The organism is Pedobacter hartonius (genome assembly GCF_900107535.1).
Classification (GTDB): domain Bacteria; phylum Bacteroidota; class Bacteroidia; order Sphingobacteriales; family Sphingobacteriaceae; genus Pedobacter; species Pedobacter hartonius.
This window is the reverse complement of record NZ_FNRA01000002.1, coordinates 461008-518678: the sequence shown is the minus strand read 5'-3', so window position 1 is coordinate 518678 and position 57671 is coordinate 461008. Positions and strand designations below refer to the sequence as shown.

Below are 57671 nucleotides of genomic sequence, written 5' to 3'. Positions count from 1 at the left end.
CGAAAAGTATGTTCATAAAGCTACGCTTGAGGAGGTGAAAAGATTACTGGACGATGCCGGCGGGGTGGTCAAAATGATGACCATTGCGCATGAACTGCAGGATGAGGAAGTGATCCGTTACGTGCTGGACCAGGGGATAGTCCTTTCCCTCGGACACAGCGATGCAAATTTCGAACAGGCCAATAAAGCTTTTGCTAATGGTTTCACCACCGCTACACATTTGTTCAATGCCATGCCCTCTATTCATCACCGTAATCCTAACCTGCCGGCCGCGATATTGAATCATCCCAGCGCAATGGCCAGCATCATTGCTGATGGTGCCCATGTGAATTTCGAAATGGTAAAGCTCAGTTATAAAATGATGCAGGAAAGACTTTTCCTGATCACGGATGCTGTAACAGCCTGCAATATAGGCCCTTATCAGCATGTACTGAACGGGGACAGGTATGTAATGCCTGACGGAACCATCTCCGGCTCTAACATTACGCTGCGCGATGCGGTAAGCAATTGCGTGCAGTATTGTAAAATACCTGTTGCTGCAGCTTTTGACATGGCTTCGGCAAACCCGGCAAAGGTGCTGGGGATACAGGATAAAACAGGAAGTTTGGCTCCCGGAAAAGCGGCCAGCTTATTGCTGTTGTCGGACGAATTTGTTCTCCGAAAGGTATTTGTAGAAGGAGTTGAACATTTGATCAGTATTAATTAAAACAAATAGTTATTTTTGGAGTCATGAAGTACAAAAGGATCCTACTAAAGTTAAGCGGAGAATCGCTGATGGGCGAGAAGCAATATGGTATTGATAATGCACGCGTAAAACAATACGCAGAAGACATCAAGGCTGTTCATGCCCAGGGGCTGGAAATTGCAATTGTTATTGGCGGCGGCAATATTTTTAGAGGCCTGAGTGCAGAAAAATCGGGCATGGACAGGGCGCAGGCAGATTATATGGGGATGCTGGCGACGGTCATCAACAGTATGGCTTTGCAGGATGCACTGGAAAAAGTAGGCCTGAAAACCAGGTTACTTACAGCGATAAAAATGGAGCAGATCTGTGAGCCCTTTATTCGCAGAAGGGCAGTACGGCACCTTGAAAAAGGACGTGTGGTGATCTTTGGGGCCGGTACAGGAAACCCGTATTTCACAACAGATTCAGCTGCTGCGCTGCGTGCCATTGAAATTAAGGCAGATGTAGTACTGAAAGGTACACGTGTTGATGGTATTTACACCGCAGACCCGGAAAAAGACCCGACAGCTACGCGTTATTCTGAGATCTCTTTCAAAGAAGTATATTCCAAAGGATTAAATGTGATGGACATGACAGCTTTTACGCTTTGTGAAGAAAATCAGCTTCCTATCATCGTATTTGATATGAACAAACATGGTAATTTCATGAAGATTGCTCAGGGGGAAGAGATTGGTACGCTTGTAAAAGGCTGAATTTAAGACAATTATATTTTGATAAACAGTAAATTATGAATGACCTCATAAAAAAACAATTGCAGGATGCTCAGGCAACAATGGATAAAGCGATTGCCCATTGCGAAACTGAACTGACAAAAATACGGGCTGGAAAGGCTTCAGCCGGCATGCTGGATGGCATTATGGTTGATTATTACGGAGCGCCTACCGGTCTGAGCAACGTGGCCAGTATCAATACGCCTGATGCAAGGACGATATTGGTTCAGCCATGGGAAAAAAACATGCTGGTCCCTATCGAACGCGCAATTATGGAAGCTAACATCGGGATCAATCCCCAGAATGATGGTGTAGTGATCCGTTTGGGAGTTCCTCCGCTGACGGAAGAACGCAGAAAAGACCTTGTAAAAAAGGTAAAAGAGGAAGCGGAACGCGGACGTATCACCGTACGTAATATCCGCAAAGATGCGAACGAGAAAATCAAGAAATTGAAAGGCGAGGGCGTTTCTGATGACGATATTAAAGCCGGTGAAGCTGAAGTGCAGAAGATCACAGACCTCTATATTGTGAAAGTAGATAAACATGCTGAAGCAAAAGAGAAAGATGTAATGACCGTATAGACGAAAAATTATAATAGAATAGTAATAATGAGGGAATGTAGCTTTTGCTACATTCCCTTTGTTTATTTTTGCCATCTTATTTCATTTCATGAATTTATTAGTACAATATTTAAAAAATTATAAATGGGTAGTATTTCTGGCATTGTTACTTGCTGCCATTAATATGGGCTTTTCTTTACTTGATCCATATATTACGGGACGTATTGTTGACCGATTTATAGAAAAGAAAGACATATTGAACCGTAACCAGTTCATCTTTGGTGTGTTGGGCCTGGTTGGAATGAGTGTTGGTGCTGCCATGGTATCCAGGATAGCCAAAAATTTCCAGGATTATTTTACCAGCATTATTGTACAGAAGGTGGGCGCCCAGATGTACGCTGACGGGCTGAAACACTCACTGGAACTGCCTTACCAGGTCTTTGAAGATCAGCGCAGCGGGGAAACACTCGGAATCCTGCAAAAAGTAAGGCTTGACAGTGAGAAGTTTATCACAGCCTTCATCAGTATCTTATTTGTGAGCCTCATCGGGATGGTCTTCGTGATTGTTTATTCTGTGGCAGTAAGTTATAAGGTAACCCTGATCTATTTTACTGCAATTCCTATCATCAGTTTTGTCAGCTGGTACCTGAGCAGGAAGATCAAGACCATACAGCAGAAGATCGTAGCAGAAACTACCGCACTGGCAGGCTCAACAACAGAATCACTGAGGAATATCGAACTGGTTAAAAGTCTGGGACTGGCCAGTCAGGAGATAGAACGGCTGAATAAGACTACCTATAAAATTCTGGGCCTCGAACTCAGAAAGGTAAAATTTGTACGAAGCATGAGTTTTGTGCAAGGTACTACGGTCAACCTGGTGCGCAGTATCATGGTTGTGGTGCTGCTGATTCTCATCTTTGAAAATACGATCTCCGCAGGCCAGTATTTCTCGTTTTTATTTTATTCCTTCTTTCTGTTCGGACCTTTACAGGAGCTGGGGAATGTGATCCTTTCCTGGAGGGAGGCAGAAGTTTCCCTGGGTAACTTTAAGAATATCCTGAATACACCTATTGATCAAAAACCTTTAAACCCAAAGGTGCTCAACAAAATTACCTCTCTGGAATTCTCAGACCTCAGTTTCAGGCATCTTACCGGTAAGAGCAATGCCCTGAACGAGATCAATTTCCAGGTGAAAGAAGGAGAGACCATCGCTTTTGTAGGGCCCTCAGGATCTGGAAAAACTACGCTGGTGAAGTTATTGGTTGGCCTGTATCAGCCGGTGATCGGGGAGGTGCTTTATAACAATATTACCAGCCGCGAGATTGACCTGGATCAGTTAAGGGAAAAGATCGGCTTTGTAACCCAAGATACGCAGTTGTTCTCGGGTACGATCAGGGAAAACCTTCAGTTCGTCCGCCCCGGTGCAACGGATGAGGAATGTTTACGTGTAATGGAACAGGCTGCCTGCCAGACCTTGCTTGCACGTGCCGATAAAGGGCTGGATACCGTGATAGGTGAAGGGGGCGTGAAAGTTTCCGGTGGTGAGAAACAGCGTTTGTCTATTGCGCGTGCTTTGCTGCGCAGGCCCGACATCCTGGTTTTTGATGAGGCTACGTCTTCATTGGACTCCCTTACTGAGGAAGAGATCACGGCAACGATCAGGGACGTTTCAGACCTGACCAATCACATTACCATATTAATTGCACACAGGCTTTCTACCATCCGCCATGCAGACAGGATCTATGTTCTGGAAAAAGGCCATATTATTGAGCAGGGAGAGCATGCGGCATTGCTTGCAGAAAAGGGACTTTATTATGCGATGTGGCGCCAGCAGGTTGGGGAGAGATAAAATTAAATAGCAGGGATATTTTAATGTCCCTGCTATTTAATTTTATACGCCTTTTCTGTTAAATTCTTTAGGATTACTTTGTTTCAAATTAACTCGCAAAGCTGAAATTTCTTCAGCTTCAAATTTATAGCCTTTACGGTATTTCTTATACTATATATTATGCCTGAGATTTCTGGTTGGTTAAGTATGTTAAACCAGTTGCCGCATAATTATTCCGAAGATAAATTATAAGCTAACTTTATTTTTTCGGTGGATACTTTGTCGGCCTGATAAATTACAGCCCGTATTTTAACCTTTTTTACGTCAAAATATCACTAAGCACATCAATATATGATTAGTTTAGAGGTTAATCACATGTGTTTTAAGTCTAAAAAATCGTTTTAACAGATTAATATACAGTGTATTATTCGTTTTTTATTAAACCTTATCACTACGTTTAATATCTCTTTAAATGTTAACTTGACATTTAATGTTTTATTCATACATTAGATTTATTATCGATACTACCAGGTGTAGTAAAAGAACCAAATATAAGTTTGAAAAAATAAATTTTAGTTGATTCTGCCTCTTCAAAGGCTGCTGAAAAGCTAGAATTTATGCCAGGAAACGATCTGTTATGAAAAACTCTGAAAGGAACAAACCCGTTTTAGCTGCCTCTTTAAGGCCGGCTGTTTTAGAACTGCTGCCCTTCATCTTCCAATTTCCCGGAAAACCATATTTGCATGCCCTGCCAGCAGGGGATCAGCCAATTCTGTAACCAAATATTAAATATATAATGTTATGAAAATTTTTCTACTCAACAATTACTGGAAGTACGGCTGGTTTGCCCTGCTGCTGGTATTGCTTTTTTCACCGGCCCTCATACAGGCGCAAACTGCCCCGGTCAAAGGAAAGGCAACTGATGAAACCGGCGGGGGATTGCCGGGAGCAACAATAAAAATTAAAGGAAAGCCGAATGCAACTGCTTCGGATCCTAACGGGAACTTTTCCAGGATCGAAAAGCTGAAATGGGAGAAAGGCTGGCCGGTGGTTGCCCCTTAACTCATTTTCGTATCCTGGTCGTTAATCTCCTGCAGGGAAAGGCCCAGCAGGCTTTTGGTCTTCGTATAGGTAATACCCGCCACGAGTATTGTCATGCAACCCCCAAATACTACTGCCGGAACGGTTCTCATCAGCTTTGCGGTTAGGCCTGATTCAAAGGCACCGATCTCATTGGAGGAGCCGATGAACATACTGTTTACAGCAGATACCCTTCCCCGCATTTCGTCAGGCGTAAGCAGCTGCATGATCGTAGACCTGATGATGACACTGATACTATCAAATGATCCTTCCAGGAACAGGAAGATCAGGGTCACATAAAAATTCTTTGAAAGCCCGTAACAGATAATGCTGGTTCCAAACCCTACAACGGCAATCAGCAGGTTTCTCCAGGGCCTGTTCATGGGCGAGATCCTGGTCATCACCAGCATGGTGAGCACTGCTCCTCCTGATGCTGCCGCACGCATAAACCCAAGTCCTTCGGAACCTACTTTCAGGATATCGTTTGCAAAAACTGGCAACAGGGCAACAGCCCCGCCGAAAAATACGGAGAAGAGGTCAAGGCTCATTGCGCCTAACATCATTTTGTTCTTAAATACAAACTGTACGCCTTCAGTAAGGCTTTTGACGATACTTTCTTTTGGAATATAACGGGGCGGGTGCGATTTCAGGAAGAAGATACAGGCCAGTGCAATAGCCAGAAAGAAAAGGATAATCAGGTAAGTAACGGTAATCCCGAAGAAGCCATAGACCAGTCCGCCAGCTGCCGGCCCAAGGATGGAAGCCGACATATACGATGAACTGTTCCAGGTAGTGGAATTGGGATATAATTCCTTAGGGATGATTTCTGCCATCAGTGAAAAAGTAGCCGGGCCAAAAAATCCCCTTGCCATACCGATTCCGAAGACCATGGTATACATGATCGGGATGATATAACTCACAGGAACATAAGCATGCATTTGCCTGGATGTGGCAACGAGCATGATCAGAGAGCAAAGGAAAACACAGGTAAATATTTTTAACAGCAGCCCTCTTTTTTCCGATTTATCAGCAACATATCCGCCATATAGTGCAATGCTTATGGCCGGGATAGCTTCGCAGAGGCCTATCAGGCCTAAAGCCAGCGGATCTTTTGTGAGGTGATAAATATGAAAGCCGATGATGACGGCCTGCATCTGATAGGCGAATGTGAAAAAGAAACGCATACCAAGATAAGATCTGAATTCCCTGTATCGCAGGGCAGCATAAGAATCTTGTTTGTCAATAAATTTGGGACTATCCAAGGGTAAATAATTTTGGACAAAGGTAGTTATACATTAATAGCTTACGCTATTAATGTATAAAATTACTGCTACATGATTTTGTCGTAAAAATCATGGTAGGCAGATTTCATATCCTCCGCCTGGTTAATTGCTGATGAGGCTGCAATTCCAAAGATGCCGGTATCCATCAGGGAGTCTACGTCTTCCAGTTTCACCCCTCCTACGGCAAGTACCGGAAGTGTTATTCCTTTCTCCTGTAATACTGAGACTACATGGGCATAACCTGCCAGCCCAAGTAAAGAAGAGTTGTTTGGTTTTGTCGTGGTGATACTGAAAGGGCCGCAACCTGCATAATCTGCACCTTCGGCGGCAAGCCTGATTAAACCCTCCACAGTGTTTGAAGATCCGCCGATGGTAATGTCTTCGCCCAATTGCCCACGGAGAGCAACGAAGTCGGCATCCATGTCTTCAATATGAAAACCCTGGATATCTGCTTTTCTGTTTAGATGAACATGGTTGGTTACGATCAGCGTAGCGCCCCAGTCGTCACAGATCCCGGCAATGACGTTGATGTCTTCCAAAAGGGCATCGTCATCTTTTGTGAGGCAGCGGTATTGTATCCATTTGGCTCCTGCTTCACAAGCGATCTGCGCCTGCTCAATATGGGTTAACTGCGTTATGTCGTGTGTGATGAACTGGAACTTCTCGATGAACTTTTTCATTATCTGTTTGTGTGTTGCGAATTTACTGCTTTATTAAAACTTTACGTTGAGGGAAAGTAAAAAGTTCGTTCCCGCCTGCGGGAAATAGAAGTTCTCATCGGTTCTGCTTCCGCCGCCCAAATAACCGTAGGTATAGCCATTGCTCTCGTATTTCTTATTGAGGATATTATTGGCCAGCAAACCGATGTTCATATTTTTCACTCCTTTGAAGCTGAAGTCATATCCCAAACGCGCGTTATTTACCCAGTAGCCATTCAGCTTCCTGCTTTCATTCTGGGTATTATCAAGGTATTGTTTACTTACGTATTTACTTTGCAGGGCCACCGCGAATCCTGCAAGTGGCTTGTAAACCAGTTCTCCAAACACTACCGCATCCGGAGAGAAGGAAATGTCGGGATTTTTATAATTGTTTACCACCTCTGTCTCCGTATCGTAGTCAAAAATATACTCAGAAAAATTCTTGATCTTATTCCTGCTGAATGCAGCATTTGCGTTCAGCAGGAAATACCGGCTAAGCGTATATGAGCCGTCGAACTCAACACCGATCCTGGAGCTTTTGGGAACGTTCTGGCGGATACTGGCACCTACATCACTTAATTTTCCTGTAACTACCAGCTGGTCTTTATAGAACATGCCGTACACATTTACGCCCGCGCTGAAATCTGTATGTTTGATCCTGTAGCCGGCTTCAACATCGTATAAACGCTCCGGCTGGGGTAAAGTACCAACGTTGGCATTTACATAATCGTCACGGTTACCTTCTTTATTTGCCAGGCTCAGTGAAGCGTAAATATTGCTTTTGGGATCCACAAAATAAGTTGCTCCAACTTTAGGGTTGAAGAAATTAAGCTTGTCATGTATGTTCAGCGGCAGCAGGTCGTTATCATCACCGGTAATATCATATTTAAGCCTACGGTATTGCAGGTCTGCAAATAAGCTCAGCTTCTCTACCGGGTTGTAGGCTAATTTTGCGAAGATATTGAAGTCGTTCTTGTTGCCATCCCCATCATAGTAATGGTCAAAATTGTTCAGCGCTGAGGAAATCTGCGACCAGGTGACCTGGCCATAATGTTTTCCACGGTATTCGTTGTAGGCACCGCCAACGGTCAGGTTCAGGTTGGATGCTGCCTTATAACCAAATGCATAGGTTGCACCATAAAAATCGTTGTTCAGCCATCTTCTGCGTACCAGGTCTGTTGTTTCTACCGGGGCACCATTGATCACAGGATTTGGTAAGCCGTAAGCTGAGAATTCCTGGTCGTTTTTGAACTCCTCATAATATCCTCTTCCATAAGTATAGTGTAAGGCACCGTTAAATGAAAAGCGGTTTCCAAGCTGTTTGGCATACAACAGCTGATAGTGATCCTGCTGGTAGTTATCATTCTGATCTTTATACAAGAAAGAATTATATTTTCTGCTGTCTGAGTTGAGCAGGTTTGCTGCATCAGTCTCATTTAGCCCGTTTCTGATAATGTAATCATTGATTCCCTGGATATCTCCTCTCAGCCGGGATTCCGGTACGCCATTCCAGGACTGGTAAGTTTTTTCTGTGCCTGAGAACACGTTGATGCGCAGCAGGTCTGTTTTTCCGTGATAAGCTCCCGAAAGGAAATAAGATTTTAACAGGGAAGCCCCGCGGTCTACAAAACCGTCAGACTGAATGCGGGACAGGCGCCCGTCGAAACTGAACTTATTGTCGATCAGCCCGGTTCCAACTTTAAAAGTATTTTTCAGCGTGTTGAAAGAGCCATATGTTGAGTTTACTTCTGCATACGGCGCCAGTTCCGGCGCTGAAGTCTGGATGTTTAAGCTTCCGCCAAAGGCTCCGGCCCCATTCGTTGATGTACCGACACCGCGCTGGATCTGTATGTTTTCTACGGACGAGGCGAAATCAGGCATGTTCACCCAAAAGGTGCCCTGACTTTCGGAATCGTTCATCGGTATACCATTTACGGTTACGTTTACCCTTGTGGCATCGCTCCCGCGGATGCGGATCCCTGTATAACCCACTCCGGCACCGGCATCTGAAGTAACGACAACACCGGGTGTATTGTTAATGATAAAGGGGAGATCCTGGCCAAAGTTATTGGCAGTGATCTCGGATTTACTGATGTTCTTATAAGTCGTTCCTGATTTTTCCGTGGCCCTGGTAGCCATTACGATCACTTCATCTGCAAGAAAGGCAGACTGGACAAGGTCAAAATCTGCTGTTTGGTCCGCGCTGATCTCGATCTCTCTTTGCTGGCTTTCATAACCGATAAAACTTACCGTAAGTATGTACCTTCCGGCCTTCAGGTTCTTCAGCTCATATCTGCCACGGGCGTCACTTCTGGTGCCTTTGCCCGTACCTTTTAATACGATGTTTGCTCCCGGCAAAAGGGTTTGGTTTGTTTTTTCGGATACAGATCCGGAAATGGTGAACTGTGCCTTAGTAAATAAAGGCAGGAGCAATACGGCTATTGCTATCGTCAGTAATTTTTTCAATTTATGATTTGCTTTTTAGTAAAACCTGCTGTAAAGAGGGGCAATACAACATAATTAAACATAACTCCAATCCCTCCGCCGGCATTACCCGGATCAGGTGCATATTTGACAGGCAGAATAAATCTACTCGTCAAATAATGGGTTTGATCTCAGCCTGTCTTTGTGTTTTTTACAAAACAAGGCACCCCTTTTGATATCGGCAAATGTATAGATTATTTTCTAAAAAGCCGCAAGGTATGCGTCTATAGCAGTAACGGCATTTTGAAACCTGTTTTCGATGCCGCCGATCAGCACATAATTGGCATCCAGGTCCTGCAGCTCCTTGTGCCAGATGCTCATGAAATGTTCGCGCATGTGCGGGAAATCGCGCAGTGGGTCTTCCTGCCATGGAAGGTCAATATCAAGCAGCAGGTACAGGTCGTACGTTCGTTTATTTAATGCATCAAGCACGATCTGTGGCGTTTCGCCCAGCATTTCATCACTCCAGATCTTCACGGTCAGAAAAGTAGTGTCACAGAAGATAAATTCTTTATCTGTCATCGCCAGCACAGATTCTTCCAGGGCTACCTGGCCATGGAACATGTTGATCTCGTCCTGCATGGTACATGGCTCCGTTAGTGCGGCACAATAATAACGCGCAAATTCGGCTACCCACAGGGTGTTGTAGTGTTTGGCGAGCAATTTAGTGAGGGTAGATTTACCCGTACTTTCCGGGCCTACAATAGCAATCTTCTTGATCATAAAGTTTCGGTAAGGTTTTTTTTCCATTCCCTGTAGCCTATCCATGCAATATAAACATAAAGGGCATACATGATAGCCGTGGCATACAGATCTTTTGATACGTAAACGCCCACGTAAATGATATCAACAAAGATCCAGATCAGCCAGTTCTCCAATACTTTCCTGGCAAGGAATATCTGGGCAATCAAGCTGCAGGCCGTACAAAAGCTGTCAATATACGGGAATGCGGCATCGGTATTCTCCCGGAGGATAAAACCCAGGGTCAGGGTGAAAAAGGCTATCCCTATTACTGAAAGTATAATTTCCTTCCTGGTGATCTTACTTACTGGTGTCTGTGCCTTTGTATGGCCGCTGTTTTTATTCCAGAAGTACCATCCATAGGCATTCATCACCAGAAAGTAGAACTGGAGACCCATATCTGCATAGAGTTTACTTTCATAAAAGATGAAGATATAGATCAGTACACTGACCAGGGCAATTGGCCAGTTAAAGATGTTGTTCTTTGCTGCCAGCCATACACAAAGTATCCCTGTGAATACACCACACCATTCAAGCCAGCCCGTCTGGGTTAAAAATTGTACAATACTTTCCTTGACTGCCTCAACCAGTGATACCATGTGCCAAATGTAATTATCCTTTAACGAATCAGCCAGTAATATTAAAGGCAAAAAAAAATCCGGCAGAGATGAACGTCTCTACCGGATAATAAACCAAACAAACTATTTATGAAGAATACCCTCATGCAATAAATTGCAGAGGATGCTTTTATTTGTGTCCGGGTGAAGCACTAAAACTTAGTGATGTCCTCACACTTACATCTGTCGTTAAGGTATCCCTCAGGATATATTCCATTCGTATTTTCAAGCTGTTTCCCTTGATATACTTATCAAAAAAACGTGAATTATCAATGTCTAGTACGAGGTCAGAACCAATATGTTCAGAAACGTCATTTCGTGACGCTACCATGACTTCGCCACTCGCACCGTTTGATATAAATAGCTTTACCGATTTAAACATGCCCATACTCTTATCTCTTGGATTCGAAGCGATCAGCCTGGCGGACGCAATTTTTACATCTTTGATATACTGGTTGCCGTTTACATTACCCAATGATTCGTCAAAGCTGCCGGCGGTGCTGCTGGCTGACAGCGTGGTATTACTTTTTGAAGAAGCAGGAACAACCAGACTGGTGGTATAAGGAAAACTTGATTTAATGATGGATTGTACGGTACCGCACCCGCTAAACAATATAACTGCAGCGACCGCTGCGAATAACATTCTCTTCATGAAACTTTAAACTTTTTATTTGCCAATTATAACGAATAAAAGCAAATACAAGTACAGTGATGCTAAATATGACCGCCATTTGAACAAGGATGCTGAGCGATTTTGCTTATTTCTCCATTTTTTCAAAAATCTGAATTTTTGTCAGCTAAAACTGTATCTTTGCATCCCGACAGAACAGTCGGGATTCTTTACCTATAGCAAAAAAATCTCGCCGGCTATCATGGTCCTATAAGACCACATTTTTTACTTACAATACTTTAGACTTTTTAAAGCCTTATGCCTAAAGACACCTCCATACGTTCAGTATTGATCATCGGATCTGGACCTATTATCATTGGCCAAGCCTGTGAATTTGATTACTCAGGATCCCAAGCTGCACTATCCCTGAAAGAAGAGGGAATTGAAGTTTCAATTATCAATTCCAATCCTGCAACGATCATGACTGACAAGGTTATTGCAGATCATGTTTATCTCAGACCATTAACTGTAGCCTCTATTGAAGAAATTCTGGTAGAACGGAAAATTGATGCAGTATTGCCTACTATGGGTGGTCAGACTGCCCTGAACTTATGTGTAGAAGCAGAAGAACGCGGCATCTGGGAAAAACACGGTGTCAGAATCATTGGTGTTGACGTTGCTGCAATTGAGAAAACAGAGAACAGGGAGGCCTTCCGCCAATTAATGGTAGACATAGGGGTGGGTGTAGCGCCTTCAAAAATTGCCAATTCATTTCTGGAAGGTAAAGAAGCTGCACAGCAAATAGGTTATCCGCTGGTTATCCGTCCTTCCTATACATTAGGTGGATCAGGTGGTGGATTTGTTCACAAAAAAGAAGAATTTGATGCCGCCCTTAAACGTGGTTTAGAAGCCTCTCCAACGCATGAAGTGCTGGTAGAAAAAGCTGTTTTGGGCTGGAAAGAATATGAGCTTGAACTTTTGAGAGACAGTAATGACAATGTGATCATTATCTGTTCTATTGAAAACTTTGACCCGATGGGTATCCATACAGGAGACTCGATCACGGTGGCGCCGGCAATGACATTGTCTGATAGCTGTTACCAGGATATGCGTAACCAGGCGATCAAAATGATGCGTGCCATTGGTAACTTTGCAGGTGGCTGTAATGTACAGTTCTCTGTAAATCCTGATAACGACGATATCATCGCTATTGAGATCAACCCAAGGGTTTCCCGGTCATCAGCACTGGCAAGTAAAGCGACAGGTTATCCGATTGCTAAAATTGCTTCCAAGCTGGCCATTGGTTATAACCTTGACGAGATTGAAAACCAAATCACTAAAACCACCTCTGCTTACTTTGAGCCTACGTTAGATTACGTGATCGTAAAAGTACCGAGATGGAATTTCGATAAATTCAAAGGGGCGAACATGGAACTCGGCCTGCAGATGAAATCTGTAGGTGAAGTGATGGCCATCGGCCGTACTTTCATTGAGGCATTGCAGAAAGCCTGCCAGAGTCTGGAGATCGGCCGCGCAGGACTGGGTGCCGATGGCAAACATAGCAGAAACATTGAGGACATCATGCACGGCCTTGAGCATGCAAGCTGGAACCGCCTGTTCCTGATCAAAGATGCAATGAGCATGGGCGTTCCCCTGGAATCGATCCGTAAAGTCACCAGGATAGATAAATGGTTCCTGTCGCAGATCCAGGAACTGGTTTTCCTTGAAACTGAATTAAAACGTTACTCTTTAAATAATCTACCGAAAGACTTCTTCTTCAACCTGAAACAAAAAGGTTTCTCTGATATACAGATTGCTTATTTGTTAGGTAATGTAACGGAAGATGAGGTATATGACCGCAGAAAATCTTTAGGGATCAGACGTGTATATAAAATGGTTGATACCTGTGCTGCCGAGTTTGCTGCACAAACACCGTATTACTACTCTACTTTCGAAGACGAGAATGAGTCCATCCCGTCTGACAAGAAAAAAGTGATTGTTTTGGGATCGGGCCCTAACCGTATTGGTCAGGGAATAGAATTCGATTATTCTTGTGTACATGGTTTGCTTGCTGCCAAGGAAAGCGGATTTGAATCGATCATGATCAACTGTAATCCTGAAACTGTTTCAACAGATTTCAATATGGCTGATAAGCTTTACTTTGAACCTGTATTCTGGGAGCATGTACGTGAGATCATTGAACTGGAGAACCCGATAGGAGTGATCGTTCAGTTGGGTGGCCAAACGGCACTGAAAATGGCTGAAAAACTTCATGAGAACGGCATAAAGATCATTGGTACTTCATATGATAATATGGATATTGCTGAAGACCGCGGCCGTTTCTCAGACCTGCTGAAAGAATTGGATATTCCATATCCAAGATACGGCGTTGCAGAGAATGCTGAGGAAGCGATCGTTGTGGCAAATGAAGTGGGGTACCCTGTATTGGTTCGTCCGAGTTATGTACTGGGCGGACAGGGAATGAGCATTGTGATCAATGATGAAGACCTGGAAAAAGCAGTGGTAAAATTATTAGGCGATCTGCCGGGTAACAGGGTACTGATTGACCATTTCCTTGACAGGGCAGAAGAAACTGAATCTGACTCTATCAGCGATGGCGACGATGTGCATATTGTAGGTTTGATGGAACACATCGAGCCTGCGGGTATCCACTCGGGTGATTCATTTGCTGTATTGCCTCCGTTCAGTCTTTCTGAGAAAGTGATGAATGATATGGAAACCTATTCCAAGAAAATTGCCAGGGCTTTAAACGTTATTGGTTTACTGAACATCCAGTTTGCCGTAAAGGATGAGCAGGTATATGTGATCGAAGCCAACCCAAGAGCTTCAAGAACGGTTCCTTTTATCGCAAAGGCTTATGATGTTCCTTATATCAACATTGCCGCTAAAGTAATGCTGGGAGTAAATAAACTGAAGGATTTCAATATCGAGCGCAAGCTGGTAGGGTATGCGATCAAAGAGCCTGTATTCTCTTATGATAAATTCCCTGAAGTAACGAAAGAACTGGGGCCTGAAATGAAATCAACGGGAGAATCTATCCGTTTCATCAAAGACCTGGAAGATCCTTATTTCTTAAAGTTATACAAAGACAAATCAATGTATTTATCAAAATAATAACAGTTGATACTGGTCATATTAAGCCTGCAAATCGAAATTTGCAGGCTTTTTGTTTTGAGAGGGTATTCTTCTGTTCTGAAGCGGAGGTTAAAGCATGTATTCAGGAGCTGGGTTCTTTAAATGTTTAGCCAAACAACAATGAAAACACATCTTCAATTTTGCTTACACCCGTGATTTCGATTTTAAACTTATCCAGCACAAGCCCTTTTAAGTTATAATTCGAAACAAATATCCGTTCAAAGCCCAGTTTGTCGGCCTCCGAGATGCGCTGTTCAATCCGGTTAACAGCCCTGATCTCTCCCGACAATCCAACTTCCGCCGCAAAGCAGATCTTGGATGAAATAAAAATATCCTCATGAGACGAAATGATCGCTGCCAGGATAGCCAGGTCAATAGCGGGATCTTCTACTTTGATGCCACCGGCGATATTTAAAAATACATCACGGGTGCTGAGTTTAAAGCCACAGCGTTTTTCCAGAACAGCGAGCAGCATATTCATTCTTCGCGTGTCAAAGCCGGTAGCTGACCGCTGAGGTGTTCCGTATACTGCAGTGCTCACCAATGCCTGTGTCTCTATTAACATCGGTCTGGCGCCTTCTAATGTGGCCGAAATGGCTATTCCGCTGAGTTCTTCATCCCTTTGTGACAGCAGGATTTCTGATGGATTGGAAACCTGTCTTAATCCGCCGCTGTGCATGGCATAGATGCCGAGTTCCGCTGCCGCACCAAACCTGTTCTTTACGGAGCGCAGAATACGGTAAACATGGTGCCGGTCGCCTTCAAACTGTAAAACGGTGTCTACCATATGTTCCAGTATTTTTGGGCCCGCAATGGCGCCGTCCTTGGTGATATGGCCAATCAGGAATACCGGTGTATCGGTCTCTTTTGCGAAACGCAATAACTCAGCGGTGCATTCCCTTACCTGCGAAACACTTCCTGGTGTAGACTCAATATGCGCAGAATGCAGGGTCTGTATGGAATCTACAATAATGATATCCGGCTCCAGTTGCTCTATCTGCTTGAATATATTCTGGGTTGATGTTTCTGTGAGGATATAACAATCTGCTGCAGGATCACTGGTGATCCTTTCAGCCCGCATTTTAATCTGCTGTTCACTTTCCTCTCCGGAAACGTATAATACCTTTTTTCCTGCAATGTTTAAAGCGAGCTGCAGCATCAGTGTTGATTTTCCTATACCAGGTTCACCGCCGATCAGGATTACGGAACCGGCAACAAGCCCGCCGCCAAGTACACGGTCCAGTTCAAGGTCGCTCGTGGAGATCTTCTGCTCCGTTGAGGAAGCGATATCAGCCACTTTATTTGGTTTATTTGATCTTTTAGATAATCCAGAAGTTTCCCAGGCAGGGACTTTGGCTGCGGGTTTCTCGATGAGTTCTTCTACAAAGGTGTTCCATGAATTACAGGAAGGGCATTTACCCAGCCATTTGGCTGATTCATATCCACAACTCTGACAAAAATATGCTGATTTAGTTTTAGCCAATTGATTTGATTTAGAAGATGAATTTAATGAATAACAAAGATAATGTTATTACATAACTAAGCCTGACTACTTTTCAGCAATCAGGCCTGGTTATTATGTTTTGAACAGGAGTCCTAAAGTTTTATTTCTTCGTCTTTAGAAGAGATGAAGTGGAATTCTGTTAATAAGTAAGACGGAACCGCCTTCACTTTAATTTTCTGGCCAAATTTAAAGAACCATTTCCATTGTAATGAATAAACGCCTTTCTTAATGAAAGCTTCAATATAAGGATGTACACACAGTGTGATGTTCTTCTCGTTTTGCTCTCGTAAAATGTAATTCATGTTACTTTCAATATCATCCATCAGAACGATACTCGCTTTGATCTCTCCGGTACCGTGGCACATCGGACAAACTTCGCTGGTTACAATATTCATTTCCGGGCGAACACGCTGACGGGTAATCTGTACCAGTCCGAATTTGCTTGGAGGCAGAATAGTGTGTTTAGCACGGTCCAGCAGCATCAGTTCACGCAGGTAGTCGAATAACATTTTACGGTTAACCGGTTTGTGCATATCGATAAAATCGATCACCACAATACCTCCCATATCACGCAGCCTGAGCTGACGTGCAATTTCTTTTGCGGCTTCCTTATTTACCTGTAGCGCATTGTCTTCCTGGTTCTCTTTGTTTGCAGTTCTGTTACCGCTGTTTACATCGATTACGTGGAGTGCTTCAGTGTGTTCAACAACAAGGTAAGCTCCGCCAGCAAGATTTACTGTCTTGCCAAAACCGTTCTTAATTTGTTTTTCAATACCAAAATGCTCGAATATATGCTCTTTATGTTTATAAGGTTTTACTATTTTCTCCATTTCCGGAGAAATCTCATGCACATAAGAACGGATATCCTCATAGAGGCCTGCATCGTTCACATAAACGTTGGTGAAGTCAGCGCTTAAAATATCCCGGATGAGTGTAGATGTCCGGTCCATTTCTCCCCAAACACGTTTGGAGGGCTCTGCTTCAGGCAGTTTTTTTATAAAAGTGCTCCATTTAGAGACAGAATCCAATAGATCTTTCTGTAACTCCTCAACCCCTTTGCCTTCAGAAACAGTCCTGATAATGACACCAAAATTTTTGGGCTTAATACTTTCAATAATCTTTTTTAAACGATTACGTTCGGTATTGCTCTTAATCTTTTTTGAAATTGAAATTACATTAGAAAATGGAACCAGTACAATGTACCGTCCTGCAATAGATAGATCGGAGCTTAAACGCGGTCCTTTAGTTGAAATAGGCTCTTTAGCTATTTGAACAGGTATAAGCATGTTTTTGGAAACTACCTCAGATATTTTGCCAGCCTTATTGATATCGGCTTCAAGCTTTAAATTATCTAATAAAGTTCCACTAACAGTGCCATTCCGCTTAATTTTTGTAAGCTTTAATAAAGATTGAACTTGCGGACCAAGATCGAAATAATGCAAAAACGCATCTTTCTCATAACCCACATCAACAAACGCAGCATTTAGTCCCGGCATAATTTTCTTTATGCGGCCTAAATAAATATCGCCAACGGCGTAATTGGTGTTGATGTGTTCCTTATGAAGTTCTACAAGTTGTTTATCTTCAATCAAAGCTATGGTTACTCCCGTGGGAGATGAATCGATAATTAATTCCTTTACCAAAAGCTATACATTTTAAGGGATGAATCCCTTATTAAACACATGGACTGAATATATAAAAAACAAATCAACGAACAATAGATACGAAGAGTAAATCCTGGTATCTATTATTCGTTGATCATGAAGAAAAACTATTTTTTCTTATGTCTGTTTTTTCTTAGACGTTTTTTACGTTTATGGGTAGCCATTTTATGGCTCTTTCTTTTTTTACCGCTTGGCATAGTTTGTAAGTTTTAAATATTTTTATAAATCTGTTTATTAATTTTTGTTTTTCAGCTCTTTTACTTTCTTGTCAATGAAATTTGACAGGGTAGGGTTCGCTGCTAACTTTTTACTGTTTAAGTAAGCATCAACTGCTTCCTCATTTTTGCCAAGGTTTTCATAAGCGGTAGCCAGATAGAAATAAGCATCTGGTGAAGGCTTGATGGCAATGATATCATTGAACCTTGTGATTGCTTTATCGAACTGTCCTGATTTGATAGCAAAAGTACCCAAGCTCATGTTTGCTTTCAGGTTCTTCGGATCCTTTTTAACTACATCCAGTAACATTGCTATACCAGACATCGGGGCACCCATTCCGTTAACAATGGTAATTCCCAGTCCTGTTTTGGCTTCGAGATTTGTTGAATCAAGTGCAACAGCATTCGTATAGGCCGTATTTGCTTTCTGTAATAATACAGGGGAGATTAAACTATCCTGCGTATTGTCAAAAGCTTTCATTAATCTGCCTCCGGCAGCTAACCAGTTATTCAGGTTGCGCTCCTTGCCGGCAATGATTTCCAGATATAATGCGCTTGGTACGGCCTGCTCAACGTCATCCCATTTTTCTGCCAGAACTTTTGCAGCATTCATCTTTTCATCATCCGGTGCAGTTTTATATGCATTTTCTAATGTAGTGATTTCTGCTGCAAGATTAGCATTGATCGAATTTTTTGCGGCGGTTGAAACCTCTGTCAGATTGATTGTACTTCCCGCTGAAGTCAGCTGTCCCACGGCAGGAACGCCGGTAGTTGCCTGCTTCGGCTTTACTAAACCCTTAATATCTCTTGTAAACAAAAATACCGTTAGCAGGATTACTGCTCCAATTAATATTGCTTGTTTAGACCGGATAGTATTCATCATCAGCAGATTAAGCTTCTACGCTTAGTTTCTTTGAGTTGTTCTTTACTTTATCAACAAATACTTTTGCTGGTTTGAAACTCGGTACAAAATGCTCAGGAATAATGATAGCAGTGTTTTTAGAAATATTTCTAGCTGTTTTCTGTGCTCTCTTTTTAACAACAAAACTTCCAAAACCTCTTACGTATACATTTTCTCCACCGATCATGCTACTTTTGATGACCTTGAAAAATGCCTCAACGGTTTCTTGTACATCTACTTTCTCAATTCCTGTTTTTGTTGATATTTCTGAAATAATATCTGCCTTAGTCATATTTTCTATTATTAATTAATTGTTGTGTGTTTAATATTTATAAGTGATTTGGGGTTGCAAAAGTATTGCTTTTTAATGAGATAGGAAAATAAAAGATCAATTATTTATCTGAATTTATATCAGCGGATTGCAAGTTTTGACAAAAATGACCTTCAAGACGTTTTCCGGTACATTGGATTTTAAAATTTCCAATATGAAATTTATGGTCCGAAAATATTAAATTTTGAATAAATAATAGATTACAATGTACTTTTGCAGTTATGGCATTTCAGCAAGAGATTATAAGATGGTATTCAACCCACAAAAGAAGCCTTCCATGGAGAGATACGCAGGATGCTTATGTAATATGGCTGTCGGAAATTATCTTACAGCAGACCAGAGTGGAGCAGGGAATGCCTTACTTCAACCGTTTCCTTGAGGCCTATCCTACCGTGTCAGATTTCGCCGCGGCCACAGAAACCCAGATCCTCAAACTATGGCAGGGACTGGGGTATTATTCCCGCGGGCGTAATATGTTATTTACTGCCCGGCAGATCCTGGAGTTACATGAGGGTATTTTTCCTGTCCGCTACAATGACCTGATTAAACTGAAGGGGATAGGTGAATATACCGCGGCGGCAATTTCATCTTTTTCTTCCGGGGAGGCAAAGGCCGTTCTGGATGGCAATGTGTTCCGCGTGCTCGCCCGGTATTTTGGTATAGATACACCGATCAACAGCAGCCAGGGTAAAAAACAATTTTCTGAACTTGCCCAATCTTTAATTGATCCGGGAGATCCCGCCCTGTACAACCAGGCCATTATGGAATTCGGGGCATTGCAATGCAAGCCAAAATCTCCCGACTGTCCATCCTGTCCCCTGCAGGTTTCCTGTTATGCAAAAAATAATAATCTGATTGCTGCGCTTCCTGTTAAGCTGAAAAAGCTGAGTGTTAAAACGCGTCATATTAATTATTTTATCTGCCGGAATGGCGATGAGATATTGGTGAATAAAAGGATTTATGATGACATCTGGCAGCATTTATACGACTTTCCCAACATCGAAACTGCGGAGGTCGCCAGTATTGAAAATGAACAATTTTTTAATAATATTAAACAAAACTTTGGTGAGAATGTTGTAGTTCTTCCCTTGATGGAAATAAAACATTTGCTGACTCACCAAATAATATACGTTCAGTTTTTTGCTTTAAGTAATTATATCATTAACTTTAATAATAATGCAGAAGCAAAGTGGGTCTCATGGGCTGATTTTGACGAACTTCCGCAACCAAAAATTCTAACCAAATTTATTAACAACTATTTTAAAGAATAGTAAACTCCAAATTCATGTCAGGTATTAACAAAGTAATTTTAGTAGGACATTTAGGCAAGGATCCTGAAGTTCGTCACTTAGATGGTGGTGTAACCGTTGCCAGCTTTCCATTAGCTACATCAGAAACATATAATAAAGACGGCAAGCGGGTGGAGCAGACGGAATGGCACAATATTGTGCTGTGGAGAGGGCTGGCTGAAGTAGCATCCAAATATTTGCAAAAGGGGAAACTCGTTTATATAGAGGGAAAACTAAGAACGCGTTCGTTCGAGGACAGGGAGAAGGTCAAGAAATATGTGACTGAGGTTGTTGCTGAAAATTTCACGATCCTTGGCCGCAAAAGTGATTTTGAAAATACGCCTGTGAACAGCAATGCGACTCCTAAAAGCGAAAATGAATATCTTGATGCTGAAGAAGTATCAGGAGATCTTCCTTTTTAACGCCCGAAGGGAACCTATAAAACAAAAAAACCGCTCTTGAGCGGTTTTTTTGTTTTATAGGTTTTCTAAATCTTATTTAGTATTGGTTTTCACATAATAAATGTTTAGCCTGATCTTTCTGTTATTGGTATTGGTGAAAGATCCTATGACTACCCGTCCTGCAGACGTTTGGGTTGGATAAGCATAACTGGCAAGTGTACTGGCGACGGCAGTTGTGGATATGGGAGCGATATAAGTACCGTAATCGATAACTTTTCCGTCTATCAGGTCCTGAATGTAATTTGTCAGGATGAATGAATAGCTGTTCTGCAGATAACCTCTTTTGACGTACCTGTAATAACCATCAAAAGCAACTCCAGAAGTATACGGACGCGGATCACCAGATGTATTTGATTGCGAATAAGGATTGTTATCCGCAACGTTTATTCTTTGACCAGCTATGTCCAGTCTGTATAGGGCAAGACGCGGCGGTATTTTGAAGGGAATTGAATCTGCAGGGTCACTGGTATCTATTACGAGTTCCGCTTTGTTGATCACTATTTTTGATCCCAGGCTTGCAACAAGGTTTTTTAAATAAGGGAAACTGATCTTGTTTCTGATTCCGTTCATGGCCTGAAGGTAGGTCACCTGGTACTCTCCCGGAGTATTGATCTGCGTTGCTACCGGCGTATTGGTATAGTCATGGGTAACCGTTGCCGCAACCGGATTGGTTACCGTACTGATAGGAAATTTGGTGCTTACCGTATCTATATTAGTAGCGGTTGTAGCATTCGGATGTTTGTAATAGATCTCCAGGTTGGAATTTCCGTTAGCAAAGTCGAAGAATGCAATCCCGCCGTTCCCGTTGGTAGTGGCGGTAACCTTTAAACCTTTGAAAACAAGATTGAACTTAGCATTTGATGTTAGATTTATCGAATCCAGGGCTACTATCTTACTTCTTATCAGCTCATTATTCAGTTTTATCCTTATTTGTGGTACAGCGGCAATCAGTGAATCTGCCCCGCCCGTTACTATCGTTGTTATTTTGCCTTTCGTATTGGGTTTGATGGATCCTGAATAGCTGCCCAGCAAATCGCCCGAAGTATAAGTCTTCGTACTTAACCAGGAACCCTGGGTAGACAGGTTGTCTGAAAGCTGGCTTACTGTGATGTTATAGATAGACGTGCTGTCTCCGTAAAATTCTCTCTGTCTGTAGACAGTAGAGTCTGTAGCGTATGCCAGTACCAGTACTGCAGAATCAATGCTTACCGCCGTGGTACCAAAACTATAGGCTGCGCTTGAGGGTAGATTGACAGACATAGCCAGACTGGCTGTAGTTGTTCCGAAAGTTGCATCTTTCATCATTCCAAGCGGGTACCGTACGGGGTTACCGGCCGAACTTGCACCATAAAAAGTTTGTGTCGCTTCGTCTTTCAGCGTTCTTGATATTACCGTTGCCGTATCAATAAGCGTTCCCGACACCGCACTGGCGGAATCTACTCCTAAACCAATGCTGCTTGAGTCTTTACAAGACGAAAAAAGAAAAAGACTTATCAACAGGGTCAATAAGTCTAGTTTTGAAAATTTCATATTTAATTTAATAATACCTGAGTTTATGCTATTGAAACCAATTCTTCACTCGAGATCTCTTCATATAACGAATAGAAGTTCTCGAAATTTTCGGTTAAATTAAAAGCTAAAGTTGGCTTATTGGAATCTTTAACAAATTTTAACACATCAGCTTCGATATTCTCATCAGCTAAAACTACCGCATCAGAGTAAGTTATCGCACCAATGTGCAGGGTACTGGAAGTAGGATTTTCAAATACTTTCGTGTCATCAGCAGTCATGTTGTTCATTACTGCTTTTTTGTGCATGTCAGCATTTAAAGATTCTGTGAAGCAGCTCTCATAAACAGAATATACTACCTTTGAGTTTTTGAAGGTAGGATCGTTTTTGTAGGAAGTTTTAATGTACGCAGGAACTAAAGAGGTCATCCAGCCGTGGCAATGTACAATATCAGGAGCCCAGCCTAGTTTTTTAACAGTTTCCAATGCACCTTTACAAAAGAAGATGGTTCTTTCGTCATTGTCTGCATAAAACTTATTCTCTTTATCTCTGAATACGTGCTTACGCTGGAAGTAATCTTCGTTGTCCAGAAAGTAAACCTGCATACGTGCTGCTGGGATTGACGCGACCTTGATGATCAAGGGGTTGTCATTATCATCAATCATGATGTTCATCCCCGACAGACGGATCACTTCGTGTAGTCTGTTCCTTCTTTCATTGATATTCCCGAACCGGGGCATCAGAATACGGATCTCAAATCCTTTTTCCTGCATTGCCTGTGGTAACTGACGGGTAATCTCTGAAATTTTGGTAAGTTCGAGGAAAGGCGACATCTCGTGTGTAACAATCAGTAGCTTCGTTTTTGCCATCTCCATATTTGTGAATAAATATTTATGTTAAAGAAAAGATAATCAAGGGGCAAAGGTAAGCAATTTATTCAAATTTATCAATATCTTGGCCTGATGTTTTGTTGGTATAATATAAATACCCAAATTGCAACCGAAATATTAAAGCTCGGTTTGGAAGTTATAAACACAATAGCCGCATTAAAAATGCTGCTGCAGCCACGAAAACTGGCAAAACAAAAAATTGCCCTGGTGCCTACAATGGGCGCTTTACACAAAGGGCACGTCTCCCTGATTAAAATAGCTCAGCAAAATGCAGATATCGTAGTATGCAGCATTTTTGTGAACCCTACACAGTTTACTGACCCTAAAGACCTTGAAAAATATCCGAGGCCCCTGGAACATGATATTGAAATGTTACAGGAGGCCGGCTGTGATTATGTATTTATGCCTTCTGTCAAGGAGATGTACCCTGTTCAGGAACACTGGCACATAGATCTGGGGAATGCAGAATTTCTGCTTGAAGGAGAATTCAGAAAAGGACATTACCAGGGCGTTACCCAAATTGTTAAAAAGCTTCTGGATGCAGTGGAACCGGATATGGCCTTTTTTGGACAGAAAGATTTCCAGCAGGTACTGATGATCCGTAATATGGCAGCGCATTTTGACTTGTCTTTACAGATTATCTCCTGCCCTATCATCAGGGAAGATGATGGCCTGGCCATGAGCTCAAGGAATATTCATTTGTCACCGGTGGACAGGAAGAATGCCCTGGTGCTTAGCCGGGCATTGCAATATGTAAAAGACCATTTTGAACATGACAGCATAGCGGACCTGCTGAAGGAGGCTACCCGCATGATCAACGTTACTGAAGGCGTAGCGCTTGATTATTTTACGATAGCCGATCCTGAGACCCTGCTTCCTGAAGATGATAAAAATGCAAAACATCTTGTTGCGCTGGTTGCCGCTAAGGTTGGCGAGACCCGTCTGATCGATAACATGATGCTCAACTGACAACACTTGCGACAAATCAAATAAACTTTATCTAACTTTGCAACATGATTATCGAGATATTAAAATCGAAAATACACCGTGTTAGGGTAACACAGGCAGAATTGAACTATGTAGGTAGTATTACTATCGATGAAGACCTGATGGATGCCGCCCAGATCATAGCCAATGAAAAGGTTCAGATCGTAAACAATAACAATGGTGCCAGATTCGAAACCTATGTGATTAAAGGTGAAAGAGGTACTGGTACGGTATGTCTGAACGGCGCAACGGCCAGGCTGGTACAAGTGGGAGATATATTAATTATTATGTCCTACGGCTCATTGCCTGTGGAAGAAGCAAAAAAGTATCATCCGGTACTTGTATTCCCGGATGACAATAACCGCCTTTTAAAATAAATTCTTAATTATTTTTGTTAGTGCAATAAGCTTTCAGTAAAAATGCTATGCAACCATAGTAATTTCATTTGGAAATACTAAATTTGGTGAAATGTAATTTTTATATATAATTATTATGCTATTTCAACTAAGTGAAGAACAATTGATGATCCAGCAGGCTGCGAGGGATTTTGCGCAGAACGAATTGAAGCCTGGTGTGATTGATAGGGATGAACACCAGAAATTTCCGGCAGAGCAGGTTAAAAAGTTGGGTGAACTTGGCTTTTTAGGCATGATGGTGGCAGAAAAATATGGAGGAAGCGGTCTCGATGCGCTTTCATACGTGCTGGTCATGGAGGAGCTTTCTAAGGTTGATGCTTCAGCTTCTGTAGTTATTTCTGTTAATAATTCCCTGGTTTGTTATGGTCTTGAGGCCTATGGCTCTGACTTTCAAAAGGAAAAATATCTGACTCCTCTGGCCAGCGGACAGAAAATCGGGGCATTTTGTCTTTCTGAGCCGGAAGCAGGCTCCGATGCGACCTCCCAGCATACAACTGCCGAAGATAAAGGCGACTATTACCTGCTAAACGGAACAAAGAACTGGATCACAAATGGCAGTACCGCCTCCACCTATCTCGTAATCGCCCAAACTCACCCGGAACTGAAACATAAAGGAATAAATGCTTTTATTGTAGAAAAGGGAATGCCAGGCTTTACCCTGGGGCCTAAAGAGAATAAAATGGGCATTCGGGGTTCGGACACCCATTCCCTGATGTTCGACGATGTGAAGGTTCCTAAAGAGAACAGGATTGGAGAGGATGGTTTCGGCTTCAGGTTTGCCATGAAGACGCTGGAAGGTGGCCGTATCGGTATAGCCGCACAGGCACTGGGTATTGCGGCCGGGGCCTACGAATTGGCACTCGCTTATGCCAAACAGCGAAAATCTTTCGGGAAGCCGATTTCCGATCACCAGGCTATAGCCTTCAAACTGGCAGATATGGCCACGCAGATCGAAGCGGCGAGAATGCTTGTCTATAAAGCTGCATGGCTGAAAGATCAGGGCTTGTCTTATACACTGGCCGGCTCAATGGCCAAACTATATGCATCTAAAGTAGCTATGGACGTGACGGTTGAAGCCGTACAGGTACACGGGGGATATGGTTTTGTAAAAGAATACCATGTAGAACGGCTGATGCGCGATGCAAAGATCACCCAGATCTATGAAGGGACGTCTGAGATCCAGCAACTGGTGATCTCGAGGGAAATATTAAAATAGATATTGATCGTACTTAGGTTCTAATAAGCCTTTATTAGAGTAAAAGCGCTATAAATAAGCTATAAGTGCGGTGCGACTGCGCTATTTGAAGCGAAAAAGCGCAGTCGCACCGCACTTATAGAGTTATTATAGCGTTAGAAGCGCTATCAATGCCTGAAAGCTGAGAGGCGCTGTGCTAATCTCCGTTTCCTGCAATAGCTCCGAATACAGCCTTGATCAAAGCCACGATGATTGCTAAAAAGGCTGCTGCAAAAAAACCTGTAGTGTTAAATCCCGACATGATGCTGTCTACCAAAAGGATCATCAGCACTGTAATGATGAAAGACATCAGTCCCAGTGTAAGAAAGTTAATGGGAAAGGTAAGAAGCCTTAATACCATTCCAATAGTAGCATTGGCGAGTGCAATGAGTACCGCTGCAATAATAGCGGTTCCAAAACCGGCAATATGAACCCCAGGTACAAGATATGAACCCAGGAGCATGGCCAGGCCCATCAATAAAATTTCAATAATGATCCTCATAATGTTTAGTTTTATAAAATGTGTAGATACCTGATTAAATTACCACTGGTATACATTGGGGTGGTTTGTTTGATTTCCTGTTCGCCTGCAAATAATAAGCCAATCCTGATCGGGTTTTCTCCGGATAGTGCATCTATAGTATTCTCTGATATTGATCCTGCCGGATTGTTGCAGGTAAGAAATACTCCGGGAATAGATACCGCCTATTCAGATGTGATCTCTGTAATACCGGTATCTGGTGAAAACGACTCTATAGCCGCTGAACGCACTCTCGGCGGAACGCTCCATATAACTGACAGCACGATAGTCTTTAGTCCTTCGGAACCATTTGTTGTCGGGAGAAGTTACCGGGTGATCTCCTATCTGAATGCGAAGTTTGGAAATGTTTCAACGATGCTGACCGGGAAGTTAAACAATAGGGTGAAGCCTGTGCAGATGATATTAAAACGCTAATTAGAGGTATTGCTGAAAGCCATATCTATTTAGCAGGAATATCATTATGATTTGACCTGAGGATGGGATATCTTATTGATTTTTTCTTAAAAAGGGTTGCCTGTTAATATGAGCAGGCAACTCCATATTTAAAGAGCTTCAATCTCCGTAACCTCAAGCCTCGTGAATTTTGCTATCTGGCTGACCGGGATATTTTCATGTTTCATTTCCCTGGCAATACTTAAAGCATTATCATGTTTGCCTTTTTCGACTCCTTTTTCAATACCTTTCTCAAGTCCTTGTGTTATACCTCTTTCAAAACCTTCTCCGAAGCCCTCTTCTGCAGCTTTTTCTTTTGCATAAGCGATAGAGTTGTCGTAGTCTCATTGTGCTTTTAAACTAGAATCGTACATTTCTTTCTCCTCTTTGGTTAAGTTACTTACTTCAGCGATACTGAATACTTTTTGAAAAACATATTTGTCTAAAGAAGCAGGTGCTTCGTTTAAATGACTCATGTGTTTCAACAAGTACAGCCATCTATCCAGATCTGTTTCCAGTTCATCTTCTGTTTTTACAAATTTAGGTAATTCCAGAAACTTATAGTTTAACTTGTGGTAAAAAATTTCGGCTGTACCGGTATTGGTAAGCGCTACATCATGCAAATACCGGTCTGGTGCACTATTATTGAAATTAAAGTCAAGGATAGCGATCAGGTACACTTCTTTAAGTTCTATATCCCAGTGGCTGCTCCCCCTTGGGCAACTGTTCGTTGATGAGCCTCGAGGTATAGAATACAGATCTGTCCCTAAAGTTTTGCTGCTCTGCTCTCTGCATTTCAATAATGAATTGTTCGCCATCTTTTCCTATGCACAGTAAATCAAAAAAACTTTCTTATTGTTCTTTTGATCTCCGGGGTGTTCTGTTGAACTATAGGTAAGATCAATAATTTCTTTCCGGCCTTTAAACAGCTGATTAAGAAAGTCTATTAATACGTCTTTATTTGATTCGTACCCAAATAAATGTTTAAATCCGAAATCGCTCAAAGGATCAAGGAAACGGGTAACCGTGATTTTCATATTTGTTTTGAATTAAAAGACGAACGTAAATGATTAATTCAATATCACAAAAATTAATATTTGACACAATTGGTTACATTTTGAATGTGTATAAAACTTTTAATAAGAATTATCAAAATTTACTGAGGAACTTCGTAAATTAGATGGTAACGAACAGATAACCAGAATACGGGAAGTGTTTTTATTTTTGAAATAAAATTCTTACATTTGCACTGAAATAGAGGGGCAAGAGGGGGCAGATGTCCCCTCTTTTCTTTTATCCGCAAATTGGTTATGCAAGTAGAGAAGAGAGTAATAGAATTAATAGAGGAAAAAATTTCGGACAGACCGGAGTTGTTTTTAGTTGAGGTAAAGATGTTGCCGAACAACAAACTGATAATTCATGTGGATGGTGACGAAGGGATCAGTATTCAGGACTGCGCGGCAATCAGCAGACACGTTGGTTTTCATCTGGAAGAAGAGAATACGATAGAGAAAGCGTATAACTTAGAGGTTTCATCTCCGGGTGTTGGGGAGCCTTTAAAGCTGAAAAGACAGTATGAGAAAAATATCGGGCGGGATCTGAGCATGAAATTAGCCGGCGGTGAGCTAAAGGAAGGGAAATTGTTGGAAATGAATGATAAATCCATTACGATAGAAGCTAAAGTAAAAGAAAAGGGTAAAAAAGCACAGCTGGTTGAAACCAGTATTGACTTTGATAATATAATAGAAACAAAGGTTTTAATTTCATTTAAATAAAAATGAGCAATATTAATTTAATCGATTCATTTCAAGAATTCAAAGAATTCAAGAACATCGACCGTCCTACGGTGATCAGTGTGCTGGAAGAGGTATTTCGCAGTATGCTGCGCAAAAAATATGGTACTGATGAGAATTGTGATGTAATTGTGAATCCTGATAACGGTGATTTGGAGATCTGGCGCACAAGAAAGGTCATGGAAGATGGCTTTTCTGAAGATGACGATCTGGAGATTGAACTGGCAGAGGTAAAACAATTGGATGCGGATATGGAAGTTGGCGACGACTACATTGAGCAGATCACTTTAGAGAGTTTTGGCAGAAGGGCAATTTTAGCCGCGCGCCAGACACTGGTTTCTAAAGTACTCGAATTAGAGAAAGACGAGATATTTAAGAAATATAAGGACAGGGTTGGTGAGATCGTGACAGGTGAGGTTTACCAGGTCTGGAAAAAAGAAACGCTTGTGCTGGATGACGAAGGCAATGAGCTGATGATGCCTAAAACCGAACAGATTCCGGCCGATTATTTCAAAAAAGGCGATACTGTACGTGCGGTAATCCTGAAAGTTGATATGATGAACAGCACACCTAAGATCATCATATCAAGAATCGCTCCTGAATTCCTGCAGCGTCTGTTTGAAATTGAGGTTCCTGAGATCTTCGATGGTTTGATTACGATTAAAAAAATCGTTCGTGAGCCGGGAGAACGTGCTAAAGTAGCGGTGGAATCTTATGATGACAGGATTGATCCTGTAGGTGCATGTGTGGGGATGAAAGGTTCCCGTATCCACGGAATTGTAAGAGAACTGAAAAATGAGAATATTGATGTAATCAATTTCACCAATAACATATCATTGTATATCACAAGGGCATTAAGTCCTGCTAAGATCACGTCTATCAAACTGGATGATGTCACTAAACATGCTTCAGTTTACCTTAAACCTGATCAGGTTTCCCTGGCTATTGGCCGCGGTGGACATAATATCAAACTTGCCGGTAAATTAACCGGTTATGAAATTGATGTATACCGTGAAGCTGGTGAAGAGGATGAGGATGTGGATATCGAAGAATTCTCGGATGAAATCGATAGCTGGATCATTGACGAATTGAAAGCAATTGGTTGTGATACGGCAAGAAGCGTGCTGGCTTTGTCAGTAGACGAATTAGTAAAAAGAACTGATCTGGAAGAAGAGACGATTAAGGAAGTCATCAGCATCCTTCAGTCAGAATTTGAGTAGACGTTGAACTTGGTCAATTAAAAAACAAATACATACGGGTGAAGATGACATGGAATGTGCGATCTTCATACTGATAAAAAACAATTTGTACTGATGAAAAAACAAGAATAAACGTTACTTTTGTATAAGAATTAAGAAAAAATAGGAGATCAATGTCAGACGACAAACCAATAATTTTATTCAAAGCAGTTAAGGAACTTAACGTAGGGATAGCTACGGCCGTTGAGTTTTTAGAGAAGAAAGGCTTTTCTGTTGAGAATAAACCCACTACTAAACTCTCCCGCGATATGTATAATGCATTATTGAAGGAGTTTCAGGGCGATAAAATCGTAAAAGAAGAGGCCAATCAAATTGTTATTGGTAAAATACGTCGTGATGAGCCTGAGGTAACAGAAAAAGTTGCTGAAGCACCTAGAAAAAATGTTGAATTTGAAAACGAAGGGATCTTAATTAAGAACCTTCATTCCTATACACCTCCTGTTGAGAAACACAAGGAAGAAGTGCCTGCACAGCCAGCTAAAGAAGTGGCGGCAGAAAAGGAACCTGAAAAGGTTGAAGAAGGAGCATTGAAAGGTGTTAAAATTGTGGGGAAAATCAATCTTGACGATTTAAACTCAAAAACACGTCCTGCCAAAAAAGAAGAGCTTCCTGTACAGGAAGTTGTTAAAGAGGAAGAACCGGTAACCCCGGTTGCTCCAGAGGTTCCGGCAGAAAAACCTGTAGAAGTTATTCCGGAAGCACCCAAAGCAGTTCAGGAGGAAGTGAAACCGGTTGAGAAACCTGTTGAACAGCCTGTTGAAGTTAAAGCTGAGGTAGTTAAGCCAGTGGAAGAAATAAAAATAGAAGAAAAACCTAAACCTGTGGAATCACCAGTTGTTAAAGCAGAACCGGTTAAAGATGTAGTGGCACCGAAAGCTGATAAACCCGACGAAGTCGAGGTAATTAAAGCACGTTCAGTGAAACTTTCCGGACCAAACATTATTGGTAAAATTGTCTTGCCGACAACACCTGAGCGAAAATCACAACCTGTGGCTTCTTCAGCTGAGAGTAATGACGCGAAAAGAAAGCGCAAGCGTAAAAAGGCTTCCGGAGCACCCGGACAGCAGCACCCTCAATCAGGAGGCCAGGGCCATCAGGCATCTGCCGGACAGCAAGGTGGTGGAAGTCATAGCACTCCGGCTACTCCTGCAAGACCTGCCGGAGCACCTACGTTTACGAACAGGCCTGATTTCAGGAATAACACAAATAATACAGCCAACAGGCCTAACTTTAGAAACAGCAAGCCTGGTACAACCGGCGGACCTAAGGAAGAACCTACGGAAAAAGAAATACAAGACCAGATCAAAGCTACGCTTGCACGTTTAAGCGGAGCCGGTAAATCAGGTAAATTTGCACAACGCGCAAAATTGCGCCGTGGTAAACGTGATGATGTAGCCCTTTCAGCTGAAGAAGCTGCAATGGAACTGGAATCGCAATCCAAAGTGTTGAAAGTAACGGAGTTTGTTACAGCCAATGAATTGGCGAGCATGATGGACGTACCGGTTACTAAAATTATTGGTACCTGTATGAGCCTTGGAATGTTCGTATCCATCAATCAGCGTTTAGATGCAGAAACTTTGACGATTGTTGCAGATGAGTTCGGTTATGAAATACAATTTGTAAAACCGGATGATGAAGGCGACAGCATTATTGAAGAAGCAGATGAACCGGAAGATTTAATTCCAAGAGCACCGGTAGTTACAATTATGGGTCACGTCGATCATGGTAAGACTTCCCTGCTGGATTACATCCGGAAAGCAAATGTAGTTGCCGGTGAAGCAGGGGGTATTACCCAGCACATTGGTGCCTATATGGTAACTACGGCAACGGGCAAAAAGGTTACTTTCCTGGATACACCAGGTCACGAAGCCTTTACCGCAATGCGTGCACGTGGTGCGAAGGTTGCAGATATTGCAATTATTGTTATTGCAGCAGACGATGCAGTGATGCCGCAAACAAAAGAAGCAATCAGCCATGCCCAGGCAGCTGGTGTTCCTTTAGTGTTTGCATTCACAAAAATTGATAAACCAGGAGCAAATTCTGATAAGATCCGTGAGCAGTTATCGATCATGAATATTCTTGTTGAAGATTGGGGCGGTAAATTCCAGTCGCAGGAAATTTCGGGTAAAAGCGGATTGAATGTAGATGTGCTGTTAGATAAAGTATTATTAGAGGCAGAACTGTTAGAGTTAACAGCAAATCCTAATAAACGTGCTACAGGTAGTGTAATTGAGGCTACACTGGATAAAGGACGTGGTATCGTAACTACGGTTCTGGTACAGGCCGGTACACTAAAAGTAGGTGATCCGATCCTGGCCGGTAGTTATAGCGGTCGTGTAAAAGCATTGTTCAATGAACGTGGCCAAAAGGTAGACCAGGCAGGACCTTCAGTACCGGTACAGGTATTGGGTATGCAGGGCGCACCAACAGCGGGCGATAAATTCAATGCAGTAGAGAATGAATCTGAGGCGAGGGAAATTGCAAACAAACGTTTACAATTGATGCGTGAGCAGGGCTTAAGAACCCAGAAACATATTACCCTTGATGAAATTGGCCGTCGTTTGGCCATCGGTAACTTTAAGGAACTGAACCTGATTGTTAAAGGTGATGTGGATGGTTCAATCGAAGCACTGGCGGATTCATTACTGAAACTGTCAACTGAAGAGATACAGATCAATATCATCAGCAAAGCGGTAGGTCAGATCTCTGAATCCGATGTATTGTTAGCTTCTGCTTCTGATGCGATCATTATCGGTTTCCAGGTTCGTCCATCTTCAGGTGCAAGGAAACTTGCTGAGGCTGAGCAAATCGATATTCGTCTGTATTCTATCATCTATGATGCCATCAATGAGATCAAAGCGGCGATGGAAGGTATGCTTGCTCCTGAGTTCCAGGAGAAAATTACCGCGAACGTGGAGATCAGAGATACCTTTAAAATCACTAAAGTTGGTACTATTGCAGGTTGTATGGTACTGGATGGAACGATCACGCGTAACAGCAAGATTCGTATTGTCAGAGATGGTGTGGTAGTTTACACGGGTGAACTGGCGTCGTTGAAACGTTATAAAGATGATGTTAAAGAGGTGGCCAGAGGTTACGAATGTGGATTGAACATCCAAAACTTTAACAATATTGAAGTGGGCGACATTGTTGAAGCTTACGAACAGGTAGAAGTAAAAAGGAAATTATAATTTTATAAAATACTAGTATCATCATACACCCTGCTAATGAATTCTTTGACCACAAGGTTTTTAGTTTTAGCAGGGTGTTTTTTTATGCATACAGGTTTGTATGCGCAAATCAATTTCCCCATTTGCGGGCCTCAGGCTCAATTTTATAGCAAGGATAGCCTACGGATCATTACCTTCGGAGCTAGCACCGTAGAAGGTGTTCCCAAGCCCTTAAACTTTCAAATGCCTTTACAGGCTTATCTGGGACATTGTTACGGTACAAAACCTGTGACCATCTTTAATAATGGCGTTGCTGGCGAGACTACGGCTCAGGGCTTATTACGCATAGACGCAGCATTGAATAATAAGGCTGATTTTTTTCTGATCCTGATGGGGGCAAATGATGCGATCAGGATAACGGATAATCAATTGCGATTAAGTGCGGTAGTGGATAATATGAGATTATTGATTGCAAAGGCAAAAGCAAAGAACCTTTCTGTTATTATAGGCACTGTACAATACTTTGTGGAGACACGGGGTACTACTGCTGAACGTTTGTTATCCAGAAGAAGGAACAGAAACATCGATCTGATCAATAGCGCCTACAGGACTATTGCTAAGGAGAATAATATCAGGATAGCGGACATAAATTCTACATTGGGAAAAGACATTTCCCTTTATTCTGATGATGTCCATCCAAATGCAAGGGGATATGAAGTGCTTGCTCTGGTCTGGTTCGATGCGATTAACCAGGAAATTGCACAAAATTTTCAATCTGTTGGTGTTGTACAAAATTATCCAAATCCTGCAAATACGTATACGAAGCTTGGGTTTACGCTGACTGCTGCTGCAAGAGTAAGGATTACCCTATATAATACTGCAGGGCAGAATATGGGAGTGATTTTCGATGATTACAGAAATGCAGGTTATCAGGAGGAACAGATTTCCACGTCTCAATATACCGCTGGTATTTATATTTTATATTACGAGTTAACCGGACTTAAATTCTCAAAGAAACTGATCATTGTTCATTAATGTTATCCTGTTTCGCCGGATGATCTTCTTTGTACAAACTATTCATGTTAAATATTGTTAATACTTATGTATTTAATTATTAAATGGTTTTTTTTGAGCCGGAACCCTAAACTCCCGCATGCCAGAGTCAGAACAAACTATTACAGTAAAAAAGAATTATGATTTTGTAGATACTATAAGGTGTTTGTCTATGATCGGTATTGTCTTTGAACATACTGAGAAATTTGGCAGTACAAATTATGCTTCTTTTTACACGAGCATGCTCCAGGTCTCGTTCCTTCAATTTTTCAAGTTTGCAACAATTGCCTTTTTTCTTATAGCTGGGTTTTTGATCAATCACAAATTTACAGAATATACTCCATGGCAATATCTGAAGAACAGATTTAAAAGCACAATTGGTCCCTGGGTATTGTGGATAAATGTGTTGATTCTGGTTGATATTATAAATTTACTCTTTATTGCATATTTTCTATATAATGGTGAACGGCATATGCCTTCTCCGTTTTTAGATTATTTGCTTTCATCATATTATTATATCATCATTAATACAAGTTTTTGGTTTATACTGAATTTTTTAATTTGCATTGCTATTTTGCTCTTGTTTAAGCGATTTATATATAATCTTGTTTTTGGAGGAATATTAGCGCTGACTTCTTTATTCTATAGTCTTAATTTGTACCATGGATGGATCAGAACCCAGCACACCACTGCATTATTTGGATTTGTTTTTTTTCTTTGGCTTGGCGCTTATATGAACAAACACATTGATGTGCTTTATAGGTTTATCCGTGGAATTTCCTGGCTCTGGCTGGTTGGCATCACAACTATTTTATTTTTATTTGCTGATTTAGAGATAATCTATCTTAAATCTATCGGACTTGAAGATGCTTACAACACATTACGTTTGACCAACATCTTATATTCCCTGTCTTTTTTCCTTATCCTATTTAAGATCGGTTCAATTCAGTTTGTTAACAAAATATTCCAGCCCAGAAAAACCACATTTGGCATTTATCTTATTCACCAGCTTGTTATACTTCATTTTCTCGAAGGAATATTCCATCCCTTTCACTGGTATGTGGGCTCGATGACATCAATAGAGGCCATTTTTTATAGCATCTTACGGTTTATTATTGCTTACTTCATTAGTATGCTTATTGTACGGGTACTGCTGCTTACGAAATTGCGGTGGACAATCGGAGGTGGGCGTTAGCATAATAGATTTCTGTATATATTTAATTATGTAAGTGTAGCGATTTATCTTAAATTTTCGTTTAACAATTAATTTATTGAGGTTTTTAATCGACCTTAAAGAATTTATTAATTTTTAATCTTGATTTAACGCGAAATGAGTACTATAAAAGCGGGATATCTGATCTCGTATGACTACGAATATGTGAAAATTTCCTTATCCGGTATCTATGATTTTGTAGATGAAATTTTCTTTGCTGTAGACCGTGACCGGAAAACCTGGTCAGGTGAAGATTTTTTGATTAACGAGACATTTTGGGAATGGATAAATGAGGTTGACAAGTCTAATAAAATAAAAATATACGAAGACTATTTTTATATTCCTGAATTAACCCCTATGCAATGCGATACCAGGGAACGGAACATGCTTGCAAAGCAAATGGGATTTTGTGACTGGTACCTTCAGATCGACTCAGATGAATATTTTCTTGATTTTGAAACCTTTGTTAGGAAATTAAAGGGATTTCATCCGATGGTTCCAACAACAATTTCCTGTCGCGTTGCAACTATATTTAAGAAGGTCCAATCGGGTTACCTGCTGATTGACGAATCCTCCGAAACGTTATGTTTTGCTACCAATCATCCTGTGTACGATCTTGCAAAACATAATTCAGGAAACGATTATGTGTATTGGAATGACCTGGTCTTACACCAGAGCTGGGCAAGGGAACCTGAAGAAATCTATTGGAAACTACATAACTGGAGTCATAGGAATGATTTTAATATCCAGAGTTACTACAATCTATGGAATGCTGTAGATGAGTTTAACTTTTTCGGTATAAAAGATTTCCATCCCCTGGGTCCGGGCGCGTGGCCAAAACTCAAAATGATAAAGGCAAATAATATTGATGAGTTACTGAAATCGCAGGAAGTCAGATTGCTGAACCATTCTGAAAAAAATCAATTCAGAAGAAAGCCACTTACTTCGAGACTGTGGAGGGAAATTAAAAGCTCTTTTTAAGATTTGAAATATTGACTTCACTTGCAGAAGCAAATATTGGTGCCCAAAAATCAGTATATAAATTCCATGCATGACAGCCGAATGGTAGCTCCCCTTTAGTTAGGTTAAACGAATGCCCCAGATTATCATTCATTGAAAAGTAAATAGCTTTTTTATAATCCGGTATGTTTAATTGTTTTCTTTTCCTGTTGGCTTCCAATCCGAAAAACACATCTTCGCCAAATTGATGTTCCGGGCGGCTGTTGTAATAGTCGATCTTTTTTTTATTTCTTATACACACTTTATGTAATACTGCTGTATTTCTTAACGATAGGCCGCCGTTGCCAACGCGATTCTCAATTTGAATTGCTGTGGGCAGAACGGTGTGCCGTTGCTTTATATTTAATTTTGTATGCAGGAATCGGCGAGTCAGATTTTTGATTTTTTTGAATATATCTCCATAATGGGTGTACCTAACCCATGGTGCCCCAATGTAGTCATAGCCTTGATTACACCAATATGGAAGATCATCTTTAAAAACAAAGGCGTCTGGCTGATAGATCAGGATGAATTTGTATTGAAGGAATTTTTCATAAAAGATTGATGAAAGCATCAGCTTGTTATATCCCGCTGGATTCTCAAAATATTCATCATCGAAACTAACTACTTCATCAAAAGTGAAATCATAATTGTCAAGATTTAGCTTTCGGGGTTTCAATGCAATAATTTGATAAGAAGAAAGTATTTTAAAGCATTGCCGAATTGAGATTTCCTCCAAAAGGGAAGGCTGTGATTTATACAAGGGTATAACAATAGCTGCTAAATTATTCATTACAGGGAATTAAACGTCTGACTAAGACCGCTTTCTCTCCGGTGCATCGTGTTTTCTTTTTTGTGTAATAACCGAAACTTCAGGCGTGTCTATATTACTTAAACGAAGAAATAGCTGATACTGCTACATGCACTTGTATTTTTAATAAAATTAATATCAATTTTTAGCCGATAGTAGAAGCAACTTTGTCAAAGTAATAGGTCATTTTTTCAGATGATGACCCTATCTACTTAATTTTTCTCTAAGCCATCGTTTGAAACGGCGCCTTGGCAGGTTGTGTAAGCGCCATCTTTTTTCAAGGTCAAAATCCTGGGAAAGCGTAAAATAATCAGCGTCCTTTTCTGGTAAAATATATAAAGGGGCAGTGATTTCTGAAATTTCCTGAACAGCTATAAAAGCATTCTTGCTATTTGTATCCACTGTATGCGTGGCGTCTGCTCCATAGCCGATATTACTGATGAGATTTCTGTTTGGTATAATGGATAGCCCATTATTGAAAAAATTTATAAAAGTTAGCTGGTAATCCCATGTATCAATTTTGCCCGACTTGACTTCCTCAAATATTCTTGTCCAGTTTTCAAGGATAAAGCGGTCCTGGAAAACATTGCTTAATTTCTCTGCCACATCATCTTTGTTATATGTCGTAAGATGCTTGTCGTAATCCTTCCAAACTCTTTTCCATCCTGCCCAGCCCCACACATGGGTTAGGTTAGAGAAGTAGTAACTTGCCTCTCCCCATGTGTTCCCATGTTGGAGGTTACATCCGGTAATATGCCTGATCCTTGTATCAAATCTGTATTTTTCCAACATCGTATCGCAGAAATTGAAGAAACTGTTGGAGGGCAGACAGTCGTCTTCTAATATGATACCTTCTTCCTCATTCTGAAAGAACCAGTCTATGGCTGTGGACACCGCCTCCTTGCAGCCCAGGTTCCTCGTCCGGTACAAGGTCTTTACCTCACAGGGCCAGTCCACCGCTTGAACTATAGCAATCGTTTCCCTGCATAATGCAGCTTCATTTTGTCGGTCTGGTCTTGGTCCGTCGGCAGCAATATAAAGTTTAGCGGGCTGAGCTATTTTAATTTGATTAAAAACTTGTATGGTGGTATCTGGCCGGTTAAAAATTAGAAATAATAGAGGTGATTTTACTTTATAGTTTTTCATTGTCGGATTATAAATGGGTGTTATTTACATATTGAAACATTACAGGACACTATCCTCTTTGATTACAGACTTATAAACTTCTAAAGTTTCATGGGCATTCTTTTCCCAGGAAAATAGTTTAGAACGTTCCAATCCTTTGATTTTGTATTCTCTCCTGGTATCTTCATTTTCTAATAAATATTTTATCTTACTGCTTAGGTCTTGTGGGCTATTCAAATCGAAGTAGATGCCTGCATCGCCAGCCACCTCGGGAAATGAGCTGTGCTTACCTAATACTACCGGACATCCACAGGCCATCGCTTCCAGTACCGGGATTCCGAATCCTTCATATTCTGTGGGGAAAACGAAGCATTGGGCATGTTTGTAATAGGCTGGCAGTTCAGGATCTTCAAAATTCTGCTGCTTTACTTTTTCATATAACCCAAGTTCGCCGATCAATTGTAACTCATCACTATCGAAATCACCACCGCCCGCACACAAGAGCTGCAGACCTGGTGTATTATTCAGAAGCGATTTTACTGATTTCAGTAAGAAAATAAAATTTTTATAAAGTTTCCTGTTCCCTACAAATAGAATGTAGTTTTCAGGAAGTATTACGTGAGTTCTTTGATCGGGTGCTAATCCATGTGCCAAATGTATCACTTTAATTTTGCTGGCATCAATATCTGGATATAGTTTGATGATGTCTTTTCTGGTATTTTCAGAAACTGCGATTATTTTGGCTGCACGTTCCATCAGTAACTTCTTATTTGGAACAGTAGTTTTATCTTCCGTAAAGTAATGAGGGAATAATTCATTGATCATGTCATGAACAGTTAATACAAATGGCTTATCTCCGATGTATTCCAGGAAATATGGATCATAATAACTGGGAACAAATAAATCGAATAGCCGTTCTTTAAGCAGGGTTACAAGATTTTGAGAATTTTTTTCTCTTAATTTCCTGGGTTGATAACTACGGAATGCCTTGCTGTATCTAATCAAAAAGCGATTTTCATTCTGATAACTGGTATTAAACAAAGAACTTCTTTTGTAATGTAAATTGTCGGTGTATAAAAGAGGAAGGGTCATGCTGACCGATTTTTCATCCGCTAAGGCACTAAGTATTTCTGTGTAATATCTCGAAATACCTCCGAAATTCTGTACATTGAATATTTGTGGATCTAAAAGTACTTTAAGCATTGTTATCGTTGATAAATAAACTAAATTTTAGTTAATGGGTCTAGACAATTAACTTTAAGGCCTTTCAAAGATGGCCGGCTGGTTTGAACGCCTGTTAACTATAAACTAATTAAGATGTCAAACGTTTCCAAACGTATAAAAATATCCATCATTACAATTAATTATAACAACGTTTCTGGATTAGAAGAGACAATTCTTTCCGTTAGCAAGCAAAATTATGAGAATATTGAATATATAGTAATAGATGGTGGGTCTTATGACGGGAGCAGGGAGATTCTAACTAAATATAATCATGTGATAGATTATTGGGTTAGCGAACAAGACGCCGGTATTTATAATGCGATGAATAAAGGTATTAACATAGCTACTGGTGATTACCTGCTTTTTATCAACAGTGGTGATATGATTACAGCGGACCACGTGATCGAAGAAGCTGTTAAGATCGGTTTATATGAAGATTTAGTATGTGGTAATTTATGGTTTATTAAAGAATCTTCCAGAAGAGAGTGGGTGACGCCGGACTCGATAAGTTTCCAAACATTCCTAACTTCTACAATACCGCATCCTTGTACGTTTATAAAAAAAACACTTTTTAATACCATAGGATTATACAATGAGCAACATAAGATTGTATCTGACTGGGAATTTTTTTTATTAGCTACCTGTAAATATAATTGCACCTATAAACATATCAATCTGTTTTTAACAGATTTTAATGAAGAGGGAATTAGCTCAAACCCGGAAAACTTTTCTTTAATCGACAAGGAAAAAGAAAATGTTTTGAAAAAGAATTTTTCCTTTTTTTTGGAGGATTATAAGAAATATATGATTGTGAGCGAAGAGCTAAGACGGGTCAAGTACATTATTAGACTGAAAAATTTTTTTAAGAAACTTTCCAAGCCTTCATGAAGAAAAGAATTTTATTTATCACGCAGGATCTTGCGCGAACAGGATCTGAAATGGTGTTATGGTATTTGCTGAAAAATCTTAATAAAGATCGGTATGAAATCTCTGTTTTTTGTATAAAACGTGGAGAAATGTATGATCAGTTGCCTGACTATGTAAAAAAAGAGACGAGTTATAAATATGGGAAGCATTTATTCAGGAAAGTATTCAGAGGATTGCTAAAATTTTTCGGTATAGATCCCCTGGCTTATCAGTTGAAGAATATCCAATCCAACTTTAAAGCTGATATATGGTATGTTAATACTTTGGCAATTCCGGCAGTATTTAACATTGGCAGAACGGAGGGGGTGAAAATTGTTTCGCATATTCATGAACTATTGTACGCTTTTTCACTGATTAAAGGAAATGAACTGGAACAAATTATTTCGTATTCTGATATTTGTGTTGCATGTTCGGATGTAGTAGCTGGAAAGCTGGCAGAACTCGGACATCGTGATATCAGGATTCAGTATAGCTTTATTGATACCAGTACGATTGATATAAATCCTCTAAGAATTCAGGAGATCCGAGATCAGCTTGGAATATCAGCTGATGATTTTGTATGGGCGATTTCTGGTAGAGCAACGTACATGAAAGGCCTGGATTATGTACTGCCGATTTTGGAGCACTTCAAAGATGAAGCAGTTAAAATTGTCTGGATTGGACCGCAATACAACACAGGACTGGACTACTACGTCAGATCGGTTGCCGATTCGAAATATCCAGGTAAATTAATTAAAACGGGCGCTCAGTCGGACGATTATTATAATTATTTGTCGGTCGCAAATGGCCTTTTACTCTTATCAAGAGAAGAATCTTTTTCTTTAACTATTTTAGAGGCCGCTTATCTGGGCATACCAGTTGTTTCTTTTAATGTTGGCGTTGCCGGTCTGTTTATTAAGGAAGGTATAGGGACTATGGTCAATAGCTGGAATGTAGAAGATATTTTCGGAGCCATGAAAAATATCCACAGAAGTTCTCCCGCAGACCAATTAAAGATGAAAGAAGCAGCAATGGAATATAGCAGTTTCATACAAGTGCCCAAATATGAAAAGTTGTTAAATGAAATATGTGCAACTTTAGATGATCACTCCTCATTATAACTCAGGTCTACACCGTATTGCAACATACAGCTGTATCGGGTATAGCGAATCAGCTCATGTCGAACTTACTCCTTGAGGAAAGCTTTAATTTTGGTTGAGATTGCATCGGCTTTAATTCTGAAAGGGAGCAGGTAGAACAGTGTGTCCCTGGCTTTTTCTGCCCTTTTGCCTGAAAAAGCAAAAATATAGTTTAGCGGAGCAATTAATAGTAACATCAGCCATATGTCCGGCCTTCCTTTGGTTTTTATAGTTGCTCTCATCGCAGCGTAATACTTCCGCAGAATTAAATTAGCATCGGTAAAACCTTTTAAAAGCTTCTCATCTCTAAAAGTAGTTGTTAGTTTAGCACCTGGTATAAAATGATGGTAAATCAGAGCAGCATCATAATATAATCTATATCCTTTAAGTATTAAACGCATACAATATTCGGTATCTTCTGCAGATAAGACACTTACACTTCCAAGTTCAGGGAGAAATGATGGGTATTCATTATACATCTTAAGATAAAGTGATTTTTTTGTGATTAATCCTGCTCCCCACAGCACATCTCTTGGCCTCATATAACCCGTGCCTTTTGCCTGTGGGCCAACGGCATAATCAGAAAAATGATGTTGGAACCATTCAGGAAAAGTGCCATCAGTCACAGGAACCCCCTGGCCTCCTATAGCCCCTACATCTGGCATTGCCTGCAAAAGCTCAAATGCATTTTTAAGATAATCTGCAGATAGCCAATTATCGTCATCGCAAATGACTATATATTCATAGTTAGCTGCCTTAACAGCATGCTGTAAGGCGTATAGTTTACCGGGCTGGCTTTCAATGATTACTCTGAATGGCACATTTTTGACTGCACACGAATCCCAGAGGGCTTCAGCAAATAGTGCTGATCCGTCTGTGGATGCATTATCGGCGAGGATTACTTCCCATCCAATATTTTCCGGCAGCGTCTGGCCGGCTATATGGGTAATAGTTTCGCTCAGTCGTTGTTTACCATTGAATGTACAAATAATGACCGTTATACCTCTGTTCGCCATTATTTTCTTTTTTTATAGGCATTCCACATCGCTGGAAGTAAAAACCTGAGTATGTTGGTTTTTGACGATAGTGGATGCCGGAACATAGGATCAATTAAATTTCTGTTTACGGGATCAATACTGTTTTTAACGTTCCAGTATTCTTTATATTGTTTTTTGAATGCCTGATCGTAGGTAGCATCGTTAATCAATTTTTCCTGATACATCCAGTTGACTATTTTCAACTCCTCGATAAAATTTAACCCACTTTTATAAGCTTTGGTACTTACATCCTTGTCATGCTTTCTAAAATAATTAAGGAGTTTTCCGCTAATATGTGTTTTACCCTGTCTGGCAATTTGTATCCAGAAAAGTCTGTCACCTGAAAATTTATAAGTGGTATATTCCCTGGATATATTGTTAAACATATCTTTTTTAAAGATAGCCATACTGGCATTGTAGATGGACACCTTAACAGCTAAATAGTCTTCTATAAAATCCTTACTATCTACTATTTCAGACAGGCAATGATGGCTTGATTGCCATTTAATGGCATTGTCACCATTGATATAATACATTTGACAATAACTAATAACGCAATCTTTATCCTTTTTTATCCCTGTAAGAAGCTCTTCCAGGAGTGAGGGTTCACACCAGTCGTCACTTTCTGCTATCCAGATATATTCTCCTTTTGCTAAATTAATGCCTTTTTCCCATTGGATAAATGGGCTTCCGCTATTCACAGAATTAAAGACTATATGAGTTACCTTAGGATGACTACTATACATTTTTATAACGTCCTTGCTGTTGTCTGTTGAACAGTCGTCTAATATTATTAATTCAAAATTTTGAAAAGTCTGGTTCAATACAGAATCTATTCTCTGCTTCAGGAAAGCAGAATGATTGAAGTTTGGGATAATAACAGATACCTCTACCATTTTTATTTTGAAGTCTAATTATTTATAAATATTTTGACAGGCCTGATTCACAGGTCTGCGTATGATTTTCAATACAGTCATTAAGAACTGCATCATTCTCTGCCAGATGTTGCCTTGGTGATTCGGGATGGTAAATATGAAAAGCAACTGCCCCAAACTTTAATATTCTTTTTTTTATACCTGAATTGATTAATCTAACCGCAATTTCGCTGTCTTCCCTGCCCCAGCCAACGATAGATTCGTTGTAACCATTCACTTTCAGCAGGTCCGTTTTCCAAAAGGCCATATTACAGCCCCTCACATAGGTTATATTGTGAGCTTTATATCGCTCTGCCATAAAGTTGCTGAGGGGGGAAAACCTCAGGGCATTTGAGAAATTGGTAAGGCCTCTTGAAAATAACGGAACCCTGGTACTTTTATATTGAATAAGTTTTCCGGAAAGAGAAGCGGACATCTGAACCCTGGTACCGCTAACAAATGTTCCGGTATTGCTGAACCTGATATGGTCTTCTATAAAATGATGCTCCAGAATGAGGTCTCCGTCAATCTGAACGATATAACTTCCTTTAGCTTTAGCTATCGCTTTATTCCTGATCCTGGAAAGCTGAAACCCTTCATCTTTCTGCCAGACATGTATTAAAGGTACCGGAAAGTCTTTCTGATATTTTTTTATCAGTGTTTGAGTTTCGGGTCCGGAGCCGTCGTCAGCAATAATGACCTCATCGGGCAATACATTTTGCTCCCTTATACTGATCAGGCACAGATTTAAGGCATCCGGCCAGTTATAGGTAGAAACCATCAGCGAAATGCTAGGATTGTGCATAGCCATTTATACAGTCTTTTAGTCTCATTTGAACAGCAGATTTAACCTCTCTGGCGTGTTCAGGTTCATTATTCCGGGATAACTGTCCATGTGATAAATGAAACTGCACAGCCTTAAGTTTAACTGCTTTTTTTTGGATATTATTATTCACAAAGCGTGCGGCCAGTTCTTCATCTTCATGGCCCCAGCCGGTAAGCGCATTATTATAACCGTTAACCAGTATAAAGTCTGATTTCCAATAGGCGAGGTTACTCCCCCGTACGCTTTCTGAATTATTGCTTTTTTTTTCCAGCAGGAATGATAACATCGGTAATCTTATACTGTTAAACCTATTTATGATGCCGCAGCTTAAAAAGCTAAAATAGATATGTGCGGTACGGAATATTTCCGGTAGTCTTTCCTGTTTAATATGTGCACGGGTGCCTCGCACGAAAACATGCGGCTCAGACAAGGTCTGGTGATCTGCAATAAAGTGTTTTTCAAGAATAACATCTCCGTCAATCTGCACGATATATTGTCTGGAAGACTGCTTAACGGCCTTGTTTAAAATGATGGTTTTCCTGAAACCCATATCTTCATGCCATACATGCAGGAGCGGAACAGGGAAATCTTTTTTTATCTCACCGATAACTTGTCTGGTTGCAGAACCGGATCCGTCATCCGCAATAATAACCTCTGCAGGAAGCACAGTTTGCTCTTTAATGCTGAGCAGGCATAATTTCAGTGCTTCGGGCCAATTGTATGTGGATATTATAATCGATATTTCTGGCATAGTCTCAGCAAGGTTTATTCGGCAAAAGTCTGCATATCTATTAAACGTTTATAAAGGCCATTGTGTGTCAGCAACTCCAGGTGGCTGCCTTGCTCTACAATCATACCTTTTTCAATAACAACAATAATATCGGCGTGTTGTATCGTACTCAGTCTATGTGCAATAACGATAGAGGTTCTGTTCTTCATCAGATTGTTAAGGGCGTCCTGCACTAATTTTTCTGACTCTGTATCCAGTGCTGAGGTAGCTTCATCAAGTAACATGATAGGCGGATTGGCGAGTACCGCCCGGGCAATACAGATCCGCTGCCGCTGTCCGCCTGAGAGCCTGTTTCCCCTGTCGCCAACAAAAGTTTGATAACCATTGTCAGCCTGAGTGATGAATTCATGGGCATTGGCAATTTTAGCCGCCGCCATTACTTCTTCCTCTGTCGCATCAGGTTTAGTGAAGGCAATATTATTGAATATGGTATCATTGAAAAGGAAAGATTCCTGATTTACAGTTCCCATGTTATTTCTGATACTTTCTACTGTAAGATCTTTATAATCGATATTATCTATTTTGATCCTCCCGCTTTTAGGATCATGGAAACGTGGGATGAGATCCATTAGTGTACTTTTTCCACCACCGGAAGGACCTACCATAGCTACAGTTTTTCCCTTTGGAATAGTAAGGTTAATTCCGTTCAGCACATCTTTATCTGCATAACTAAAGGATACATTTTCCAGGATCAGCGACTCACTAAAGGTTTTTAGTTCAGTTGCACCTTCCTTATTCACCATTTCCGGCTTAGTATCAATCAATGCAAGAACCCTTTCTCCTGCGGCAATACCGGAATGAATACCTGTAAAAGAATCGCTGATTGCTTTAACTGGTTGCATTACCTGGGAAAAGACAGCAATATACATGATGAAGTCAGACGCTGTAAATTCCTTGCTGCCGCTGATTACCAGTGAACCGCCATAGAGTACAATGATGACAACCACCAAAATGCCGAGTGCCTGTGAAACCGGAGATGCCAATTGCTGCCTCCTTGCCATCTTCCTGTTCAGGTTAGAGTAGTAGTAGTTTTCCGCATCAAATTTTGCCTTGATCCTGGGTGTTGCGTTAAATGCTTTTATGATCTTGATACCACTCAGGGCCTCGTCCAGAAATCCGATCATCTTTGCAAAAGACTCATGCGCCGCGGTAGCCTGCTGCTTTAGCCTCTTAACAATTTTGCTAATGATAAATCCTGAAACAGGTATAACCAATAAAGAGAATAATGTGAGTTTTACCGAGATACTGAATAACACAACGATGTAGAAAATCAATTGTACGGGTTCTTTGAATACAACCTGAAGCGTATTGGTAACGGTAAACTGTACTACCTGTACGTCTGAGGACACCTTGGAAATAATATCGCCTTTCCGTTCATTATTAAAAAAGCCAAGATGGAGGTCCATTACATTACTAAATACAGTTTTTCGCAGGTTCAGCAATGTATGTACCCTCAAATCTTCCATAAAACGCTGAGACAGGTATCGAAAGAAATTAGAGAGTAAAACCGAAATTAAGATAACTGAACAAACAATTTTTAAGGCTCCTTCTTTACCTACAGTGGCTATGGTGTGGTTAATATAATTTTTGAACTGCGCAAGAAAATCCAGCTTTCCTGCCACCTGCATTACACCCGTTGAGGGCTTACCTGTTGAAAATAATGTGTCAAGCAGAGGTGATAGCAGCGTAAAATTAAAGGTGTTAAAAAATATGGCTAACAAAGTTGCTATTAAATAAGGTATAGCAAACTTTTCAATTGGTTTTGCAAAGGAAAGTAATCTGAAATAGGTCTTCATTTAAATTTGAAAATTTAGCGAAGGTACAAATTTTGTATTTGTAATACAGTCTGCTAAATTAAGGCCGGAACCGCGTGCTCCCAGAGATGTAGATGTAAGCATTCACATGCGTTCTGCTAAAGGGTAAGAATATTTATTTTGCCGGAGCAGATATATTCTGGTTCTTTGCAGGAAAGAGAGGTTAGCAATGAAAACAATACCGCAGCTTTTATCTGAAATAAAAAGGGGTGATTATTTGTCTTTAGCGAGAGGATTAACCTTAGTTGAAAATGACTTACCCGGCAGCATAACACTGCTTCAGGCAATGGTGATGAATTATAATGTCCCTGTCATTGGGATCACTGGTCCGCCGGGTGCCGGGAAAAGTACTCTGGTGAATGCTATGATCGGTACCTGGAGTGATGAAGGTAAGAGGATTGCTGTTCTGGCGGTGGATCCGACGTCGCCGTTTAATCTCGGGTCTCTTTTGGGGGACAGGATCAGAATGTCTTCCCATTTTAATAATCCTGACGTTTATATCCGTTCTGTTGCGACACGTGGTTCAGTGGGTGGCCTGGCAGGAAAGATCATTGAAATGACTGACGTGCTAAAAAGCTCAAATTTTGATTATATTCTTATAGAAACCGTCGGTGTTGGACAATCAGAAATTGAAATCGCCGGTTTAGCTGATATTACTATGGTTGTTCTGGTTCCTGAAGCAGGAGATGAAATCCAGCATATCAAATCCGGTTTAATGGAAATAGGCGATGTCTTTATCGTAAATAAAGCAGACAGGGATGGAGCTGAATCGTTTGCCAATCAGCTGAGGAAATCGCTGCACCAGCGCGCAGATACTATTCCTGTATTTAAAACTATAGCCGATAAACATTTTGGTACCGCGGAGTTATTGCAATGGCTGAATACTGTGGACATTAAAAGTAATGAAAGAAGATTATTTTTGTATGCTGAAAAAGCATACAAACTGATTCAGAATAAGCGGATGCATGATATATCAAAAACTGAGCTCCAGCATAAGCTTGCGGTTTCCCATCGTGATGCAGGCTTCAACTTATACCGGTTTATAGAGCAGTACAATTATAAATGATGGCTCTGTCTGAGTACCGTTGAACTTACCTGTTTCTTTTTCCAGTGTTCCGCCCGGCTACTGTAAAGAAAGAACTTAGCCCATTTATATTTATCTTTCAGATGTGGTGCGTATTCAACACCGGATACCCTGTGTGATATATCAGGATCGTTTGCCAGGCACTCCCTGATTGCAATTGAATACACAGTTGGGCCAGTCATCTTGTGCACATCGTGCGGGTATTTATTTTGAGAAATGTTATCAAGAACCATTTCCATGGTTTTCTTTAAAAATGGATGGCCCGCTTCATACATCATGGCCCACTGAACAAAAAATGCAGGATTTTTCTCTGGCGAGAGCAGCGCATGGTCATCGGGTGCAATGAAATCATCAAGCCGGCTGTTCACGCTGCAGTCGATGTCAAGATATACGCCGCCTTTTTTATATAGAACCGCATATCTGAAGAAATCGGCTTTAGCAGCTCCGATGTTTAGTTTCTTATAGGCTGAGACCACTTTGGCATCATATTCCGCTGAGAGAAATGCATTGATCCGCTCATCGTCATAAAATTCGTATGTATAATGTGGGTTTCTCTTTCTTAGCCTGGAAATATGCCACCTCGTTAAAAAAGGTAGTTTGGAGGTCTTAAAGGTTTGATGTATGATCTTTGGTATGGGCATGTGGCTATAAGTAAGATGTGCTGTTCATGATTTCCTCGATTTCTTCAGCTTCCAGGGGAATATTTTCCATGAGATCAATGTTGCCGTCCTTTTTGAGCAGTATATTGTTCTCTAAACGGATGCCGAAGCCCTCTTCAGGAATGTAGATGCCCGGCTCACAGGTAAGTACGTTTCCCTCTGAAAAAGGTGCATACCGGTCGGCAAAGTCATGGACATCCAAACCAAGATGGTGACTGATGCCATGCATAAAATACTTTTTATAGAGCGGAAAGGCTGGATCCTGATTTTTTACATCATTTATGGAGAGCAGGCGTAATCCGACCAGCTGCTCAGTCATGAACGCGGCCACGCTCTGATTATATTCCTTTGGGGAAAGCCCTGGGGATAATATTTTTTTTGCTTCCTTCATGACGTTTACAACAGCGTTATATACCTCTTTTTGCCTTGGTGTAAATCTGCCGCTCAGGGGAATTGTACGGGTCATATCGGCATTGTAATTGGCATATTCAGCGCCAAAGTCCATCAGTACCAGGTCGCCCTGCTCACAAATCTGGTTATTATCACTGTAATGGAGAATATTTGCATTTTTTCCGGATGCGATGATTGGAGGATAAGCATGGCCGGTAGCCCTTTTTCTGATAAATTCATGAATAATCTCCGCCTCAATCTCATATTCTGTTACACCGGGACGCGTAAATTTAAGCACACGAAGAAAAGCATCCCTTGTGATTTCACAAGCTTTTAGGATCAGATGTACCTCTCCGGCCGACTTCTTATCACGCAGCTGACGCATTAATGGTGCAGCTCTTTCGTAACGATGTAGTGGATATTTGGCTTTCATGTGTTCAATAAACCGGATATCCCGGTATGGAACTGCATACGATGATGTAACATTTTCATTCATATTCAGGTAAACATAGTCTGCATAGGAGACAATACTGTTCAGAATTGGCTCAAAATCGTCAAGCCAGTAGACAGATTGTATGCCAGAGGCCTTCCGGGCCAATGTTTTTGTGTATTTATGACCTTCCCAGATCTTAATATTGTCGTTTGTCTGTCTTAAAAACAGGACTTCTTTATATAAAGGGTTAGGACAATCGGGATAAATCAGCAATATTGTCTGCTCCTGATCGATGCCTGAAAGGTAAAAGAGGTCTGCATTTTGTTTGAAAGGGAAGTCCTGATCACCGCTTTTTGGGAATTCATCATTGGATTGAAAAATAGCTAATGAGTTGTTATTTAGGAGTTTCCGTAGTTTCGTACGGTTTTCGATAAATAGGTTGTTTTCTATATCTTCGTATTTCATTATCAGACTGACTATATTAGCAAATAAAGTCAAATATATTCAAATCCTAAAATATGTTAAAATTGGAACGGTGTTTGTATATCTGTTGTGAGAATTAAAAATTTGTTTAATTTTGCTACACAAAAAAATTATACAGTTTAAATTTGTTTAACCTTAAAAAAGAAAAATTATGAATTATTCTACTTTGAAGAAGGGGCTAGCATTATCCTTTGTTACAGCGGTTGGAGTTACAACTCTTGCTTCTGCTCAGGATTCTACAGCCACTTCGTCTTCAGCCAAAGTGTTTGGTGGAAGAGGCCAGTACAGAACTTGGTCAGTTGGTGTTAATGGTGGTGTTTTATCTCCGTTCGTTGCGATCGGTGGATCAAATGACTTCACAAATGCTGATGTAAACTTAGGCTACGGTATTTCGTTAAAGAAACAGCTGGGTCACGCTTTCGGTTTAGAAGGTAACATTTTCCGCGGAAAAATTTCTGGAACTAACAAAGACGCTCAAGGTGGTGTTCAGTATACTGAACAAGGTCTTGGTGGTGTTAGAGAATCAGAAACTTCAATCGGTTACGCAGCTGACATCAGAGGCGTTGTTAACGTTGCTACTGTAGATTTCTTACGTCGTGAGAACTCAGTTAACTTCTTCGTTACTGCTGGTTACGGTTTAATTGCTTATGCTCCTAAAGTTACTTATGGTAACGGAAACGTGGTTGACTGGAAAGATCACGCTGGTGATAGCAGAGATAAAAAATACGTTAAAGAAGCTTACATTCCAGTTGGTGCTGGTGTGAAATTTAAAGTTTCTGACCGCGTTGCTTTTAACTTAGGTTACACTATGCACTTTGTTGACAGTGATAACTTAGATGGAGTTTATGCAAAAGGAACATCTAAAGATAAATTCTCATACGGTTATGCTGGATTAGAATTCTCATTAGGTTCTAAATCTAAACCAGACTTAGAATGGGTTAACCCATTAGCTTTGATGTATGATGAATTGAAAGATCCTTCATTACGTCAAGAAGTTGAGGCGTTAAAAACTCGTGTTTCTAATGTTGAGAAATCTGTTGAAGATTTGAAAAAAGATAGCGATGGAGACGGTGTTTCTGATCAATTCGACAAATGCCCAGGAACTCCTGCAGGTACTGCTGTTGATGGTTCAGGATGTCCACTTCCAGCTCCAGTTGCTCCGGCTGCTTCTGCTAACGTTACTGGTTTCGAAACTATTCAATTTGAATTCAACTCTTCAGTTTTAAAAACTGAATCTTACCCTACTTTAGATAAATTATCTTCAGTGTTACGTGAAAACGGTGGTAAAGCCTTAGTAAAAGGTTACGCTTCAAGCGAAGGTACTGCTGCATATAACTTGAAATTATCTAAAGACAGAGCAAACTCTGTAAAAACTTACTTAGTTAACTCTGGAGTTAACGCAAGTCAAGTTGCTACAAAAGGTCTTGGTGAAGCTAATCCAATCGCTTCTAACGATACTGAAGAAGGTCGTATCCAAAACCGTCGTGTTGAAACTTCAAGAAACTAATATTTCTTAAACAACATACAAAAAGAGGGCTTCGATTTATCGGAGCCCTCTTTTTTTTGTCATTATTTTTAAATCTGTCGCATCAAATGGATTAATCGAATTCGAAATATTTTGGAGATCGGCTGGATAGCAACGTGATTGTTAATGATTCAGCTGCATGATCTTTTAAGGATTATGTCGAATTGTATTTGATGTATCATTATATGTGTAATTCACTAATCATATACCTAACTATGATTTACTATAGTGGGGCTTTTAATGACTTAAATTATCAATTTGTTCTAAAGATAGACAATGTACTACAGGAGAATAGCGGGAAGGATGGATGGAACTTTTAATGAGACCCTGAGAACTCCGATCCCAAAGCGCAGATAAAGAAACATTATGGCAATTTCGGTATTTAGGTGATGACAACTTTGTCGTTATCCAAAGCAGAGGATGTACCACAAACTGTGTCAGAAACGTTAAACATTTAGACACTATATCTTATGTCAACACAAGACAAATTTGACTTTGAATCCTTCAAAAAGGATGCTATCGCAGGTCTCTACTCAGGTAAAAGATGACCGGCAGTGATGGAGTTTTAGCTCCGATGATGAAACATTTTTTGGAATCGATGATGGCCGGTGAGCTGGATCACCATCTTTCCGAAAGCAAGCGACTGGAACAGCCTAATCGCAAAAATGGAAAAAGTAAGAAGACAGTTCGCAGTTTGAGTGCCGGTGAATTTGAGTTGGAAACCGGCAGGGATAGGCTAAGCACCTTTGATCCAAAGATCGTTCCTAAGCGGCAGTTGATTATCACTGAAAAGCTGGAAGGCAACATCTTATCGATGTATGCAATGGGCATGAGCACGCGTGCTATGAGGGATTACGTGCAGGAAATGTACGCAATGGATATTTCTCCTGCAGAAATCTCTCGAATTACGGACAGTGTGCTTCCGGCTGTGCAAGAATGGCGTAACCGTCCGCTAGAGGCCGTTTATCCCTTTGTATTTCTGGATTGCATGTTTTTTACGGTTAGAGTAAATGGTGCAGTGGAGACCCGTGCCATCTACAATATTCTGGGCGTGGATATTGAAGGCAAAAAGGAAGTTCTGGGTCTTTATACTTCTGAAAATGAAGGTGCCAAGTTTTGGCTTTCAATTCTTACTGATCTAAAAGCGCGCGGTGTGGAAGACATGCTTATTGCGTGCATAGACGGCTTGAAAGGATTTCCAGAGGCTGTAGAAGCGGTCTTTCCCAAAACCCGGGTACAACTGTGTATCGTTCATCAGATCCGCTCTTCAATGCGTTATATTCCAGAAAAAGACAAAAAAGCGGTCATGGCTGATATGAAGCCTATTTATCAGGCTAACAATGAGCAGCAGGGCTATGAAAAGTTGCTTGAATTTGAACAGAAATGGGGCAAGAAATATCCCCTGATTTGTAAATCCTGGTTGGATAACTGGTTAAACCTTTCCGCCTTCTTTGAGTACGATCAGGTCATCAGAAAAATTATTTATACCACCAATCCGATTGAGGGTGTACACCGGCAAATTCGCAAAATAACCAAGACCAAAGGTGCTTTTTCATCTGAGCAGGCGCTGGCGAAATTGATGTACCTGGTGATTAAAAATATTAGTAAAAAATGGACGATGCCAATCCATAATTAGGGACAGGCATTTTCACAACTTTATATTAGATTTGGGGACAGAATTCTCAAGGAGCAAAACAGCTTCTGAGGAGCATTAATTTAGAACTAACACAGTTCGCGAGACACTCCCAAACCTAGTCCGAATAGACTGTGACGTAATTTACGAATGCTACTGTATTAATTCAAAATTATTCAGCCGCGTCTAGTTAACGAGGTTTAGTCATTACTATATTCATAACCTTATTTTTGCCCGGTTATTTGTTTTGTCTTTGGTAAGACTGCTGTCATTTCATAGTTGTAATTATCATCAAGAATTTTTTTTGATGGATACTTTTACAATCATTAATCTGTTTATGAGCGATTCCAGATAATTACGTGAAAGATTAGATTATTTTTATAATTATTGTTTCTTAGTCGCAACACTTCAGTCAGCTCTGTCATATAATTTAATTCCGATGGATTCCTAGAATTTTTCAACAATTAAAGAGGATACTTCGCCATTCATTTCTTCATATCCGTTGTTGCCGTAATTAAAATAAACTTTTACAAACTCGTCTTCGAATGATCTCTCAAAGGTACGGAGATTATAACCAACGAATGCTTTTTTCGTTATCACTATGGTGTGCCCTCTTGATAAATCTCTTCCACTATTCTTATAAAAAGTAAATCTTATGCCTGCTGCGTTAGCATCTAGCATAGCACTTGCTGCCAAGTCATTTAATGTACCTACGCCCGGACTCCATGGGAAATCAGTCAAATTACATGGACTATTTAGGCCAAGGATAAAAGTAGACGATGGTCCACTTGGGGTTCCAAGTATATTTGTGAATGTAGCAATCGGATATGAATTACCAGAATATGTTCCTTCAAGATAAAGACGAAGTGTGTAGGTATCGAACTGAGCCTTTGATTCAGATGATTGGAAAGAGAATGTAGTGAATAACACAAAAAATAATAAAGTAGAAATTTTCATTTGATTTTAGTTTAATTGTCTTTTATAAAAATAGCAAATAAGTAAATACTTTTAAAAAATAAAGAAGGGCTATTTATGAACATAAGTTGATTTGAAGTGAGCGATGCCGACAGCGTGTTATCTAATATTCTTCTCCGAGATTATAGTATTATAAATAATAGATTTTGTGAAAATGAAAATCCTCTTAACACTTATAGAACACATAATAAACACGGAGTTCTAGTAAATCCAAATTGTAATAATTGTATCTCATATTAAATAATAAGTTGCGCTGGATTCGCGACCAATGCCTCAAATAGTAAACAGAATGACAATAATTATCTACATTTGTCCTATGTACTTTTTCAGGAAAAAAGATCCCAACCGGCCAACAAGTATAGATATTAAAATCATGCATGTGGTCAATGTGCTTGCTATATCAATTTTCCTGATTGGGATTATTTCAAAACTTTTTCACCTCGTATAATGAAGACAATTATCAATACCACAGATGCACCAGCACCCATCGGACCTTATAGCCAGGCTGTTTTGGCGAACGGGTTTTTATATGTTTCAGGACAGATCCCTATTAATCCTGCTACAGGTGAACTGACCATGGATTCGATAAAATCGGAGACAGAACAAGTAATGCGCAACCTGAACGCAGTATTGCTGGAAGCCGGGTTTGGATTTTCCCATGTGCTTAAATCCACCATATTCCTTTCAGATATGAGTTTGTTTGCAGAAGTGAATGAAGTTTACGGCTCTTACTTTGAATCTGATTTCCCGGCCCGTGAAACGGTGGCGGTAAAAGGATTACCTAAAGGGGTAAATGTAGAGATATCTGTTATTGCCTATAAGGGATAAATATTTTGTTCGCTTCTGATCTAGATACCACGATAGAATTTTTAAAAGGCGTAGGACCTAAGCGGGCGGAGATGCTGCAAAAGGAACTGGGCATATTTACGTATGGTCAGCTCCTTACCTATTATCCTTTCCGCTATATCGACAGGACGCGCTTTTATAAGGTCAGTGAGCTTCATCCCGACTTGCCCTATGTGCAGGTTTTGGGGAGGATAACCGGAAAGGAAACGATTGGTGAAAAACATAAAAAGAGAATCGTAGCCCGGCTTACTGATGAAACAGGGACCATTGAACTGGTATGGTTTCAGAGTCTGAAGTGGGTAGAGGAAAATATAATGCGCGGCAAGGTCTATATCGCATTTGGCAAGCCGGCAGTATTTAACGGATCATTCAGTATTTCCCATCCTGAATTGGAAACCTATCCCCGCCCGGTTACCGTAACCGGCAATATGACCCTGCAACCTGTTTACAATTCTACAGAAAAACTAAAGAAGTTCTCGCTGGATAGTAAGGGGATCCAAAAGCTGCAGGCCCTGCTGATCGAACAGTGTTTGCCGGAGATCAAAGAAACAATGCCTGCATATATCCTCGAAAAGTACCGGTTGGCAGGTCGGCGTGAGGCCCTGTTAAACATTCATTTTCCAAAAGACAGTACCGCCTTACAACATGCAGAACGCAGGCTAAAGTTTGAGGAACTTTTCTTTATTCAGCTGCAGCTGCTCAGCAGTAAACAGTTCAGAGAGATGAAATTCAAAGGTCATCTGTTTAGTACTGTGGGAGAGCGTGTAAATCATTTTTACAAAGATATTCTGCCATTTGAGCTGACTGGAGCACAGAAGCGTGTGATCAAGGAAATCAGAATTGACACACAGCGCGGTGTGCAGATGAACCGCCTGGTGCAGGGCGATGTAGGCAGTGGGAAAACCGTAGTGGCTTTAATGAGCATGCTCCTTGCCAATGATAACGGCTACCAGGCGTGTATTATGGCGCCAACCGAAATCCTTGCCCGCCAGCATTACCACTCTATTGCTTCTTTGCTTGATGGGAAAGTTGCTAAAGTAGATATTCTTACGGGCAACAGCACAAAAAAACAAAGGACCTTATTACATCAGCAGCTTGAATCTGGTGAGATCGATATCCTGGTTGGTACTCATGCACTCATTGAAGACAAGGTAAAGTTTAAAAACCTCGGCCTGGTGGTGATTGACGAGCAGCATCGTTTTGGTGTAGAGCAAAGAGCAAAACTATGGCGTAAGAACAGCATCCCGCCTCACATATTGGTGATGACTGCTACGCCGATCCCCAGGACGCTTGCAATGACCGTATACGGAGATTTGGATGTTTCCATGATCGATGAGCTGCCTGTGGGCAGAAAACCCATTGAAACACGGCATTTATTTGAAGGCCAGCGTTTGCGGATGTTCGGATTTATGAAAACAGAAATTGCCAAAGGCAGACAGGTGTATGTAGTTTACCCTTTAATCAAGGAGAGTGAGAAATTAGACCTGCTTCATCTCGAAGCGGGTATAGAGCAAATGCGTTATCAGTTTCCGCTTCCGGATTATCAGATCAGTATTGTTCATGGTAAAATGCCCAACGTAGATAAACAGTTTGAAATGCAGAGGTTTATTGATGGAAAAACGCAGATCATGGTAGCCACTACTGTAATAGAAGTGGGGGTAAATGTGCCGAATGCATCTGTCATGATCATCGAGAATGCCGAAAGATTTGGATTATCGCAGTTGCATCAGCTGCGTGGAAGAGTAGGCCGCGGTGCGGAGCAGAGTTACTGCATCCTGATGTCAGGCCAGAAGCTAAGCAAAGAAGGGCGCCGGCGGCTGGAAACGATGGTGATGACCAATAATGGATTTGAAATTTCAGAGATAGACCTGGAATTACGTGGCCCGGGTGATCTGGCGGGTACACAGCAGAGCGGTGTGCTTGATCTTAAGCTTGCCAACCTGGTCAAAGACCAGCAGATCCTGCAGGAGGCAAGGAACACCGTCATTGAGATCTTTCATGAGGATCCCCTGCTTTCCTTACCGGAAAATGCTTTACTGAAGCGCTTTACCGATAAAAAAAGCAGAGGCATCGCTCTGGATAAAATATCTTAATCTTCGTCGGATCCCGGCATAGAGCCTGTTCCTGTATAAGCTCCTTTCCTGATGACAGGAACACCAAGATGTTTGTAAAGATCGTCGAGGTGCAGTAAACTTCCGTTTGTCAGGTTGCCCAGGAAAACGATCACAATGTTCTTGTCGAGGTCGCGCACGTAAATATGTCTGAACCCATGCCACCAGCCGGTATGGTAAACCACTTTGCGCCCATTGTCCCCATCGAACATTCTCCATCCGTAACCATAGTTGAAATGTCCGTTTACAGGTTTGTTATGGCCTGTATAGGCTGAGTCCAGGCTCGATTGTTTCAGTAATCTTCCTTTTTTTAATGCATTGTCATATAAAACCAGATCGTGCACGGTACTGTAAACGCCTTTATCACCAACAGGGCCGTCAAGGAAGTTTTGCACTACAGAATATCTCCAGGTACGGTCGTGCCCAACTACATCAACAGGAATCTTTGGATAAACCGTTGTAGAATATACATGGGTATGTTTCATCCCTGCAGGTTTAAACACATTGGCCATCATATAATCAGCATATTTTTTGCCCGTTACTTTTTCTATAATGGCACCCAGTACCATAAAA

The 57671-nt window shown here is 40.9% G+C and carries 50 protein-coding genes and 2 pseudogenes (2 of these 52 only partly in view); 26 read left to right on the top strand and 26 right to left on the bottom strand.

Annotated features, from left to right (window positions below):
- The 5 genes from nagA to BLW16_RS05780 form a co-directional block, all read left to right on the top strand.
- On the top strand, positions 1–706 hold the 3' portion of the coding sequence (nagA, locus tag BLW16_RS05800) for an N-acetylglucosamine-6-phosphate deacetylase (protein ID WP_090555610.1). The gene continues 416 nt to the left of window position 1, outside the view; only the last 706 of its 1122 coding nucleotides appear in the window; its start codon lies beyond the left edge, outside the window; it ends in the stop codon at positions 704–706.
- 23 nt (positions 707–729) lie between these two features.
- Positions 730–1437, top strand: coding sequence for a UMP kinase (gene pyrH, locus BLW16_RS05795; RefSeq protein WP_090555609.1), 708 nt, complete (start codon positions 730–732; stop codon positions 1435–1437).
- A gap of 35 nt (positions 1438–1472) precedes the next feature.
- Entirely contained in the window at positions 1473–2036 is a 564-nt protein-coding gene (gene frr, locus BLW16_RS05790) for a ribosome recycling factor (protein WP_090555608.1), read from the top strand.
- An 88-nt stretch (positions 2037–2124) separates the two neighbouring features.
- A complete protein-coding gene (locus BLW16_RS05785; protein ID WP_090555607.1) occupies positions 2125–3864 on the top strand; it encodes an ABC transporter ATP-binding protein in 1740 nt (579 codons plus the stop codon).
- A 780-nt stretch (positions 3865–4644) separates the two neighbouring features.
- Positions 4645–4905, top strand: a complete 261-nt coding sequence (locus BLW16_RS05780; RefSeq protein WP_090555606.1) for a hypothetical protein — start codon at positions 4645–4647, stop codon at positions 4903–4905.
- Here BLW16_RS05780 and BLW16_RS05775 read toward each other — a convergent pair.
- The 6 genes from BLW16_RS05775 to BLW16_RS05750 form a co-directional block, all read right to left on the bottom strand.
- Entirely contained in the window at positions 4902–6185 is a 1284-nt protein-coding gene (locus BLW16_RS05775) for an MFS transporter (RefSeq protein ID WP_245735137.1), read from the bottom strand. The genes BLW16_RS05780 and BLW16_RS05775 overlap by 4 nt on opposite strands.
- A gap of 68 nt (positions 6186–6253) precedes the next feature.
- On the bottom strand, positions 6254–6886 hold the full coding sequence (locus BLW16_RS05770; RefSeq protein ID WP_090555605.1) for a thiamine phosphate synthase: 633 nt from the start codon (positions 6884–6886) through the stop codon (positions 6254–6256).
- A gap of 33 nt (positions 6887–6919) precedes the next feature.
- Entirely contained in the window at positions 6920–9370 is a 2451-nt protein-coding gene (locus tag BLW16_RS05765; protein WP_090555604.1) for a TonB-dependent receptor, read from the bottom strand.
- A gap of 219 nt (positions 9371–9589) precedes the next feature.
- Positions 9590–10111, bottom strand: a complete 522-nt coding sequence (locus BLW16_RS05760; protein ID WP_090555682.1) for an AAA family ATPase — start codon at positions 10109–10111, stop codon at positions 9590–9592.
- Positions 10108–10728, bottom strand: coding sequence for a nicotinamide riboside transporter PnuC (pnuC, locus tag BLW16_RS05755; protein WP_245735136.1), 621 nt, complete (start codon positions 10726–10728; stop codon positions 10108–10110). The genes BLW16_RS05760 and pnuC overlap by 4 nt, the downstream gene beginning before the upstream one ends.
- Before the next feature lie 148 nt (positions 10729–10876).
- Complete coding sequence (locus BLW16_RS05750) at positions 10877–11398, bottom strand: hypothetical protein (RefSeq protein ID WP_139298262.1); 522 nt, start codon at positions 11396–11398, stop codon at positions 10877–10879.
- 276 nt (positions 11399–11674) lie between these two features.
- Between BLW16_RS05750 and carB the strand changes: the two genes are divergently transcribed.
- Positions 11675–14491 (top strand): carbamoyl-phosphate synthase large subunit, encoded by a 2817-nt coding sequence (gene carB, locus BLW16_RS05745; protein ID WP_090555602.1) that lies wholly within the window; start codon positions 11675–11677, stop codon positions 14489–14491.
- 127 nt (positions 14492–14618) lie between these two features.
- Here the strand turns inward: carB and radA are convergent, their stop codons facing one another.
- The 4 genes from radA to BLW16_RS05725 form a co-directional block, all read right to left on the bottom strand.
- The gene (radA, locus tag BLW16_RS05740; protein WP_090555601.1) at positions 14619–15995 is read right to left on the bottom strand and encodes a DNA repair protein RadA; all 1377 of its coding nucleotides are present in this window, start codon (positions 15993–15995) and stop codon (positions 14619–14621) included.
- 113 nt (positions 15996–16108) lie between these two features.
- Complete coding sequence (locus tag BLW16_RS05735; RefSeq protein ID WP_090555600.1) at positions 16109–17659, bottom strand: Rne/Rng family ribonuclease; 1551 nt, start codon at positions 17657–17659, stop codon at positions 16109–16111.
- 255 nt (positions 17660–17914) lie between these two features.
- On the bottom strand, positions 17915–18778 hold the full coding sequence (locus BLW16_RS05730; protein ID WP_090555599.1) for a tetratricopeptide repeat protein: 864 nt from the start codon (positions 18776–18778) through the stop codon (positions 17915–17917).
- A 7-nt stretch (positions 18779–18785) separates the two neighbouring features.
- Positions 18786–19088: an HU family DNA-binding protein gene (locus BLW16_RS05725; protein WP_041883022.1), complete on the bottom strand. Its 303-nt coding sequence runs from the start codon at positions 19086–19088 to the stop codon at positions 18786–18788.
- A 260-nt stretch (positions 19089–19348) separates the two neighbouring features.
- Here BLW16_RS05725 and mutY point away from each other — a divergent pair, with 260 nt between their 5' ends.
- Together mutY and BLW16_RS05715 are read left to right on the top strand one after the other, a co-directional pair.
- Positions 19349–20398 carry an A/G-specific adenine glycosylase gene (gene mutY, locus BLW16_RS05720; RefSeq protein WP_090555598.1) on the top strand — a complete coding sequence of 350 codons (1050 nt, stop codon included), beginning with the start codon at positions 19349–19351 and terminating at the stop codon, positions 20396–20398.
- 14 nt (positions 20399–20412) lie between these two features.
- Positions 20413–20838 carry a single-stranded DNA-binding protein gene (locus tag BLW16_RS05715; protein ID WP_090555597.1) on the top strand — a complete coding sequence of 142 codons (426 nt, stop codon included), beginning with the start codon at positions 20413–20415 and terminating at the stop codon, positions 20836–20838.
- Positions 20839–20910: 72 nt separating this feature from the next.
- On the opposite strand, the gene BLW16_RS05710 is transcribed toward BLW16_RS05715, so the two are convergent.
- Positions 20911–22407, bottom strand: a complete 1497-nt coding sequence (locus BLW16_RS05710) for a DUF4270 family protein (protein ID WP_090555596.1) — start codon at positions 22405–22407, stop codon at positions 20911–20913.
- 23 nt (positions 22408–22430) lie between these two features.
- On the bottom strand, positions 22431–23255 hold the full coding sequence (locus tag BLW16_RS05705) for a glycogen/starch synthase (RefSeq protein ID WP_245735134.1): 825 nt from the start codon (positions 23253–23255) through the stop codon (positions 22431–22433).
- 150 nt (positions 23256–23405) lie between these two features.
- Here BLW16_RS05705 and panC point away from each other — a divergent pair, with 150 nt between their 5' ends.
- The 3 genes from panC (at position 23406) to BLW16_RS05690 (ending at position 25895) form a co-directional block, all read left to right on the top strand.
- The gene (gene panC, locus BLW16_RS05700; RefSeq protein WP_090555680.1) at positions 23406–24245 is read left to right on the top strand and encodes a pantoate--beta-alanine ligase; all 840 of its coding nucleotides are present in this window, start codon (positions 23406–23408) and stop codon (positions 24243–24245) included.
- 44 nt (positions 24246–24289) lie between these two features.
- Positions 24290–24640: an aspartate 1-decarboxylase gene (gene panD, locus BLW16_RS05695; RefSeq protein ID WP_090555594.1), complete on the top strand. Its 351-nt coding sequence runs from the start codon at positions 24290–24292 to the stop codon at positions 24638–24640.
- 115 nt (positions 24641–24755) lie between these two features.
- Positions 24756–25895: an acyl-CoA dehydrogenase gene (locus BLW16_RS05690; RefSeq protein ID WP_090555593.1), complete on the top strand. Its 1140-nt coding sequence runs from the start codon at positions 24756–24758 to the stop codon at positions 25893–25895.
- Positions 25896–26070: 175 nt separating this feature from the next.
- Here BLW16_RS05690 and BLW16_RS05685 read toward each other — a convergent pair whose 3' ends face one another.
- Entirely contained in the window at positions 26071–26415 is a 345-nt protein-coding gene (locus tag BLW16_RS05685; RefSeq protein ID WP_090555592.1) for a phage holin family protein, read from the bottom strand.
- An 18-nt stretch (positions 26416–26433) separates the two neighbouring features.
- Here BLW16_RS05685 and BLW16_RS05680 point away from each other — a divergent pair, with 18 nt between their 5' ends.
- Positions 26434–26868 (top strand): hypothetical protein, encoded by a 435-nt coding sequence (locus BLW16_RS05680; protein ID WP_090555591.1) that lies wholly within the window; start codon positions 26434–26436, stop codon positions 26866–26868.
- Between the two features lie 128 nt (positions 26869–26996).
- On the opposite strand, the pseudogene BLW16_RS24140 reads toward BLW16_RS05680, so the two are convergent.
- Positions 26997–27923: pseudogene (locus BLW16_RS24140) on the bottom strand (Rpn family recombination-promoting nuclease/putative transposase).
- A gap of 273 nt (positions 27924–28196) precedes the next feature.
- On the opposite strand from BLW16_RS24140, the gene rimP reads away from it, so the two are divergent.
- The 6 genes from rimP to BLW16_RS05645 all read left to right on the top strand — a co-directional run bounded on the left by rimP (position 28197) and on the right by BLW16_RS05645 (position 36355).
- The gene (gene rimP, locus BLW16_RS05670) at positions 28197–28661 is read left to right on the top strand and encodes a ribosome assembly cofactor RimP (protein WP_090555590.1); all 465 of its coding nucleotides are present in this window, start codon (positions 28197–28199) and stop codon (positions 28659–28661) included.
- Between the two features lie 2 nt (positions 28662–28663).
- Positions 28664–29899 (top strand): transcription termination factor NusA, encoded by a 1236-nt coding sequence (nusA, locus tag BLW16_RS05665; RefSeq protein WP_090555589.1) that lies wholly within the window; start codon positions 28664–28666, stop codon positions 29897–29899.
- Between the two features lie 152 nt (positions 29900–30051).
- Positions 30052–33129, top strand: a complete 3078-nt coding sequence (gene infB / locus BLW16_RS05660) for a translation initiation factor IF-2 (protein ID WP_090555588.1) — start codon at positions 30052–30054, stop codon at positions 33127–33129.
- Between the two features lie 36 nt (positions 33130–33165).
- Positions 33166–34143 (top strand): SGNH/GDSL hydrolase family protein, encoded by a 978-nt coding sequence (locus tag BLW16_RS05655; RefSeq protein WP_090555587.1) that lies wholly within the window; start codon positions 33166–33168, stop codon positions 34141–34143.
- Positions 34144–34261: 118 nt separating this feature from the next.
- On the top strand, positions 34262–35356 hold the full coding sequence (locus BLW16_RS05650; protein WP_139298261.1) for an acyltransferase family protein: 1095 nt from the start codon (positions 34262–34264) through the stop codon (positions 35354–35356).
- Positions 35357–35491: 135 nt separating this feature from the next.
- A complete protein-coding gene (locus BLW16_RS05645) occupies positions 35492–36355 on the top strand; it encodes a hypothetical protein (protein ID WP_090555585.1) in 864 nt (287 codons plus the stop codon).
- Here the strand turns inward: BLW16_RS05645 and BLW16_RS05640 are convergent.
- The 3 genes from BLW16_RS05640 to BLW16_RS05630 all read right to left on the bottom strand — a co-directional run bounded on the left by BLW16_RS05640 (position 36339) and on the right by BLW16_RS05630 (position 39512).
- Positions 36339–37166 carry a DUF5672 family protein gene (locus BLW16_RS05640; protein WP_090555584.1) on the bottom strand — a complete coding sequence of 276 codons (828 nt, stop codon included), beginning with the start codon at positions 37164–37166 and terminating at the stop codon, positions 36339–36341. The genes BLW16_RS05645 and BLW16_RS05640 overlap by 17 nt on opposite strands.
- Positions 37167–37388: 222 nt before the next feature.
- Complete coding sequence (locus BLW16_RS05635; protein WP_090555583.1) at positions 37389–38330, bottom strand: nucleotide-diphospho-sugar transferase; 942 nt, start codon at positions 38328–38330, stop codon at positions 37389–37391.
- A 39-nt stretch (positions 38331–38369) separates the two neighbouring features.
- Positions 38370–39512, bottom strand: coding sequence for a glycosyltransferase family 4 protein (locus BLW16_RS05630; protein WP_090555582.1), 1143 nt, complete (start codon positions 39510–39512; stop codon positions 38370–38372).
- Between the two features lie 114 nt (positions 39513–39626).
- Between BLW16_RS05630 and BLW16_RS05625 the strand changes: the two genes are divergently transcribed.
- Together BLW16_RS05625 and BLW16_RS05620 are read left to right on the top strand one after the other, a co-directional pair.
- Positions 39627–40421, top strand: a complete 795-nt coding sequence (locus tag BLW16_RS05625) for a glycosyltransferase family 2 protein (RefSeq protein WP_090555581.1) — start codon at positions 39627–39629, stop codon at positions 40419–40421.
- Entirely contained in the window at positions 40418–41560 is a 1143-nt protein-coding gene (locus tag BLW16_RS05620) for a glycosyltransferase (RefSeq protein WP_090555580.1), read from the top strand. Before BLW16_RS05625 ends, BLW16_RS05620 begins: the two co-directional genes overlap by 4 nt.
- Positions 41561–41625: 65 nt before the next feature.
- Here BLW16_RS05620 and BLW16_RS05615 read toward each other — a convergent pair whose 3' ends face one another.
- From BLW16_RS05615 to BLW16_RS05595, 5 genes are read right to left on the bottom strand one after another with little or no spacing between them, the layout of a single operon-like run.
- A complete protein-coding gene (locus tag BLW16_RS05615; RefSeq protein WP_090555579.1) occupies positions 41626–42594 on the bottom strand; it encodes a glycosyltransferase in 969 nt (322 codons plus the stop codon).
- A complete protein-coding gene (locus BLW16_RS05610) occupies positions 42594–43511 on the bottom strand; it encodes a glycosyltransferase family 2 protein (protein ID WP_090555578.1) in 918 nt (305 codons plus the stop codon). The genes BLW16_RS05615 and BLW16_RS05610 overlap by 1 nt, the downstream gene beginning before the upstream one ends.
- Positions 43512–43533: 22 nt before the next feature.
- Complete coding sequence (locus BLW16_RS05605) at positions 43534–44340, bottom strand: glycosyltransferase family 2 protein (protein ID WP_090555577.1); 807 nt, start codon at positions 44338–44340, stop codon at positions 43534–43536.
- Positions 44321–45106, bottom strand: a complete 786-nt coding sequence (locus tag BLW16_RS05600) for a glycosyltransferase family 2 protein (protein ID WP_090555576.1) — start codon at positions 45104–45106, stop codon at positions 44321–44323. Before BLW16_RS05600 ends, BLW16_RS05605 begins: the two co-directional genes overlap by 20 nt.
- A 14-nt stretch (positions 45107–45120) precedes the next feature.
- Positions 45121–46941, bottom strand: coding sequence for an ABC transporter ATP-binding protein (locus BLW16_RS05595; protein ID WP_090555575.1), 1821 nt, complete (start codon positions 46939–46941; stop codon positions 45121–45123).
- Between the two features lie 187 nt (positions 46942–47128).
- On the opposite strand from BLW16_RS05595, the gene meaB reads away from it, so the two are divergent.
- A complete protein-coding gene (gene meaB / locus BLW16_RS05590; protein WP_090555574.1) occupies positions 47129–48025 on the top strand; it encodes a methylmalonyl Co-A mutase-associated GTPase MeaB in 897 nt (298 codons plus the stop codon).
- Here meaB and BLW16_RS05585 read toward each other — a convergent pair.
- The gene (locus tag BLW16_RS05585) at positions 48016–48684 is read right to left on the bottom strand and encodes a glycosyltransferase family 32 protein (protein ID WP_090555573.1); all 669 of its coding nucleotides are present in this window, start codon (positions 48682–48684) and stop codon (positions 48016–48018) included. The genes meaB and BLW16_RS05585 overlap by 10 nt on opposite strands.
- Positions 48685–48688: 4 nt before the next feature.
- Positions 48689–49990: an aminopeptidase P family protein gene (locus tag BLW16_RS05580; RefSeq protein ID WP_090555572.1), complete on the bottom strand. Its 1302-nt coding sequence runs from the start codon at positions 49988–49990 to the stop codon at positions 48689–48691.
- Between the two features lie 169 nt (positions 49991–50159).
- On the opposite strand from BLW16_RS05580, the gene BLW16_RS05575 reads away from it, so the two are divergent.
- Positions 50160–51515 carry an OmpA family protein gene (locus BLW16_RS05575; RefSeq protein ID WP_090555571.1) on the top strand — a complete coding sequence of 452 codons (1356 nt, stop codon included), beginning with the start codon at positions 50160–50162 and terminating at the stop codon, positions 51513–51515.
- Positions 51516–52003: 488 nt separating this feature from the next.
- Positions 52004–53238: pseudogene (locus tag BLW16_RS05570) on the top strand (IS256 family transposase).
- A 375-nt stretch (positions 53239–53613) separates the two neighbouring features.
- Here BLW16_RS05570 and BLW16_RS05565 read toward each other — a convergent pair.
- On the bottom strand, positions 53614–54123 hold the full coding sequence (locus BLW16_RS05565) for a hypothetical protein (protein ID WP_090555570.1): 510 nt from the start codon (positions 54121–54123) through the stop codon (positions 53614–53616).
- 286 nt (positions 54124–54409) lie between these two features.
- Here BLW16_RS05565 and BLW16_RS23935 point away from each other — a divergent pair, with 286 nt between their 5' ends.
- From BLW16_RS23935 to recG, 3 genes are read left to right on the top strand one after another with little or no spacing between them, the layout of a single operon-like run.
- Positions 54410–54589, top strand: coding sequence for a DUF6728 family protein (locus BLW16_RS23935; protein WP_317039937.1), 180 nt, complete (start codon positions 54410–54412; stop codon positions 54587–54589).
- Entirely contained in the window at positions 54589–54969 is a 381-nt protein-coding gene (locus BLW16_RS05560; protein WP_090555569.1) for a RidA family protein, read from the top strand. The genes BLW16_RS23935 and BLW16_RS05560 overlap by 1 nt, the downstream gene beginning before the upstream one ends.
- Positions 54970–54974: 5 nt before the next feature.
- Entirely contained in the window at positions 54975–57080 is a 2106-nt protein-coding gene (gene recG / locus BLW16_RS05555) for an ATP-dependent DNA helicase RecG (RefSeq protein ID WP_090555568.1), read from the top strand.
- Here recG and BLW16_RS05550 read toward each other — a convergent pair.
- Positions 57077–57671: the 3' end of a serine hydrolase domain-containing protein gene (locus tag BLW16_RS05550; RefSeq protein WP_090555567.1), read on the bottom strand. The gene runs 617 nt beyond the window's last position; the window shows 595 of its 1212 coding nt (coding positions 618–1212); its start codon lies off the right edge, out of view — the gene reads right to left on this strand; it ends in the stop codon at positions 57077–57079. The genes recG and BLW16_RS05550 overlap by 4 nt on opposite strands.

Excerpts from the sequence above, each read along its gene's own strand:
- pyrH (WP_090555609.1), top strand. The coding sequence starts at position 730 with ATGAAGTACAAAAGGATCCTACTAAAGTTAAGCGGAGAATCGCTGATG.
- frr (WP_090555608.1), top strand. The coding sequence starts at position 1,473 with ATGAATGACCTCATAAAAAAACAATTGCAGGATGCTCAGGCAACAATG.
- BLW16_RS05785 (WP_090555607.1), top strand. The coding sequence starts at position 2,125 with ATGAATTTATTAGTACAATATTTAAAAAATTATAAATGGGTAGTATTT.
- BLW16_RS05780 (WP_090555606.1), top strand. The coding sequence starts at position 4,645 with ATGAAAATTTTTCTACTCAACAATTACTGGAAGTACGGCTGGTTTGCC.
- BLW16_RS05770 (WP_090555605.1), bottom strand. The coding sequence starts at position 6,886 with ATGAAAAAGTTCATCGAGAAGTTCCAGTTCATCACACACGACATAACG.
- BLW16_RS05760 (WP_090555682.1), bottom strand. The coding sequence starts at position 10,111 with ATGATCAAGAAGATTGCTATTGTAGGCCCGGAAAGTACGGGTAAATCT.
- pnuC (WP_245735136.1), bottom strand. The coding sequence starts at position 10,728 with ATGGTATCACTGGTTGAGGCAGTCAAGGAAAGTATTGTACAATTTTTA.
- BLW16_RS05750 (WP_139298262.1), bottom strand. The coding sequence starts at position 11,398 with ATGAAGAGAATGTTATTCGCAGCGGTCGCTGCAGTTATATTGTTTAGC.
- carB (WP_090555602.1), top strand. The coding sequence starts at position 11,675 with ATGCCTAAAGACACCTCCATACGTTCAGTATTGATCATCGGATCTGGA.
- BLW16_RS05730 (WP_090555599.1), bottom strand. The coding sequence starts at position 18,778 with ATGATGAATACTATCCGGTCTAAACAAGCAATATTAATTGGAGCAGTA.
- BLW16_RS05725 (WP_041883022.1), bottom strand. The coding sequence starts at position 19,088 with ATGACTAAGGCAGATATTATTTCAGAAATATCAACAAAAACAGGAATT.
- mutY (WP_090555598.1), top strand. The coding sequence starts at position 19,349 with ATGGCATTTCAGCAAGAGATTATAAGATGGTATTCAACCCACAAAAGA.
- BLW16_RS05715 (WP_090555597.1), top strand. The coding sequence starts at position 20,413 with ATGTCAGGTATTAACAAAGTAATTTTAGTAGGACATTTAGGCAAGGAT.
- BLW16_RS05710 (WP_090555596.1), bottom strand. The coding sequence starts at position 22,407 with ATGAAATTTTCAAAACTAGACTTATTGACCCTGTTGATAAGTCTTTTT.
- BLW16_RS05705 (WP_245735134.1), bottom strand. The coding sequence starts at position 23,255 with ATGGCAAAAACGAAGCTACTGATTGTTACACACGAGATGTCGCCTTTC.
- panD (WP_090555594.1), top strand. The coding sequence starts at position 24,290 with ATGATTATCGAGATATTAAAATCGAAAATACACCGTGTTAGGGTAACA.
- BLW16_RS05690 (WP_090555593.1), top strand. The coding sequence starts at position 24,756 with ATGCTATTTCAACTAAGTGAAGAACAATTGATGATCCAGCAGGCTGCG.
- BLW16_RS05685 (WP_090555592.1), bottom strand. The coding sequence starts at position 26,415 with ATGAGGATCATTATTGAAATTTTATTGATGGGCCTGGCCATGCTCCTG.
- BLW16_RS05680 (WP_090555591.1), top strand. The coding sequence starts at position 26,434 with ATGTGTAGATACCTGATTAAATTACCACTGGTATACATTGGGGTGGTT.
- rimP (WP_090555590.1), top strand. The coding sequence starts at position 28,197 with ATGCAAGTAGAGAAGAGAGTAATAGAATTAATAGAGGAAAAAATTTCG.
- nusA (WP_090555589.1), top strand. The coding sequence starts at position 28,664 with ATGAGCAATATTAATTTAATCGATTCATTTCAAGAATTCAAAGAATTC.
- infB (WP_090555588.1), top strand. The coding sequence starts at position 30,052 with ATGTCAGACGACAAACCAATAATTTTATTCAAAGCAGTTAAGGAACTT.
- BLW16_RS05655 (WP_090555587.1), top strand. The coding sequence starts at position 33,166 with ATGAATTCTTTGACCACAAGGTTTTTAGTTTTAGCAGGGTGTTTTTTT.
- BLW16_RS05650 (WP_139298261.1), top strand. The coding sequence starts at position 34,262 with ATGCCAGAGTCAGAACAAACTATTACAGTAAAAAAGAATTATGATTTT.
- BLW16_RS05645 (WP_090555585.1), top strand. The coding sequence starts at position 35,492 with ATGAGTACTATAAAAGCGGGATATCTGATCTCGTATGACTACGAATAT.
- BLW16_RS05640 (WP_090555584.1), bottom strand. The coding sequence starts at position 37,166 with ATGAATAATTTAGCAGCTATTGTTATACCCTTGTATAAATCACAGCCT.
- BLW16_RS05635 (WP_090555583.1), bottom strand. The coding sequence starts at position 38,330 with ATGAAAAACTATAAAGTAAAATCACCTCTATTATTTCTAATTTTTAAC.
- BLW16_RS05630 (WP_090555582.1), bottom strand. The coding sequence starts at position 39,512 with ATGCTTAAAGTACTTTTAGATCCACAAATATTCAATGTACAGAATTTC.
- BLW16_RS05625 (WP_090555581.1), top strand. The coding sequence starts at position 39,627 with ATGTCAAACGTTTCCAAACGTATAAAAATATCCATCATTACAATTAAT.
- BLW16_RS05620 (WP_090555580.1), top strand. The coding sequence starts at position 40,418 with ATGAAGAAAAGAATTTTATTTATCACGCAGGATCTTGCGCGAACAGGA.
- BLW16_RS05615 (WP_090555579.1), bottom strand. The coding sequence starts at position 42,594 with ATGGCGAACAGAGGTATAACGGTCATTATTTGTACATTCAATGGTAAA.
- BLW16_RS05610 (WP_090555578.1), bottom strand. The coding sequence starts at position 43,511 with ATGGTAGAGGTATCTGTTATTATCCCAAACTTCAATCATTCTGCTTTC.
- BLW16_RS05605 (WP_090555577.1), bottom strand. The coding sequence starts at position 44,340 with ATGGCTATGCACAATCCTAGCATTTCGCTGATGGTTTCTACCTATAAC.
- BLW16_RS05600 (WP_090555576.1), bottom strand. The coding sequence starts at position 45,106 with ATGCCAGAAATATCGATTATAATATCCACATACAATTGGCCCGAAGCA.
- BLW16_RS05595 (WP_090555575.1), bottom strand. The coding sequence starts at position 46,941 with ATGAAGACCTATTTCAGATTACTTTCCTTTGCAAAACCAATTGAAAAG.
- meaB (WP_090555574.1), top strand. The coding sequence starts at position 47,129 with ATGAAAACAATACCGCAGCTTTTATCTGAAATAAAAAGGGGTGATTAT.
- BLW16_RS05585 (WP_090555573.1), bottom strand. The coding sequence starts at position 48,684 with ATGCCCATACCAAAGATCATACATCAAACCTTTAAGACCTCCAAACTA.
- BLW16_RS05580 (WP_090555572.1), bottom strand. The coding sequence starts at position 49,990 with ATGAAATACGAAGATATAGAAAACAACCTATTTATCGAAAACCGTACG.
- BLW16_RS05575 (WP_090555571.1), top strand. The coding sequence starts at position 50,160 with ATGAATTATTCTACTTTGAAGAAGGGGCTAGCATTATCCTTTGTTACA.
- BLW16_RS05565 (WP_090555570.1), bottom strand. The coding sequence starts at position 54,123 with ATGAAAATTTCTACTTTATTATTTTTTGTGTTATTCACTACATTCTCT.
- BLW16_RS23935 (WP_317039937.1), top strand. The coding sequence starts at position 54,410 with ATGCCTCAAATAGTAAACAGAATGACAATAATTATCTACATTTGTCCT.
- BLW16_RS05560 (WP_090555569.1), top strand. The coding sequence starts at position 54,589 with ATGAAGACAATTATCAATACCACAGATGCACCAGCACCCATCGGACCT.